Consider the following 54,916-nt stretch of genomic DNA (forward strand, 5'->3'; position numbering starts at 1 on the left):
TTCCCAGCCCAGGCCCCAGGCGCCGAGGGTGGGGGATTCCCAGTTGTCCTCGACGAAGCGGATGTCGTGCACCAGGGGATCCAGCCCCAGGCGCTTGAGCGATCCCAGGTAGAGCTCCTGGAGCTCGGCAGGGGAGGGCTTCATCACCACCTGGAACTGGTAGTAGTGCTGCAGGCGGTTGGGGTTCTCGCCGTAACGGCCGTCGGTGGGCCGGCGGGAGGGCTGCACGTAGGCGGCATTCCAGGTCTCGGGGCCGATGGAGCGCAGGAAGGTGGCCGGATGGAAGGTGCCGGCCCCGACTTCCATGTCCAGGGGCTGCAGGATCACGCAGCCCTGTTCGGCCCAGTACTGCTGCAGGGCTAGGATCAGGCCCTGGAAGGTTGCCACGTCTGGCGTCGACTGTGTCATTGCGGAAGCACCGTTGGCCATGAATTCACGAGGCGTCAAGTATACAATCACAGGCAGATCGGTTATAGGCGCAGTCCGCTGCGCCACAGCGAGGAAATTCCATGATCGTAGTGACAGGCGGAGCCGGCTTCATCGGCTCGAATCTGGTCAAGGCACTCAATGCCCGCGGCCGCGACGACGTGCTGGTGGTCGACGACCTCTCCGACGGCACCAAGTTCGTCAACCTGGCCGACTGCACCCTCGGCGACTACCTGGACAAGGACGACTTCCGCGCCCGGGTCGAGGCCGTCCTGCGCGGCGAACCCGCCAGGCTGCCGGCCATCGAGGCGATCTTCCACGAGGGGGCCTGTTCCGATACCACGGAGTGGGACGGCCGCTTCATGCTGGACAACAACTTCGAGTACTCCAGGGTGCTGCTCGATTTCTGCCAGCAGCAGGGCATTCCTTTCCTGTATGCCTCCTCGGCGGCCACCTACGGCGGCAGCCAGGTATTCCGGGAGGAGCCCGAGCACGAGAAGCCGCTCAACGTCTATGGCTACTCCAAGCTGCTGTTCGACCAGCATGTGCGCTCTCGCTGGAGCGAGCTGAGCGGCCAGGTCGTGGGGTTCCGCTACTTCAACGTCTACGGGCCCCGGGAGCAGCACAAGGGCAAGATGGCCAGCGTTGCCTACCACCACCACACCCAGATCAGTGCCGGCGAGAACGTGAAGCTGTTCGGCGCCTGGGATGGCTATGACGCCGGCATGCAGAGCCGTGACTTCGTCTACGTGGGCGACGTGGTGGACGTGAACCTCTGGTTCCTCGACCATCCGGATGCCTCCGGCATCTTCAACCTGGGCTCGGGGCGTGCCGAGCCGTTCAAGGCGATCGGCGAGGCGGTGATCGACTTCCACGGCAAGGGCGAGATCGAGTACATCGACTTTCCCGAGGAGCTCAAGGGACGCTACCAGAGCTACACCCGCGCCGACATCTCGCGGCTGCGGGCCGCCGGCTACGATGCCGAGTTCCGTACCGTCGCCGAGGGGGTACGTGAGTACCTGGAGTGGTTGAATGGCTGAGGCCGTCGCCAGGCACCCGTTGAGGGGCGAGCGGATCCTGGTGGTGGGGCCGTCCTGGGTGGGTGACATGGTCATGGCCCAGAGCCTGCTGATGACCCTCAAGGCCCGCGACCCCGGGTGCCGCATCGGGGTGGTGGCTCCCGCATGGTCGCGGCCGATTCTCGAGCGCATGGCGGAGGTCGACGAGATCGCCTGCCTCGAGACGGGACATGGCGAGTTCGGCTGGCGTGCCCGACGGGCACTGGCCGGGCAACTGCGCGGCCGCTTCGACCGCGCCATCGTGCTGCCGCGCTCCTGGAAGTCCGCCCTGGTGCCCTTGCTGGCCGGTATCCCCCGGCGCACCGGTTTCACCGGCGAGCAGCGCTATGGCCTGATCAATGATCGGCGCCGACTCGACAGGGCGGTACTGGACCAGACCGTCAAGCGATTCGTCGCCCTGGGGCTGCCGGCCGGGGAGGCGGGGCGGGGGGATTTCACCATTCCTCGCCCGCGTCTCGCTGTCGATACCGACAACCTGGCCTCGCTGTACCGGACCCTCGGGCTCTCGACGCGACCCGCCATTGGCATGATGCCGGGGGCGGAGTACGGCCCGGCAAAGCAGTGGCCGCTCGCCTACTTCCGTGAACTAGCCGGGCGACTCGTGGCGGAAGGCTTCGAGGTACGGGTGCTGGGGGGGCCGAAGGATGCGGCCGCCGGCGAGACGATCAGCGCGGGGCAGGCGCAGGTGCATAACCTGTGCGGCCGGACCCGACTGGCGGATGCGGTGGATCTGCTGGCGGATTGCCGCCAGGTGGTCACCAACGACTCCGGCCTGATGCACGTGGCGGCCGCGGTGGGTACCCGGATCCAGGCGATCTACGGCTCCTCCTCGCCGCGCTACACGCCGCCCCTGACCGACGATGCCGAGATTCACTATCTCGGCCTCTCCTGCTCGCCCTGCTTCGAGCGGCGCTGCCCGCTGGGGCATACCCACTGCCTGGTGCACATGCCGCCGGAACGCCTGCTGGAGGCGGTATTGGGTAGCTCCGAGGCGGTCATCGCCCGCGGTTGAGGCGACATCACTGTACCTCGGCGGGCTCCTCGCCGATGGCGTCCTCGGGGGCTTCCACGACCTGCTCCTGGCGCTGGGGGGGTTGCTCCGCGGGCCGCTCCGGTACCAGCCCTTCCCACAGGCGCTGCTGCAGCGCCGTCTCCTCGCGCAGCCGGGCGTTCACGCTCTCGAGGCTGTGCTGCTCCAGCATGGTCGGGGCCGGTGACATCAACGAGACGCCCAGCCCGGCGCGGTGGTCGTCGATCTCGAAGCCCATCGCCTCGAGGATGGTCGGGAAGACATCGATCATGGAGGATTCGCGCCTGACCCTGCCGAGGGGGATGTCGGGGCCCAGCAGCATGAAGGTATTATCCCGCTCGCCGCTGATCAGCGCTTCCCAGGCCGAGACCCGCATGGTCAGGTGGTCGCTGGCGATCACCACCAGGGTGTTCTCCAGGAACCCTTCGGCCTCGAGCCGCTCGATCAGGTCGCGTGCCAACCAGGCCGAACACTCCACCGAGTAGAGGATGTCGACCCCGTCGAACTCCCCCTGGCGCTCGATGCAGCGCCGGGCCGGATAGCCATGGGGGGCATGGCCGGCGAGGGTCAGGCTGACGACCCCCCAGGGGTCACCGGTCGCGTCGAGGCGGTGGATCTCCTCCACGATGAAGTCGAAGAGGGAGTCATCGTAGAGCCCCCAGTTGTTGAGGTACTCGGGATCCTCCAGTCGAGGGCGCAGCTCCTCGCGGCCCAGGATGGTGTCGAAGCCGTGGTCCTCGTAGAACACACCCTTGCCGGCGAAGGCCGTGCTGGCGCCTCCCAGGTAGGCGAGCCGGTAGCCCTGCTCGGCGAGCAGGTCGCCGAGGCAGTCGATGCCGGGTACCACCTGGCCGAGGGGCTCGAACTGGGCATCGTGGAGCAGCCCGGCGGGCATCAGCGGGGTACCGCACTGGCTGGCGATCATGCCGGCCATGGTCCAGCCGGTGTTGTCGAGCTGGCGTACGGCCTCGAAGACACGCCCCTGCTCGCCGAGGGCCTCGAGGTCGGCATAGGCATCGCCGAAGCGTTCTCGGTCGGCATAGGTGCGCTCGATGCTCTCCAGGTAGAGCAGCAGCAGGTTGGGTGGGTCCTGGGGGGGCTGCTGGAAGTCCGGCTCGACGTAGCGACGCTCCAGCCAGGCGCCGTCGTCGGTGACGATGGCGGCACCGCGCTGGGTGATGCCGTAGAGCAGGGGGTTGCTGGCCAGCAGGCCCAGGGCCAGCAGGCGCTCGCCGAGCCGCCAGCGGTGATCGTTCCATACCAGCCAGGTGAAGGAGGCGAGCAGGGCGAGCATCGACAGGTTGTAGAGCACCGCGGCCAGCTTGCGGCCGACCCCGCCATGATCGGCCATGCCGGCCTGCAGGTGGAAGTACACTGCCCCCAGGTCCACGTTGCCGAAACTGTCGGCGAGGTAGACGTAGAGCCCCCAGAGGGCGATGGGCAGCAGCGACCAGGGCCAGACACGGGCCCGTGGGCGTGGACGCCGTGGCGCCCCCCAGCGCAGCAGCCAGCCCAGCCCGAGCCAGGCTCCGGCGATCGGCACCATTCCCCACCACGGCAGCAGTGACAGTGTCACGATGGCGTGGCCGATGCAGAGCCCGATGACCAGCAGGGCCCACCAGCGTGGCCGGTGGATTGGTGAGAGCATGAGGTGACGGAACATGTGGGGTCGCCGCAGTGAGATTGTTCCCAAGCTTATCAAGACGCGGGCTCTTTACCCACATGGTCACCTGGCGATGTCGGAAGCGTCCGCTTACACTGGGCGGCGTCAAACCACCCGCCAAGGACATCCGATGCCGATTGCTGCCGTGCTGATCGTCAAGAACGAGCAGGCTCACCTGCGCGCCTGCCTGGAAACGCTGGCATGGGTCGACGAGATCGTGGTGGTGGATGCCGGAAGTCGGGATGCGACCTGCGAGATTGCACGCGAGTTTACCGACAAGGTCGTGGTGGAGGATGACTGGCAGGGGTTCGGGATTCAACGCCAGCGGGCTGAGTCTCGGGTGGAGAGCGATTGGATCCTGATGATCGATGCCGATGAACGTGTCACTCCGGCGCTGCGAACCAGCATCCAGGAGGCGCTGGAGAAGGAGGCGGCGGCTATCTTCACCCTGCCGCGCCTCTCCTGGTGCTTCGGTGACTATATCCGTCACTCTGGCTGGTATCCCGACAGGGTTGCACGTCTGTATCCGCGGGGCCGGGCCGGCTACAATGCGGCGCTTGTCCACGAGAAACTCGAGAATCCGGAAGGGCTCTCCGTGAAGCCGCTGCAGGGCGATCTGCTGCACTTCACATACCGTGACCTGCGGCATTATCTGGAAAAGTCGGCCCACTATGCCCAGGCCTGGGCGGAACAGCGTGCCGCTCGCGGCAAGCGCGGCAGCCTGGCCTCTGGCATCACCCATGGTATCGGCTGCTTCCTGCGCATGTACCTGCTCAAGGCCGGTTTCCTCGACGGTCGGCAGGGGCTGCTGCTGGCGCTCCTCTCTGCCCACTCCACCTTCGCCAAGTACGCCGACCTCTGGGTCAGGACCCGGACGTTACCCCCGCCGCAAGACGCCGAAGCAGGGCGCTAATGGCCTCGGAAGATTTATCGAGATCGATGCTCGTCATGTCACGCTCCTCGGCGCCAGCGGGCGGACAGAAGGCCAGCCGGCGATCCGCGGCATTGCAGGTCTGCCAGCGCAGCGGCGTCGCCGAGCGACGCGCCGGGTAGAAGCCCGCCGTGGGCAGGTTCAGGCAACCGGCGATATGCAGCGGGCCGGTGGAGCCGGCGACGAACAGGTCGGCCGCGGCGAGGCTCAGGGCGAAGTCATCGATCCCCTTCCGTGGAGGCAACAGCGCGGCATCGAGCCCTGCGGCGAGGAGCCTGTCGCGCAACCCCGCGGCGGTGGCCTCCTCGCCGGGGCCGGCGGTCAGCAGCCAGGCCGGTCGTGGGGCGGACGCCGCCGCGAGACGCGATTCGATCCCGAGGATCAGTTCGCCGTAGCGGTCGGGTGACAGGTTCACCGCCGAGCCGCCGCTGCCGGGATGCACGAAGACCCAGGAGCGTGAGTCATCCAGGCCGAGTTCACCGGCGATGCGGGCCCGCTGGGCGTTGCGGCTTGCCTGGGGCAGCGGCCAGAAGGGGGGCGACGGTCTTGGCGGCCGGGGGTAGCCCAGCTCGCCGAGCAAGGCCTCGGCCAGTTCCAGGTTGTAGACGTATTCCGGCCTTGCCGAACGCGACCTGCGCTGGGCGATGCGTCGGTTGTAGAATAGCTGGGCCCACTTGGTGGCCGGGGCGAGCCGCAGGGGAATCCCGGCTCGCCAGCCCAGCCAGCCGATGCGCGGCGTGGAGAAGAGTGTCAGCAGGGCGTCGAATCGACCCTCCTGCAGCCTGGCCAGCAGCTCGTGTCGACCCTCGCCTCCCGAGCCATCGCCGGGATCGAGGAGCACCTCGTCGATCCAGGGGCAGAGCCTCGCCATCGGGGCGGTATAGGCCGGCACCAGCACGCTGACGTGGGGGCTCGGCTCGGCCGCCTTGAGGCAGGCCAGCGCCGGCCAGGCCAGCATGAAGTCGCCGAGCTTGTCGTTGCGAACCACCAGCAGGCGGGAGCGGTGCTCGTCCATTGCAGTGGCGGAAGTTGTCGTCATCCGGGCTCCCGAGCCCCGATACCGGAAAGGAGCCAACCTTGTCCCACAAGGTCATGCATATCTGCCTCTCGAACGGCTGGGGCGGACTGGAAATGTATCCCTCGCGGATTATACCCGAGCTGAGGTGTCAGGGGTGGGAGTCCCATGGACTGGCCCTGGCCGGCTCCCGTGTCGCGGAGAGCTTCGGGGAGGCCGACGTCTCCCCGCTCACGGTCCCCTCGAAGGGGCGGGCGCTGCTGGCCGCGGGGCGCCTGCTTGCCTACCTGAAGACCCACGACATCGGCGTGATCCACTGCCACAAGTCCAGCGACCTGCGGCTGGGCGCCCTGCTGGCGACGCTGCGGCCGTCGCTGAGGCTCTTCTTCACCGATCACATGGGTGTCACCCGGCCCAAGAAGGATCCCTATCACCGCTGGGCCTACGGTCGCGTCACCCGGCTCTTCTCCATCAGCGAAGCGACCCGGCGGCGCAACCTGGCGGCCTTCCCGCTGCCCGCCGACCGCATCCGCCGGCTCCACCTGGGCATCGACCCCGAGCCCTACGCGCCGCGGCTCGATGACGAGGCGCGCCAGGCCCTGCGCCGCGAGCTGGGCCTTCCCGAGGGGGCGGTGGCCATCGGCCTGCCGGGACGACTGACAGCAGGCAAGGGACAGCGGGTCTGGATAGAGGCCCTGGCACGTCTGGCCCGATCCCGGCCGGCACTGCCCTGGCACGGCGTGCTGATCGGTGGCCTGACGGCCGGCGAGGGCAGCAACGAGAATTACGTGGCGGAGCTGCGGGAGCGTGTCGCCGCGCTGGGCCTCGAGTCCCGGATCACCTTCGCCGGCTTTCGCCGCGACCTGCCCCGGCTGTTCGAGGTACTCGACATCGTCTGCGTGCCTTCGCGCAACGAGGCCTTCGGCCTCACCGTGATCGAGGCCATGGCCGCCGGCAGGGCGGTCATCGGCGCCGACAGCGGGGCGATTCCCGAACTGCTGGAGAGCGACAGCGGCCGGCTGGCGGACCCGGAGGACGCCGGTGCCTGGGCCGAGGCCATGGCCGAGCTGGCCGCCGACGAGGGCCTGCGCCGGCGACTGGGCGAGTCGGCTCGGCGGCGGGTACGGGAGGACTTCACTCTTGAGGCCCATGTGCGGACCCTGGCTAGCGAATACGAGACCGAGCAACGAGCTGGAGAACGGTGAGAGCCTGGATCGACAAGTGTGCCTACCTCAACCGACATGGTAGGTGCTGGCTTGAGCACCTGGCCGTCAACCACGTGAAACACATCTTGATGATCCGCCGAAGGCACTCCGGCGACTATACGGCGGCTAGGTGACCTTCCCCCGAATCAGGTCAGGGGTTGGAGGAATCGTGCAAGCTCGGCCTTGAGTCGCCTCCAGTCAAAGTGGTTCACGTCCAGCGGATCGGCGGGCTCGGAGAGGAAGTTTATGGAGCGTGGATGGCGGCTGTGCCAGTCGTCGCGATCGGCGGGGTCGTAGGGGAAGAGCACGAAGGAAGGTACCCCCAGCCCGTCTGCCAAATGCACGGTCGCGGTGATGCCCGAGACGAGTGCCTGTGAACGCGCGATCAGGGCTATGTTGTCGTGAATCGTGTGGGTCTCGGGAAGATGCACCACCCGACCGCCGGCGAAGCCCTCACACAGTGCCTCGACCTCTGCCTGCTTGCCGGGTGCCGAGAGCACGCATACATCATGATTTGGCAGCAGCTCCAGTATGGAGGTGATCAATCGTCGGGAGCTCTCGGGCGTCAGGCTGCGTGCACGTCCCTTGCTGTAGGCATTGAAGGTGACGAAAGGCCGCTTTCCCCGAGCAGCCCACCAGCACTCGACGTCCTCCTCTGCTGCTTCGTTACGGGGCACGATATAGCGCGTATCTACCTCGTTGGCGCCACAGCGCTTCAGCAAGTCGACGTACTTTTCAGCCATGTGTGCGCCATGCGTGAGGCGTCCCAGCTTCAGGTCGACCAACCCTACGCTGTCGTCGAGACTGGCGATGTGCTGCGTCTTGAGTTGGCTGAGCAAGTAGATGTCACGATGCTTCACCAGGTGGCTGAAGAAGACCACCAGGTCCACTTCACCGATTCGTTCTGCCAAGGCTCGCATCTTGGCCTTGCTAGGCTTGCGTTCGCTATGATGAACAACATCCACCCCGAAGGTATCCTGGAACAGGGGCGCCATTCCTGGCGTGGCGATCACCTCCACCGAGATGTTGGGATCGATCTCCTGGAAGGCTCGAGGGACGAACGAGAACACCACGGAATCGCCCCACTTGGCGTCCCAGCGCACAAAAATCACGCGCCGCAACCCGGTCACTCGCTCGACCGGCTCCCGTTGGCTGTCGTATAGGCGGCGGCTTGCCGCGATACGTAGTCTATCCCGGGTCGCCCTGAGGTGGTTCAAGCATTTACGCATTAAGCTTCCTTCTCATTCCGATGACACCTGAGGCTGGTATGCGATGCATCAATCCGCTAGGCTGGCCACTTCAGGAAGGCGAAGAATATCACAGCCTGCCGCAGCGATTCACCGATATGCCGGCCAGCAGGAAACTCCCCGCGGCACAGCATCACCACCGGAGCACAGGACTGGTATGAACATTGTCTTCTCGACTACGCGGCAGTGGAATCCTGGCGATGAGTTCATTCTCATGGGCTGCATTAATCTATTGGCCCAGCACCTGGGGGACTTCAATCCGATCATCTACAATCGGAATCCGCAGATCCGCCGGGCTCGCAAGTTCGATATCATAAAGGCCATCGACAACGCTGCCGGCAAGGACTTTGTTGAGAAGTTTCTCGACAACTCCGTCAAGGACAGGACGCCCATGGATTACGCTGATATGGTGGTCTTTGCCGGCTCCCCTGAATGGCGCGGTCGACGTATGGAGAAACTCTATGCCTCCGTCCTGGAATTCGGCCTTCCTTCCCTCTTCCTCGGGATCGGCACCAGTGGCAAGTTCGCCTTCACCGGTGAGTACTTCACCAAGAGTGAACAGGACGTCTTCAACCAGGCCCTGCTGATCACCACCCGTGACGAAGACACCCAGGCCGGACTCCAGCCCCTGGAGGCCCACCACCTCCCATGCCCGGCTCTCTTCTCGAGCCAGAACACCCGGGTCGTCAAGGGTGTCAAGCGGATCGGCTTGATGTATGGCACCGACAGCGCCGTGGCTTGCAACAATGTCTCCAGCAATACTTACCGGTACATGATGGAAGCATACTGCAACATATTGCGTGACTACGGTGACGAGTACGAAATTGAATTCGTCTCCCACTACATCGATGAACTCTCGTCCTTCAAGCAAGATTTTCCCGACAGGACCATCCGCTACTCCTACGACGCCAAGGATTACCTTGCTATCTACGACCGCTACGATCTGGTCATCGGCTACCGTGTCCACGGGATAGGCATCTCGGCCTCGATGGGAATCCCGGGCATCATGCTGGCGCATGACCCGCGCGCCTCGACTGTCAAGGGCTTCTGTGCCGAAATGGTGAATATCGGCACCGAGTACGACGAGCTCAAGGCATTGATCGATGACACTATCGCCACGATCGAAGAGAAGAGTCTGGCGCTGCAGGCCCACAAGGAGGCTACCCGCGAGAAGTACCTGGCCCTTTTCGACCGCCAGGTCAGGTTGCCGTGACCACCCACGGCGACACGCCTCAACGGCCTGCTGCCCCGCAGATACCGAGTGGGATCAGCCCCGCTGGCTCGTGCTCGAAGCGGTGTAACCCCGCCGGATGGCTTCCATGGCCCGGGCGGCATCGAACTTGATGAGCGAACGCTCCAGGCGTGCCAGGTTGCCGGCCTGCCAGCGTCCCCCGGGGCGCAGTCGGCAGCGGTCGAGGTCGATCAGCCAGGCCCTGTCGTCCCGGTCGATCAGCAGGTTGCGGGCATTCAGGTCGACGTGGTCGAGGCCGGCATCATGGAAGCGGCGCACGGTGTGGCCGACATGCATCAGCAGGGCCTCGTCGGCCTCGCCGGATGTCAGCAGCTCGGCCAGGGCCCGGGCACCGGCAATCCTCACGGTGATCAGTGCCGCCTCGTAGGTCAGGCCATGGCGGGCGACGCCCGCGGCCACCGGACGGGGGACGGGCAGGCCTCGGGAGAAGAGTTCTGCGGTCAGCCTCAGTTCGCGGAAGGCGCGGGTGCGTTCCAGGCCGGTCCACAGGTAGCGGGTGGCGCTGAGCCGGGCCACCATGCCGCCCCGGCGGTAGGGGCGCAGCACCCACTGGTCGGCTCCGGCATCCAGGAACAGGCTGGCCCCGCGGCCCGGCGCCTCGCCGGCGACGCGGCCGGTGGCTCGCCAGTGGTCGGGGTCGAAGGTGTGCGGGCCGATTTGTGGCGCCTCGTCGGCGTCACATAAACTGTCCGCATCATATAGAATGAAAAGCTTTCCCGCTCGATACGTTGCCAACCGCATGAAGCATCCTCTGCCTGCACAACCCCGGCACATCGGCGTGCTGCGACTCTCCGCCCTGGGCGATGTCTGCAACCTGGTGCCGACGGTACGCGCCCTGCAGCGCCAGTGGCCCGAGGCACGCATCACCTGGATCATCGGCAGGGGCGAGCACAGTCTACTGGCCGGCCTCTCCGGGGTCGAGTTCGTGGTCTACGACAAGTCCACCGGCCTTGCCGGCATGCGCCGGCTCTGGCGCGAGCTGGCGGACACCCGCTTCGACGTGCTGCTGCACATGCAGCAGGCCCTGCGTGCCAGCGTTCTCTCCCTGGGGCTCAAGGCCGATGTGCGTGTCGGTTTCGACAAGGCACGCGCCAAGGATGCCCAGCACTGGTTCACCCATCGCCAGCTGGCCCCGCACCCCCGGGCCCATGTGCTGGAGTCCTTCCTGGACTTCGCCCGGCTGCTCGGCGTCGAGGATCTCTCGCTCGCCTGGGACCTGCCGGTGCCCTCGGTCGCGTTCGACGAGGCCGCCGCCCTGAGCGGCGACGCGCCCTACCTGCTGATGAGCCCCTGTGCCAATCCACGGCTGCGCAACTTCCGCAACTGGTCGGCCGAGGGCTATGCGACGGTGATCGAGCACGCCTGGAGCCAGCACGGGCTGAGGGCGGTGCTCACCGGGGGGGGCAGCACCCAGGAGCGCGAGATGGGCGAGCGCATCCAGGCCCTCAGCCGACCCGAGGCGGTGGTCGACGCCATCGGCGGCACTTCGCTCAAGGGGCTGCTGGCACTGATTGCCCGGGCCCGCGCCGTCGTGGCGCCGGATTCCGGACCGGTGCACATGGCCAACGCCCTGGGCACGCCGGTGGTGGGGCTCTATGCCACCACCAACCCCGACCGCGCCGCCCCCTACCTCTGGCGTGATTTCGTCGTCGACCGTTATCCGGAGGCAGTACGCGCCTATCTGCACAAGCCCCCCGAGGAGATCCCCTGGGGTCAACGGGTTCGTCACCCCGATGCGATGTCACTGATTCGCGCCGAGGACGTGATCGAACGGCTCGATGCCCTGCTCGACGATACCGCTACACCCGAGGAAACGGAGTCCCCCGCCGATGAAGCTTGATCTGACTGCCCTGGAACGCTCGCACCTGCTGGTGGTGGGCGACGTGATGCTCGACCGCTACTGGCACGGCGGCACCTCGCGTATCTCGCCGGAGGCGCCGGTGCCGGTGGTGCGGGTCCAGGAGTCCGAGGACCGGCCCGGCGGGGCGGCCAACGTGGCGCTCAACATCGCCTCCCTGGGCGCCCATGCCGCCCTGGCCGGCGTGGTGGGCGACGACGACAATGCCGATCGCCTCGTCGCGCGAATGGAGAGTGCCGGAGTGAGCACTCACTTCGATCGCAGCGCCGGCATTCCCACCATCACCAAGCTGCGGGTGATGAGCCGCAACCAGCAGCTGATCCGCCTGGACTTCGAGGACGGGCTGGGAGAGGTCGACACCGCGGGGCTGCTGGCGCGGGTCGAGGCGGCCCTGCCGGCGTGCGACCTGGTGATCCTCTCCGACTACGGCAAGGGCACCCTGAACCGGGTCGAGGACCTGATCCGCCTGGTAAGGGCCAGCGGCAAGCGGGTGCTGGTGGACCCCAAGGGCAGCGACTTCCGCCGCTACCGCGGGGCCAGCGTGATCACCCCCAACCTGACCGAGTTCGAGGCGGTGGTGGGACACTGCCGCGACGACGCCGAACTCGCGGCGCGCGGCGAGGCGCTGCGTGTCGAGCTGGAGCTCGAGGCGCTGCTGATCACCCGCAGCGAGAAGGGCATGACGCTGATCCGCGAGGGACACGAGCCGCTGCACCTGCCGACCCGGGCCCGGGAGGTCTATGACGTCACCGGCGCCGGTGACACCGTGATCGGCGTGCTGGGCCTGGCCCTGGCGGCCGGCCACGGCTTCGCCGAGGCGATGACCCTGGCCAATCTGGCCGCCGGCCTGGTGGTGGCCAAGCCGGGGACCGCGACCCTCTCCATCGCCGAGCTCTACACCGCCCTGCACGGCGACAAGCTGGCCGAGTTCGGCGTGATCGAGGAGGCCCCGCTGATCGAGGCGGTGCGCGCCGCCCAGGCCCGGGGCGAGCGGGTGGTGATGACCAACGGCTGCTTCGACATCCTCCACGCCGGCCACGTCGCCTACCTGGAGCAGGCTCGCAAGCTGGGCGACCGCCTGATCGTGGCGGTCAACGACGACGCCTCCATCGCCCGCCTCAAGGGGCCCAAGCGGCCCATCAACCCCCTGGCGCGGCGCATGCAGGTGCTGGCCGGCCTGGGAGCGGTGGACTGGGTGGTGCCCTTCGCCGAGGACACGCCCCAGCGGCTGATCGAGGCGGTGCTGCCCGACGTGCTGGTCAAGGGTGGCGACTATCGACCCGAGCAGATCGCCGGCGGCACCGCCGTGCGTGAGGCCGGCGGCGAGGTCAGGGTGCTGGGCTTCGAGGATGGCGTCTCCACCACGGCGATGATCTCCACCATCCTCGACCGCGAGGCCTGATGGGCTGGCCGCGCTGGCTCTATTCGGCAGCCCTCTACGGGCTGTCGCCGCTGGTCTGGCAACGCGTCTGGCGGGAGCAGGTGTCTGATCGGCCGCGGGGCCAGCGGCTGGGGCGGGTTCCCGGCACGCCTCCCGGCGTGCGCATGCTGTGGCTGCACTGCGCCTCGGTGGGCGAGGTCCAGGCGGCTCGGCCCCTGATCGAGGCCCTGCTCGAGCGCTACCCCGAGCATCGGCTCACCGTCACCACCATGACCGCCACCGGTGCCGAGCGGGTCCAGGCGCTGATCGACGGCCGGGGCGGGGTTCCCCGGCTCCGGCACCACTTCGTGCCCCTGGACTTCCCCCTCGCCGCGGCGCGCTTCATCGACCGGCTGCGCCCCGAGCTGGCCATCGTCTTCGAGACCGAGCTGTGGCCCAACCTCCTCCACGCCTGCCGGTGCCGCGGCGTGCCGCTGGCGGTGGTCAACGGCCGCCTCTCCCCGCGGGCCTTTCGCGGCTACCGCCGCCTGCGCCCGCTGATGCGCGAGGCGCTGGCCTGTGTCGACTGGCTGGCGGCAAAGTCGAGCGCCGACGCCGAGCGCTTCCATGCACTGGGGATGGCAGCCGAGCGTACCGCCGTGGTGGGCTCGCTGAAGTTCGATATCGGCCTGGATGACGATGTCCGCGAGGTGAGTGAGCGCTTGCGCACGTGGCTCGGCGAGAGGTCGGTGTGGGTGGCCGGCTCCACCCATGAGGGGGAGGAGGACGCGCTGCTGGCCGCCCATGCCCGGCTGTGTGAGACCCGTCCCGAGACGCTGCTGGTGCTGGTGCCGCGCCATCCCCGGCGCTTCGACGCCGTGGCCGAGCTGTGCCGCGCGCGCGGCATGTCGCTGGCCCGGCGCTCGCGGGACGAGTGGCCCGACGAGCGCACCGCCGTCTACCTGGGTGACACCATGGGTGAGCTGCTGGCCTTCTATGGCGCCGCCGACCTGGCCTTCGTGGGCGGCAGCCTGGTACCGATCGGCGGCCACAACCTGCTGGAGCCCGCGGCCCTGGGGGTGCCGGTGCTGACCGGCCCGGCGCTGGCCAACTTCGAGGAGGTGGCCGGGGTGCTGCGCGAGGCCGATGCCCTGGTGGAGGTGGCCGACGGTCAGGCCCTCGCCGAGGCCCTGGATCGACTCTTCGGCGACGCGGGCGAGCGTCGTCGGCTGGCCGAGGCGGGTCGCACCGTGGTGGTGGCCAACCGGGGAGCGCTTGAACGCACCCTGGACGGCCTGGCGCGCCTGCTGCCGCCGAAGTGAGCGTTCACAATGCCGGCAGGGGCGAGATCAGGCGGGTGTCAGTCGCTCCACACCGCCCTCGGCGCCCAGCAGCAGCACGTCGGCCCCGCGGGCGGCGAACAGGCCGTTGGTGACCACGCCGACGATGGCATTGATGCGCGCCTCCATGGCCACCGGATCATCGATCATGAACTCGAAGCAGTCGAGGATCTGGTTGCCGTTGTCGGTGACCACTCCCTCGCGATAGACCGGGTCGGCGCCCAGCTTGACCAGCTCCCGGGCCACGTAGGAGCGGGCCATGGGAATCACCTCCACCGGCAGCGGGAACGCGCCCAGCCGCTCGACCTTCTTGGAGGCGTCGGCGATGCAGATGAAGCGCTCGGCGCAGGCGGCGACGATCTTCTCCCGGGTCAGGGCCGCGCCGCCGCCCTTGATCATGTGGAGGTGAGCGTTCACTTCGTCGGCGCCGTCGATGTAGAAGGGCACGGTGCCCACGCTGTTGAGCTCGAAGACCTCGATTCCGTGGCCGCGCAGGCGCTCGGCGCTGGCCTCGGAGCTGGCCACGGCGCCCTTGAAGTCGTCGCGCAGCCTGGCGAGCCGGTCGATGAACCGGTTGGCGGTGGAACCGGTGCCGATCCCGAGCACGGTGTCACGCTCGAGCCGGGGGGTGATCTCGTCGATGGCGGCCGCGGCGACGGCGTCCTTCAGTTCGTCCTGGGTCATGGGGAGCTCGCTGTCTGGTGGATGGCGGAGGGCCATTATAGGCCAGCGAGCTGCCCCTGCCGATGTCAGGGCTATCGCAGATGGCGGTAACGCTCGAGGCTGTTCCGGCGACAGGTCCCGGAGCGCCGGACCGACGAGGGGGCGCTGTGAACCCCTCCCTGGGCGCTACCGATTCCATCCATGGAATCGGACCCCCTCTTCGACCTGTCCCCGGCGCCTCTCGCTTTGGGTAACTGCGATTGCCCTGGTGCCGATGCCGGTACGCTGGACGCCGGGCCGGGCGGAATGCTACCTATAGGGGTTCTCTGCAGCGCAGCACACGGGAAACACGCACAATGTGTGTGACGTTTCCCGAGCGGCTGATTTTGCGCCACTCTCCTTCTGGGATATCAGGATGCTAGAAGACACCGTCAAGAAGATTCTCCAGGCCCGGGTCTACGAAGCCGCTCGGGAAACGCCGATCTCGCCGGCGCCCTTCCTCTCCCGCCGCTTCCACAACACCATCCTGATCAAGCGCGAGGACCTGCAGCCGGTCTACTCCTTCAAGATTCGCGGGGCCTACAACAAGATGGCCCAGCTCAGCGAGGAGCAGAAGGCCAGGGGCGTGATCGCCGCGTCCGCCGGCAACCATGCCCAGGGCCTGGCCATGGCGGCGAAGCTGATGGGGGTCAAGGCGGTGATCGTGATGCCGCGCATCACGCCGGACATCAAGGTCCAGGCGGTGCGCGCCCGCGGGGCCAAGGTGGTGCTCAAGGGCGATGCCTTCGCCGCGGCCGCCGAGCATGCCCAGGAGCTGATCGAGGAGCACGGCTACACCTATATCCCGCCCTTCGACGACATCGACGTCATCGCCGGCCAGGGCACCGTGGCGGTGGAGATCCTCCGCCAGCACGCCGGCCGCCTGGATGCCATCTTCGTGCCGGTGGGCGGCGGCGGCCTGATCGCCGGCGTGGCGGCCTACGTCAAGTACCTGCGCCCGGACATCAAGGTGATCGGCGTCGAGTCCGAGGACAGCGCCTGCCTCAAGGCGGCCATGCAGGCCGGCAAGCGGGTCACCCTGGGCCAGGTGGGGGTCTTCGCCGAGGGCGTGGCGGTGGCGCAGATCGGCAAGGTGCCCTTCTCCATCGTCCGCGACCTGATCGACGACGTCATCACCGTCAACACCGACGAGATGTGCGCCGCGGTGAAGGACATCTTCGAGGACACCCGGGCGGTCTCCGAGACCTCCGGGGCGCTGTCGCTGGCGGGCCTGAAGAAGTACATCCAGCAGACGGGCGCCGAGGGGCAGACGCTGCTGTGCATCAACTCCGGCGCCAACACCAACTTCGACCGCCTGCAGCACATCGCCGAGCGCACCGAACTGGGCGAGCAGCGCGAGGCGATCCTCGCCGTGACCATTCCCGAGAAGCCCGGCAGCTTCAAGAAGTTCTGCAAGACCATCGGCAAGCGCATGGTCACCGAGTTCAACTACCGCTATGCGGACCCCGAGAATGCCCACATCTTCGTCGGGGTCCAGGTGAAGCCGGGTGGCGAGGACCGCCGGTCGGTGATCGAGCGTCTGCGCGAGGCCGGCTATCCGGTGGAGGATCTCACCGACAACGAGCTGGCCAAGCTGCACATCCGCCACCTGGGCGGTGGTCGACCCAAGGAGCACTTCGACGAGGAGGTCTACCGCTTCGAGTTCCCCGAGCGCCCCGGGGCGCTGATGAACTTCCTGACCCACCTGCCCCACGACTGGAACATCTCGCTGTTCCACTACCGCAACCACGGGGCCGCCTACGGACGGGTGCTGGTGGGCATGCAGATCCCCAACGGCGATCGCTCCCATGTGGAGGAGCACTTCGACGAGATCGGCTATCGCTACTGGAAGGAGACGGACAACGCGGCCTATCGCCTGTTCATGGCCTGAGGGCGCTGCCGACTCGATGTGAGTGCTGACTCACCGCGCAGGCGGGAAATACAGAGTGTTTAAAAATGTAACCCCTGCGTGATGAAGGTTGTCATCATGCAGGTCGTGGCCCTATAGTCATCTGCGTTGCCGAGCCCTTGCGGGCCGCAGCAGGCACCATCATGAAAGGCCCATACAACAACCCTTCCGGCCCCTCGCGGTCGTATCTCCAACGGAGTAGGCAATGAAGCGCAAGCCCGATCTGGTCATGGCACTGCTGCTGGTCTTCGGCATCGGCGTCGTGGCAACCGGCTATGCCCAGGCGTTGGTGGGAAGCTAGCGCGATTCCGGCTGACAGCGCCATGACCAGAACTGCCCTTCGAACGGGCCGATGCCATGCATCGGCCCGTTCGCGTATCAGGGGCGGATGATGCGGCCATCACTGACGATGGCGTCCAGCGGCACGTCCCAGGGGGCGACCGGCAGGTGCTCGACCCGCTGGCAGTCATGGGCCAGGCCGATCAACCGTGGCCGTGGCCCCGGGCGACGGGTGAAGGCCAGGGTGCGATCGTAGAAGCCGCCGCCCATGCCCATGCGTTGGCCCTGGTCGTCGAAGCCCACCAGGGGCAGCAGGATCAGGTCCAGCGCCCAGGCCGGGCGCCGCCGGGCGCGATGGGCGCCATGTCGGGTCTCCGGCTCGGGGATACCGAAGCGGTTGGTCACCATGGGCGTGTCGTCATGGTAGTGGACGAACCAGAGGAAGTGACGGGACAGCGGCCTGAGCACCGGCAGGTGGACCCGGGCGTTGCGACGCCTGAACCAGGGTATCAGCCCGCGGGGATCGATCTCGCCGTCGTTGGGCAGGTACAGGGCCACGCGTCGGGCGCGCTGGACTTCCGGCAGGCGGCGCAGGCGGCGCCCCAGGCGCATGGCCGCCTCGCGTTGCTGCTGTGGCGTCAGGGCACGGCGGCGTCGCCGCAGCTCGAGGCGCAGCGCTTGACGGTGTCCGTTCGCGGGAGAGGGTGCGGCGATATCCTGCATGGTGGTCATGTCGGATGAGGTTCCCCAGAGTGCCGCTGTCGTTCTGGCCCTTGAACCCATTGGTTCAAGGTGGGTGGCCGCAGCCGAACCGTCAGGCTTTCCGACGCACGGACATGCACACGGGTCCGGCTAGCATATGGCCCCCTGGGTACTGCGCATAGGCTCGAGGGACGATAACGACTGGCAAACACCCCAGGGAACACCTCCATCCTAACAGAGCGAGCGATGGGGCCAAAGCGATGATTGCTCACCGCCGGGGGGTATCGGCCAGGGCCTGCTCCAGGCGGGCGCTGAGCTGGCTGAGGTTCTGCTCGCCATCGCGCTGGGCGTCCAGGGCCTCGAGCAGTTCGTTGGTGATGTTGAGGGCCGCCATGATGGCGATCTTCTCGGCACCCAGCACCTTGCCGCGGGCGTGGATGCCGTGCATGGCGCGATCCAGGTAGCGAGCGGAGCGCTCGAGCTTGTCCTGCTCTTCCGGGGGACAGGCGATGACGTAACTGCGCCCCAGCAGAGTGATTTCGGTGGTCGGCCGCGAGGCATCGGTCATGACGGGCTCCGGTTCGGTCCAGTCGGGCGGGGCGATGGCCGCGCCTCCCGGTGGTCCGATGCGTTAACATCCAGGGATGGAATCGATTCGAGCTTCACTATAAGAGAGCCCTTCTCGGGTGGTCAACGCGCCCGGGACATCAGCGCTCTCTGCATGTACTGCCCCATCACGGACTCTCCGCTATGTCACTGATCAACGAACGCCAGGATTTCTCGACCATCGCCGATCTCTTTCTGCTGCATGGCAGCATGCAGTCGCCGGCCTTCCTCGACGGCCGGCTGTGCGCCGGCCTTGCCCTGCACGACCTCACTGTCGAGGCGTGGCTGGAGCAGGTCTGTCTCTCCCTGGGCGTCGAGCAGCCCCGCGACGAGCAAGCCGCCGAGCGTTTCCTGGCCTGGCGTCGCCAGACGCTGGATGCCCTCTCGGCGGCGGAGCTCGGCTTCGAGCCGCTGCTGCCCGACGATCTGTTCTCGCTGGCCGAGCGTGCCCAGGGGCTCAAGGAGTGGACCCAGGGCTTCCTCGAAGTGCTCCAGGACGCCGGCGAGGCGCCGCGGCAGGCCTGGTCGGCATCCCTGCGCGAGGCCCTGGAGGATCTCGAGGGCCTCGTGGACATCGAGACCGACATCGAGGACAGCGCCGAGAACGAGAACGACCTCTTCGCCCTGACCGAGCATGCCCGGATGGCCGCCATGCTGCTCTACACCGAGCAGCACCCGGGCAAGCCCCAGGTGGAGCGGGTCGATGACGAGACCCGCCACTGACGCCCCTGTTACCCACCGCCACCGAGGAGTCGCGATGCTGCCCGAGATCCTGCCCCGCCCCGCCGCCATCGGCAACGACGAGTACCGCGCCCGCCGCCGGGTGCTGATGGACTCGCTGCCCGCCGACAGCGCCGTGCTGCTGCCGGGGGCCTCCCTGGTCAACCGTTCGCGAGACAGCGAGTTTCCCTTCCGCCAGGACAGTGACTTCCATTACCTGACCGGCTTCCCCGAACCGGATGCCCTGCTGCTGCTGCTGCCGGGCCGCGAGGAGGGCGAGTGCGTGCTGTTCTGCCAGGACCGCGAGCCGAGCCTGGAGGCCTGGACCGGCATTCGCCTCGGTGCCGAGGGTGCCGTCCGGGAGCACGGGGTCGATCAGGCCTTCGAGAACGCCGAGCGTGACGCTCGCCTCGAGACGCTGCTCGACGGGCGCCACACCCTCTACCTGCCGCTGGCCGATGGCGAGGCCCTGGCCCTGGCCGACGAGCTGCGCGGTCGCCTGGCCGCCCGGGCGCGCCGTGGCGCCCGCCCGCCGCAGGCCTTCGCTGACGCCTCGCCATTGCTCCACGAGCAGCGCCTGGTCAAGAGCGAGGCGGAACTCGCCCTGATGCGCCATGCGGCGGACATTTCCGCTCGGGCGCATGTGCGTGCGATGCGGGCGACCCGGCCCGGGCTCGCCGAGTACCACCTGCAGGCCGAGCTCGAGCACGAATTCCGCTGGCAAGGCAGCAGTGGCCCGGCCTACGCCAGCATCGTCGGTGGCGGCATCAATGCCTGTGTGCTGCACTACATCGAGAATACCGCCACGCTGCAAGGCGGTGACCTGGTGCTGATCGACGCCGGCGCCGAGTTCGATCTCTACGCCGGCGACATCACCCGCACCTTCCCGGTCGACGGGTGCTTCAGCGAGGCCCAGCGCTCGCTCTACGAACTGGTGCTGGGGGTGCAGGAGCGGGCCGTGGAGGCGGTGCGACCGGGCGCGACCCTGGTCGAGCTCCACGACCTGGTGGTGCAGGGCCTGACCGAGGGGCTGGTCGCCTTGGGACTGCTCGAGGGTGAAGTGCAGGCGCGCATCGACGACGAGAGCTATCGCCGCTTCTACCTCCACTCCACCTCCCACTGGCTGGGGCTCGATGTGCACGACGTGGGGGCGTATCGCCGCGACGGCAAGCCGCGTCCACTCCAGCCGGGCATGGTGCTGACCGTCGAGCCGGGGCTCTACGTGCCCGCCGACGACGATATCCCCGAGGCCTTCCGTGGCACCGGCATCCGTATCGAGGATGACGTCGTGGTCACCGCCACGGGCCACGAGGTCCTCACCGCCGGGGTGCCCAAGCGGGTGGCCGAGATCGAGGCCCTGATGGGCAGCAGATGACTCGCCGGGAGCCCCCTCGCCATGCCTTTATGTAATGTACATTATGAAACTGTCGGGAGGCCTCGATGACGAGTGCCAATGAGCCGCATGTGGATATCGCCATCGTCGGTGGCGGGCTGGTGGGGGCCAGCCTGGGCTGTGCCCTGGTGCCGTTGATCGAGCGTCTGGGGCTCTCGGTGGCGGTGATCGAGGCCGCGCCCCTGCTCGACCGGGTGGACGCTCCCTGGCAGCCGAGTTTCGATGCGCGGGCCAGTGCCATTGCCCAGGGGTCGGCGACTCACTTCGCCGCCATGGGCCTGTGGGCCGCCATGGCCGAGCAGGCGACGCCGATTCGCCAGATCCATGTCAGCGAACAGGGCCGGCTCGGGGCGACACGACTGCGCAGCGATGAGCTGGGCGTCGAGGCACTGGGCCACGTGATCCCCAACGCCTGGATGGGCCGGGTGCTGCACCGCCGCCTGGCACAGCTGCCCCTGGACTGGCACTGTCCCGCCCGGGTCGAGGAGGTCCGGCCCGCCGAGGGCGGCTATCGGCTGCGCCTCTCCGACGGCAGCCGGCTCCAGGCGGGGCTGACGGTGCTGGCCGACGGGGGGCGCTCGGGCCTCCTGGAGCGGCTCGGCATCGGGAGCGACGAGCACCCCTACGACCAGGTGGCCCTGATCGCCAGCGTGGAGGTGAGCGAGCCCCACGGGGGGATGGCCTGGGAGCGCTTCACCCGTGAAGGCCCCATTGCCCTGCTGCCGCTGCGTGGCCAGGCCATGGAGCTGATCTGGACCCATGACGCGGGTCGCGAGTCGCGCCGGCTGGGGCTCGGCGACGGTGACTTCCTCGCCGAGCTGCAGCGTGCCTTCGGCGAGCGCGCCGGGCGCTTTCGTCGGGTCGGCCGCCGTCACGCCTATCCGCTGTCGCTGGTCACCGCCCGGGAGGCCGTGCGCCCCGGCCTCGCCGTGCTGGGCAATGCGGCCCACTCCCTGCATCCGGTGGCCGGCCAGGGCTTCAACCTGGCCTTGCGCGGGGTGATGGACCTGGTCGCCGCCCTGGAGGCCGGCCTCGAGCGGGGAGAGGCGCCGGGCAGCATGACCCTGCTGGCCGACTTCGAGTCCCGGCGCAGTGACGACCGTCACAACGTGATCCGCTTCAGTGACGGCCTGATCCGGCTGTTCGGGATCGACAGTCCGCTGCTCTCCCACGCCCGGGCCGCGGGGCTGGTCGGCCTGAACCTGGTGGGACCGCTGCGGCGCGGGCTGGCCCGCCGGGCGATGGGGCTGGAGAGATAGGCGTGGAGAGAACGGCACGAACGATGACAGCCAACCATGACGCGACGAGGCAGAACCCCATGCAGCAGAGCCGTGAGGAGTGCAGCGCCCGGTCCCGGGAGTCCTTCGAGGTGGTGATCGTCGGCGCAGGCATGGTCGGGGCGACCCTGGCCTGCCTGCTCGGCGACGCCGGCTTCCGGGTGGCCCTGCTCGATGCCCGCGAGGCGCCACTGGATAGCGAGCGGGTCGGCCGTGGCCGGCCCGCCATGCGGGTCAGCGCCTTGACGCCGGTCTCGCGGCGGCTGCTCGACGGGCTGGGTGCCTGGTCCTGGATGGAGGCGCGGCGGGTCAGTCCCTACCGCTTCATGCAGGTCTGGGACAGCGAGGGCAGCGGCGAGGTGAACTTCGCCGCCGACCAGGCCGGGGTGCCGGTGCTGGGCCACATCGTCGAGAACGACGTCATCCTCGGCGCCCTGGAGACGCGCCTGGCAAGGCTGCCCACGGTACGCCAGTGCCTCGGTGCACGGGTCACCGGATTCGTGGAACGGGATGGCCTGTGCGAGGTGGCGCTGGAGGATGGTGGCCGCCTGAGCGCCCCGCTGGTGGTGGCCGCCGATGGCGCCCGCTCGCCGCTGCGGGAGATGGCGGGCATCGAGGTCAGCGCACGGGACACCGGCCACATGGCGGTGGTCACCACGGTGCGCACCTCACGCCCCCACGGTGAGGTGGCCCGCCAGGTGTTCCTGCCCACCGGCCCGCTCGCCTTCCTGCCGCTGGTCGTCGATGGGGCCCGCCACCACTGCTCGATCGTCTGGTCGACCTCGCCGGAAGAGGCCGAGCGCCTGGTCGCGCAGCCTTCCGGGGGGCTCGCCCGGGAGATGGCCGGGGCCATCGAGCATCGGCTCGGCGAGCTGGAGGTGATGGACACGGCGCTGGCGGTGCCGCTGACCCAGCGCCACGCCGAGCGCTATGTGCAGCCGGGCCTGGCGCTGGTGGGCGACGCCGCCCACAGCATCCACCCCCTGGCGGGCCAGGGGGTCAACCTGGGGTTGATGGACGTGGCGGTGCTGGCCGAGGAGCTGATCGAGGCGCGCCGTCGCGGCGCCGGGCTGGGCGATGTGCGAGTGCTGGCGCGCTATGCCCGACGCCGGCGCGGCGACAACACCACCATGCTGGCGCTGATGGATGCCTTCCGGCTGCTGTTCGGGGCGCGCCATCCGGCCCTGACCCTGGCACGCAACCTGGGGCTCGCCGGCGTCGATCGGCTGGGGCCGCTCAAGCGCCTGCTGATGCAGCAGGCCACCGGCCATCGGGGCCGGCTGCCCGCTTCATGCAGGTGACGCCGCCGCGCTGGTTCACCGGTCGCGCTGACTCAGGACGTTGAGCGCCTTCAGCAGGTTGAGTGCCTCGCCCAGCTGGTAGTCCTCGCGCAGGCGCTCGGCCAGTTCGCTGCGGGTGCGCGGTTCATCGCGGGAGCGCAGGTGGCCCTCGAGGTCGGCCTCGCGCACCTGGCGGCCGCTCTCGGTCACCTCGACCCGGCCGCGTACCACTTCCACGTCGGGCTCGATGCCCTGGGCCTGGATCGAGCGCCCGCCCGGCGTGAAGTAGAGGGCGGTGGTGAGCTTGAGCCCCTCGCCGTTGCCCAGCGGCATGATCTGCTGCACCGAGCCCTTGCCGAAACTCTCGGTACCCATCACCACGCCGCGGCGCTGGTCCTGCAGGGCACCGGCGACGATCTCCGCCGCCGAAGCGCTGCCGGCATTGATCAGTACCACCAGGGGCACGTCCGCCGCGGCCGTCTCGGCGCTGGCCGAGAAACGCATCTCGGTGTCCGGCAGGCGCCCCTCGGTGTAGACGATCAAGCCGCTGTCGAGGAAGACATCGGCCACCGCCACCGCCGCCTGCAGCACGCCACCGGGGTTGTTGCGCAGGTCGAGGACCAGGCCGTTCAGGGGGGCGTCGCGCTCGAGGCTGCCGATGGCACTGCGCACCTGGTCGCCGGTCCGGGTCTGGAACTGGCTGACTCGCAGGTAGCCGTAGCCGGGCTCGAGCAGTTCGCTGCGTACGCTCTCGGTGCGGATGACCTCGCGGGTCATGGTGAAGGTGCGCGGTGAGTCCTCGCCCTGGCGCATGATGGTCAGGCTGATCTCGGTACCCGGTTCCCCGCGCATCAGGTTGACCGCTTCCTGCAGCGACAGGCGGTCGGTGGGGGTGTCGTCGATGCGCAGGATGACGTCACGGGACTGCAGTCCGGCGCGGGATGCCGGGGTCTCGTCGATGGGCGTGATCACCGTCAGCTGGCCATCCTGCATGCCGACCTCGATGCCCACGCCGCCGAACTCGCCCTCGGTGGATTCGCGCAGGCTCTGGAACTCCTCGCGGTCGAGATAGGCCGAGTGCGGGTCGAGCTCGCTGAGCATCCCGCGCATGGCATTGCGCAGCAGGGTGCTGTCGTCGACCTCCTCGACATAGGCCCGCTTGATGCGCTCGAACACCTCGGCGAAGGTCTGGATGTCCTCCACCGGCAGGTCGTTGGCCGCAGGGGTGGCGACGGCCGGCAGGGGCAGGGCCAGCAGGGCGACGGGCAGAAGCATCGCCATCAGGCGCCGTGGCAGGAAGGCAAGGCCGGCGAGACGTGGATGCATGCGATCTCCGCTGTTCCATGACGGGCAGCTCAGCATAGCCCGTGGGTGACGCTGTGGGGAAGGGGCGAGGCTCATCGCGAGGCGATCCAGGACTGCGGGTCGATCGGCTCGCCGCCGCGGCGTACCTCGAAATAGAGGGCCGGGGTGTCGTGGCCGCCGCTCGCCCCCACGGCGCCCAGGGTGTCGCCCCGGGAGACGGCCTGGCCCACCTCGACGCCGAAGTGCTGCAGGTGGGCGTGCAGGGTCATCACCTGGTCGCCGTGGTCGACGATCAGCAGGTTGCCGAAGCCGCGCATCCAGTCGGCGAACACCACCCTGCCGGCGTGCACGGCCTTGACCGGGGTGCCCTCGGCGGCCTGGATCAGCATGCCGTTGCGGTGCACGCCGTCGCCGCGCCGGAAGCGCGAGGCCACCGAGCCCTGGACCGGCCAGGGCAGCTCCCCCTGGGTCTGTTCGATGGCGGTGGAGGGGGGCGGGCGCTCGAGACGGGCGAGCTCCTCCTGCACCTCGCGCAGCACCCGCTCGGCGTGGGCGCGGTCCTGGTTGAGGTCTGCCAGGCGCGCCTGCTCGGTGGTGTAGCGGCTGTCGAGCTCGGCGACCAGTTCACTGCGCTCCGCCATGCGTCGGGCCAGCTCGGCGCTGCGGCCGGCCAGCTCCTCGGCCAGGGCATCGAGTCGCGTGCCGCGGGCCTCGAGCTCGCGGCGGTTGTCGGCCAGCGCACTGTCGAGCCGTGCGAGGGCGTCGAGGCGCTCGTTGCGGGCCTTCGCCAGGTGGTTGAGATAGTGCTGGAGCCGGTCGAGGCGAGCCGGGTCGTCCTGATTGAGCAGCAGCTTGAGCTGGGGGGTGAGGCCGAGGCGGTAGAGGGCATCGAGCTGGGCATCGAGCGCCTCGAGCTGGTCGGCGCGCTCGGCCTGGAGGGCGTCCCGTCGCGTCTCGAGGGCGGCGATCCGGTCGCCGAGCTCGCGGCGCTCGGCCTGGAGGGTATCGAGGCGGCGGTGGGTCTCGGCCAGCGCCGTCTCCACCTCGCGCAGCTGGCGATCGGCAGCGTCGCGGGCCTGGCGCGTGGAGGATAGGCGCCGGGAGAGCCCCTGGATCTCCTCGCCGATGGCGTCGAGCCGCTCCCGGGCGGCTCGCTCGCTGGGCTGGGCGGCCAGCGGCGAGGCGAGGCAGAGTGCCAGCAGCAGCACGCCGAACATGGATCCCGCTCTCGCCATCCGCTGGCCCCCTCGCCCGTGCCTCGTCGACCTGCTCAGCAGAAGTCGATCAGCACCCGGCCGGTCATCTCCTCGGGGATCGGCTGCTCCATCAGGGTCAGCAGGGTCGGGGCGATGTCGCACAGGCGGCCGTCGTCGCGGAGCTTCGCCGGGCGGGGACCGACATAGACCAGCGGCACGTCGAAGGTGGTGTGGGCGGTCTGGGGGGCGCCGGTCTCGGGGTTGACCATCTGCTCGGCGTTGCCGTGGTCGGCGGTGACCAGGCAGGCGCCACCGGCGCGCTGGATCGCCTCCACCACCCGGCCGACGCAGGCATCGACGGCCTCGATGGCGGCCACCGCGGCGTCGAAGTCGCCGGTATGGCCGACCATGTCGCCGTTGGCATAGTTGCAGACGATGAGGTCGAACCTGCCGGAATCGATCGCCTCGACCAGGCGGTCGGTGACCTCCACGGCGCTCATCTCGGGCTTCTCGTCGTAGGTCTTCACCTCCTGGGGCGAGGGCACCAGCACCCGGGTCTCGCCCGCGTACTCGGCCTCGCGGCCGCCGGAGAAGAAGAAGGTCACATGGGCGTACTTCTCGGTCTCGGCGATGCGCAACTGGGTCAGGCCGCGCTTCTCCATCACCTCGCCCAGGGTGTTGGTGAGCTCGGCCGGGGGGAAGGCGGCCGGCGCCGGGATGTCGGCGGCATACTGGGTCAGCATCACCAGGCCATCGGCGGCGAGGTGCGGGCGGACGCGGCGCTCGAAGCCGCCGAAGGCCTTCTCGACGAAGGCCCGGGTCAGCTCGCGGGCGCGGTCGGCGCGGAAGTTCATGAAGATGGCGGCGTCCCCGTCCACCATCGCCACCGGCTTTCCGTTCGGGCGGATGCTGGTGGCGGTGACGAACTCGTCGGTCTCGCCGCGCTCGTAGGCGGCGCGCAGGCCGGCCTCGGCACTCGGCGCCTCGTATTCGCCCTCGCCCTCGGTGATCAGGCGATAGGCCTTCTCGACGCGATCCCAGCGGTTGTCGCGGTCCATGGCGTAGTAGCGGCCGATGATCGAGGCGACGAAGCCGTTCTCGGCGCCGACCAGCTCGGCGAGGCGGGCGTTGACGCGCTCGATGGAGGCCAGGGCGCTCTTGGGGGGCATGTCGCGGCCGTCGAGGAAGCCGTGCACGACGATGCGCTGCGCTCCGCGGCGGGCGGCGAGCTCGGCCATGGCGAGGAAATGGTCCTCGTGGCTGTGCACGCCACCCGGCGAGAGCAGGCCCAGCAGGTGCACCGCGCGGTCCGCGGCCACCGCAGCATCGATGGGGGCGGTGAGCGCGGTGATGGCGTCCAGCTCGCCGTCCTCGATGGCCTTGGTGATGCGGGTGAAGTCCTGGTAGACGATGCGCCCGGCGCCCAGGTTCATGTGACCGACTTCCGAGTTGCCCATCTGGCCGTCCGGCAGCCCCACATAGCGGCCGTCAGTGTGGATCAGGGTGGCGGGATGCGCCTGCTGCAGGCGGTCCATCACCGGAGTGCGGGCGGCCAGCACGGCATTGTTGGCGGCGTCGGGGTTGTGGCCGTAGCCGTCGAGGATGATCAGTGCCACCGGGCGGGGTGCGGAGGTCGAAGCGTCGGTCATGGGGAGGGCCTCTCGTTGATGGCGACCCTCGACGGGCGCGGGTGGATCATCGGGGTCGCGACTTGTTTCTGCTTGCGGCATCATATCGTACGGCAGCGCCGGGCGTCATGGTCGCCGCCCGCGGGCCGCGGCTCCCCATGGCTTCGTGTATACTGGGCGCCTTCCGACGGCAGGCCCGCGCGCCGTGCCGGTTTTCACCCCTCATGCACCGAGAAAGAGTGTTCCGGACCCATGATCGATCAGCTGATTGAATTCGTGCAGAATCACCCGCTGCTGGTGGGTGCCTTCCTGCTGGTGTTGACCGCCTGGATCGCCTACGAGGTCCGCAACAGCAGCGCCAGCGGCGTGACGTCCTCCCAGGCCACCCAGCTGATCAACCGTGAGGATGCCGTGGTACTCGACATCCGCGAGGCGGGCGATTTCAAGGCCGGTCATATCGCCGGCGCACGCAACATCCCCCAGAGCAAGCTCGAGAGCCGCCTGGGCGAGCTCGATAAGTTCAAGGACAAGCCGATCATCGTGGCCTGCAAGCACGGCCAGAGTTCCGGCGTCGCCCTGGCCAAGCTGACCAAGGCCGGCTACGAGCGGGCGGTCAAGCTCAAGGGCGGCATGACGCAGTGGCAGGCCGACGGCCTGCCCGTGGTCAAGAAGTAACCACGCCAAACGCCTATTCGTTCACCGTTTCAAAGGACCTTACCCATGGCGGAAGAGAACAACCAGAACGCCGGCGCGGCCGCCGGACAGCAGGACAAGCCACAGCTCCAGTTCGCCCTGCAGCGCATCTACGTGAAGGATATCTCCTTCGAGGCCCCCAACTCACCGAGCGTGTTCCAGCAGCCGTTCAAGCCCAAGGTCGGCCTCGACCTGAACACCTCCAGCCAGCAGGTGGGCGAAGGCCTCTACGAGGTGGTGGTCAAGGTCACCGCCCAGGTGACCCACAGCGAGGAGGGCACCACCTCCTTCCTGGCCGAGATCGAGCAGGCCGGCCTGTTCCGCATCGGCGGCATCGAGGGTCAGCAGCTCGACCACACCCTGGGCGCCTTCTGCCCCAATGTGCTCTTCCCCTATGCCCGCGAGTGCATCGACAACCTGGTCAACCGTGGCGGCTTCCCGCCGCTGATGCTGGCGCCGGTCAACTTCGAGGCGATCTACGCCCAGAAGAAGAAGCGCCAGGCCGAGCAGGCCCAGCAGCAGGGCGAGCAGACGACCCAGTAAGGGCAAGGGGCAACTGCCGATGACGTCCGAGGCCAGGTCCTTGGCGAGGGCCCCGCGCATCCACGTCGCCGCCGACTTCATCGTCGGCGGCGACGTCGTTCTGCCCGAAGGGCCGGCCCGCCACGTGGCACGGGTGCTGCGCTTGGGCGAGGGAGCGCCGCTGGTGCTGTTCGACGGCCGCGGCCGGGAGGCCCGCGCCGTGCTGGTGGAGGCCTCCCGCAAGCGGGTGGTGGCCCGCATCGAGGCCGTCGAGGCGGGCCGGGGCGAGTCACCGCTGGCGGTGCACCTGGGCCAGGCGATCTCCAAGGGCGACCGCATGGACTACGCCATCCAGAAGGCCGTCGAGCTGGGCGTGGCCGCGATCACGCCGCTCTATACCGAGCACGGTGACGTGCGGCTCAGGGGCGAGCGGGAGGCGAAGAAGCACGCCCACTGGCAGGCGGTGGCCGCCAGCGCCTGCGAGCAGTGCGGCCGTGCCACCGTGCCGCCGGTCCATCCCCCGGTGTCACTGGCCGACTGGCTGGCCGGTCGCGGCGAGGCGTTGCGGCTGGTGCTGCATCCCGGTACCGGCGGTGCCCTGGCGCGCGCCGAAATCCCCGCCAGCGCCGCCCTGCTGATCGGCCCGGAAGGCGGCCTGTCCGACGCCGAGGTCGAGGCCGCCCTGGCCGGTGGCTTCGCCCCGCTGTCGCTGGGCCCGCGCATCCTGCGCACCGAGACCGCCCCGGTGGTGGCGCTCTCGTTGCTGCAGCATCGCTTCGGGGATCTGTGAGCCTTCACCTGTCCCGGGCGCACCCCCCATACTGTCCGCTCAACCATCGATGGACGTTTTCCCATGCCTGACTCCCGAGACCGCCATCCCGGTCGCTCGCCTGTCACCAGGCCATCGCCCGGAGCCAGCTCCGCCGGTCGGTCCTCGCGCCGCTACCGCGCCCCGAAGACGGCGGTGGGTGAGGTCGTCTACCTCGAGGTGGTCACGGTCAACGACACCGGGGCCTTCCTCGACTGGGGGCAGCCGAAGGACCTGCTGCTGCCCTACGGCGAGCAGCGCTTTCGTCCCACGCCCGGCAAGCGGGTGCTGGTGATGGTCTACGAGGACCAGCAGGGGCGGCCGGTGGCCTCGCAGAAGCTCGATCGCTTCCTCACCGACGAGGCCAGTGGCCTGGCCCCGGGCGACGAGGTCACGCTGGTGATCGCCGACCAGACCGACCTCGGCTTCAAGACGGTGGTGAACCACCGCTTCTGGGGGCTGCTCTACCGCGATGACGTGACCCGCCCGCTGCGCCGCGGCCAGCGCGTCACCGGTTACATCAAGCGCCAGCGTGACGACGGCCGGCTGGATCTCTCCCTGCTGCCTCCGGGCGAGGCGCGCCTCGACGTGGTGGGCGAGCGAGTGCTCAAGGCACTGCGCGAGAGCGGCGGCTACCTGCCGCTGGGCGACAGGAGCGACGCCGTCGAGATCAAGTCCCGGCTGGGGGTGAGCAAGAACGCCTTCAAGCAGGCCATCGGGCGGCTCTACAAGCGGCGACTGATCGTCATCGAACCAGCCGGCATTCGCCTGGCTCCCGGCGCTGGTGCCGTGACGGGCGAGTCGTGAGCACCTTGGTGTTGCCTCGGCCCCTGCGGCATACTGCCGACATTCCCATTCCTTCCCGTGGACACCCGAACCGATGAGTGAACGCATGCTGAGGGTCGGTGTGGTGATGGATCCCATCGCCGACATCGCCTACAAGAAGGACACCACCATGGCCATGCTGTGGGCTGCCCGGGACCGCGGCTGGTCGCTGCACTATCTCGAGCAGGAGGACCTCTTCCTGCGCGACGGGCGTGCCTTCGGGCGCATGCGTGATCTCGAGGCATACCGCGACCCGGCCCACTGGTACGACCTGGGCGAGCCCGAGGTGCGCCCCCTGGCGGAGCTCGACGTGATCCTGATGCGCAAGGATCCGCCGGTGGACAGCCACTTCCTCAATGCCGTGCACCTGCTGGGCTTTGCCGAGCGCGAGGGCGTGCGGGTGGTCAACCCGACCCGGGCGCTGCTCGAGTGCAACGAGAAGCTCTTCGCCCAGCAGTTTCCCCAGTGCTGCACCCCGACCCTGGTCTCCTGCAGCGAGCCGGTGCTGAGGGCCTTCCACGCCGAGCACCAGGATGTGATCTTCAAGCCGCTGGATGGCATGGGCGGCAGCGGCATCTTCCACGTGCAGCCCGAGGGGCGAAACCTCGGCGCCATCATCGAGACCCTCACCGAGCGCGGCCGGCGCCAGATCATGGCCCAGCGCTACATTCCCGAGATCCGCGACGGCGATACCCGCATCCTGCTGGTCGACGGCGAGCCGGTGCCCTACGGCCTCGCCCGGGTGCCCATGGCCGGGGAGACCCGCGGCAACCTGGCCGCCGGCGGCCAGGGCGTGAGTCGTGAACTCACCGAGCGCGACCACTGGCTGATCGAGCAGGTGCAGCCGATGATCCGCGACAAGGGCCTGATGTTCGTCGGCCTCGACGTGATCGGCGACTTCATCACCGAGATCAACGTGACGAGCCCCACCTGCGTGCGCGAGATCGACGACCAGCGCGGCACCGACATCGCCGGGATGCTGCTGGACGCCATCGAGCGCCGCCTGGACTGATCCTCGAGGTACCGGACCATGTCGGTCTTCGTCAGTGACCCGATCCAGTATGCCCCGGTCACCCGGCCCTACCGCCGCTGGCTGGCCTGGTCGCTGGCGCTGCTGCTGCACCTGGCGGTGATCGGCGTGGTGGCCAGCTGGCAGTTCGTGCCGGCCCCGGCCGAGCGCACCAGCCTCGACGTGGTGCTGGTGACGCGGCCCGCGGCGGCTCCCGAGGAGGCCGAGGCGATCGCCGAGGCCGATCAGCAGGCCGAGGGCGAGCAGCTGGAGGACGCCCCGGCCGAATCCCGCGCCGCCCCCATGGACGACCTGCCGGTGCTGCAGGAGACCCGGAGCGACGTGGACCCGGCCACGCCTGCCGAGCCCCGGGAGACCGCTCGGGTCGAGCCCGAGGCGGTGCCTGACGAGACGGCGCCGCCAGCGGCCGAGTCGCCCAGCGAGGCCGAGGCCACCCCCGAGCCCCGGGCCAGCGCGCCCCAGGTGGCGGAATCGCCGGCGGCACCCTCCGCGGCGGCGCCCTCGGCCTCCGGGCGCGACCTGCTGGCCCAGGCGACCACCAGTATCCGGGAGCAGGGCTTCGTTGCCGAGACGAGGGGATCGGAGGGCGACGCCAGCCAGCAGGCCGCCCGGCGCGCCGCCGAGGCTCGCTACATCGATGACTGGACCCGCCGCGTCGAGGACTACGGCAATCGGGTGCATCCGGCACCACGCCACCTGCATGGCCAGCTGCGAATTCGCGTGGTGATCGGGCGCAACGGTCAGCTCCTTCAGGCAGAGGTGGTACAATCCTCGGGACACGCCGAACTCGACCAGGCGGCTCTGGACACCGTGCACGGCGCGGCGCCCTACCGGCCCTTCGACCCGGGCATGGGCGAGCTCGACAGCCTGTCCATCACCCGCGTCTGGCGGTTCGGCCAAGGCAACCATTACGGCGTGCGTTAGGACCGCCGGGGAGTCTCATGCAAAGCTTGAAAAACCACTTCCTGATGGCGATGCCGCACCTGGAAGACCCCAACTTCGCTGGCAGCCTCAGCTACCTCTGCGACCATGATGACAACGGCACCATGGGGGTGATCGTCAACCGGCCGCTGGAGTTGACCCTCGACGCCCTGTTCGAGCAGCTGGAGCTGGGGGGCGAGGCGAGCCCGCACCGCAATGCCCCGGTCTACTATGGCGGTCCGGTGCACAAGGACCGTGGTTTCATCCTGCACCGCGGCACCAGCGATGTCTGGGATTCCAGCATCCAGGTGGCCGAGGAGATCGCCCTGACCACTTCCATGGACATGCTCCAGGCACTGGCCGCCGGCGAGGGGCCCGAGCAGTTCCTCGTCTGCCTCGGCTGTGCCGGCTGGGAGTCCGGCCAGCTCGAGGCCGAGCTGATGGACAACGCCTGGCTCACCGTGGAGGGGCGCGCCGACATCCTCTTCGAGGTGCCGCCGGAGCAGCGGCTCAGTGCCGCCGCCGGGATCCTCGGCATCGACCTCAACCTGATGACCCGCGAGGCGGGACACTCCTGATGGCCGAGGCCGGCCAGCGCCTGATCCTCGCCTTCGACTTCGGTACCCGGCGTATCGGCGTGGCGGTGGGCAACGAGATGATCCGCAGCGCTCGACAGCTCGATCCGCTGCCGGCGCGTGACGGCATTCCCGACTGGGACCTGGTCTCGCGGCTGGTGGAGGAGTGGCGGCCCGAGCTGTTCGTGGTGGGGTTGCCGCTGGAAGTGGACGGCAGCGAGGCGGAGATGTGCGTTCGCGCCCGCAAGTTCGGCAAGCGCCTGTTCGGCCGCTACGGTGTGCCCTGCGAGATGGTCGACGAGCGTGGCTCGACCCGCGAGGCCAAGGCCATCGCCCGGGAGGCGGGACACCGGGGCAACTACCGCGACGAGGGCGTCGATGGCCTCGCCGCGGTGCTGATCCTCGAGAGCTGGTTCGCCCGCCGGGAGGGCCTGCCACCGGCTTGAGGCGCGGGCTATGCCGGGCTGGCCTCGCTGGTGTACTTGTCGGCGAAGTCGCGCACCGAGATGCAGGTGAACTTCTCGATGAAGAACGCCAGGGTCGCCGGGCAGGTGAAGCGCTCCTCGAATCTCTCCACTTCCGCTTCGCGCTGCCGCACCACGCTGGCGCGGTACTCGTTGCCGGCCTTCTGGACCCTGACGGTCGCCTGGCGATCTTCCGCCTGCTTCTCCACCGTCAGCTCGTGCTGCGCTTCCAGCAGCTCCCCCAGCACCCTTCCCCCTTCGAGCTCCTCCGGCGAGGCCCACAGCGCCTGGTCGCGATCACCATAGCGGTAGAGGATGACCACCAGCAGCAGGGAGAAGATGGCGCTGGTGAGCAGCCAGGTGAGCTCGACGCCGGACGGCGATGCCGCGAAGATCAGGAACAGCTGCGCCAGTGCCGCAACGCCCAGCAGGCAGGCGAAGGGGCGCCACATGCGCGGGCTCATGAAACCCTTCTTCAGGAAGTAGCCCCATAGCCCGACCACGCCCAGGGCCCCCATGACGAGTTGCGGCAGCGCCAGCAGGGTGGCGCCGCCGGCCAGCAGGGCGATGATGCCGATCAGGATCAGCAGGCTGTAAAAGCCGCACAGGGAAAGATAAGCACGATGCAGATTCATTGAAGCAGCGCCTCCTCGTCGGTCGCCGTGGTCGGCGACGCGGATTGTTGTTCCACTCCAGCATAGGCGATGGCGGGCGAGCTGCCGCGTGATCAGAACGGGGCGTCGTCAACGCCCACCCGGCCGGGCACGAACCAGCGTACCGGGCGCAGGTCCTGCTCGATCAGTTCCTCGACCCCCAGCAGGGTGGCGAAGATCGCCATGCGCACCGGAATGCCGTTGTCGGTCTGGCGGAAGATCGCCAGGCGCGGGTCGCCGTTGAGGTCCACGTCGAGGTCATTGGCGTCGGGGCGGCTGTCCCGCGGCAAGGGATGCATGACGATGGTGGTGTCCGTGCAGCGGGTATCGAGGAAGGCGCGGTCGACGGTGAAGTCCCGCGAGAGCACGCCGAAGGTCTCGCTCATCTCCGCGGTGAAACGCTCCTTCTGGATACGCGTGGTGTAGACCACGTCCAGGTCGGAGAAGTCGCAGGCCAGGCTGTCGCGCTGCTCCACCCGGTGCCCCCGAGAGACGACCCGATCGATCAGGTGGCTCGGCATCTCCAGCCCCGGGGGGGCGACCAGGGTGATGCGCATCGGCGCATAGAGCGAAAGCAGCTTGATCAGCGAGTGCACGGTCCGGCCGTACTTCAGGTCGCCGGTGAGCAGTACATGGGCGCCGGCCAGGGACTTGCCGAGCCGGGTGAACTCCTTGTCGATGGTGTAGAGGTCGAGCAGCGCCTGGCTGGGATGCTCACCCGGGCCGTCGCCACCGTTGATCACCGGCACGTTCGTCGCCGCGGCGAACTCCGCTACCGAACCCTGGTCCGGGTGGCGCATCACGATGGCATCGCAGTAGCCGCTCATCACCCGGCTGGTGTCGTAGAGGGACTCGCCCTTGGCCATGGAGGAGAAGGTGAAGCCGGTGGTGTCGCAGACGCTGCCGCCCAGCCGGCAGAAGGCCGCATTGAAGCTGACCCGGGTACGGGTGCTGGCCTCGAAGAAGAGGTTGCCGAGCACGGCACCCTCCAGTACCCGCGTGACCTGGCGGCGGCTGGCGATGGGCTCCATGCGGGCGGCGACCCGCATCAGGTGATCGACATGGTCTCTGGACAGGGAATCGACGGAGAGCAGGTGGGGACTCATCGAAGCGGCCTCGGCTGGGGACATGGACGGGCTGCTAGTGTAACCCTGCGGGGCCTCTGCTTCACGACTCGCCGCCCGCCGGTCAGCTGCCGACCAGCTCGGTGAGGTGGCGGGCATGGGCCATCACCTCGCGGATGGCCGTGTCGGTATCCAGGTCATCCATGGCGACCACGCCGATGCAGGCCTCCACGCCGGGCCGGAACTGCGGCGAGGCGATGGCACTGGCCACGCCGACCGCCCCGCGCTGCAACTGGCCACGGGTCAGGCTGTAGCCGTCGGCGCGCGCCCGGCGCACGGCCTCGTCGTCGTCGGGTCCCGGGGGACGAGCGGCCAGGATGGCGATGCCGGCCGCCCCGAGCGTCAGTGGATGGCGGCTGCCCACCCGATAGCCGACCCGCAGCAGCCCCTCCTCGGGCTCGGCTACCATGATCACCACGCACTCCTTGCCCTGGGCCACCGAGATGAAGGCCGTGGCCCGTGTCGCCCTGGCCAGTTCCTGCAGCAGGGGCTGGGCCACGGCGCGCAGCTGCGGTTCGAAGCGCGAGGCGAGCAGGGCGGCGCCGGCGCCCAGGCGCACGGTGCCCTCGAGGGTCCGCGTGATCAGGCCGTGCCCCTCCAGGGTGGTGACGATGCGGTAGGCGATGGCGCGGTGGACTTCCAGCCGTTCGGCGAGCTCGGCGACGGTGACGCCCTCGGCGTGCCCCGAGACGATCTCCAGGGCGCGCAGTCCGCGATCCAGGGTTTGCAGTGTGGTGGACATCCTGGGGGGTACCTCGGCTCGGATGTGGCGATCGGGAAAGGGACCATGGTAGCGCAGTCGCGGCAGGAGTTTGACGTCCCGGCCGAAGCCGCTTACCTTTCGTCATGTTCGCTAGCAGAAACTAAGTGTGCGATAAAAGATACAAGAGCGCGACCCCCATGGAGCTCAGCATGACGTCAGCGACCCATCAATCCCGACCCGGTGCGGGCGGGTGCCCCGTCCACCAGGCCACGGTGTCACCCACCGGGTGCCCGGTATCGCCCGAGGCCGCCACCTTCGACCCCTTCGATGCGCCCTACCAGCTGGACCCTGCCGAGGCGCTGCGCTGGTCGCGCGAGCAGGAGCCGGTGTTCTACAGCCCCAAGCTCGGCTACTGGGTCGTGAGCCGCTTCGATGACGTCAAGGCGGTGTTCCGCGACAACCACCTCTTCTCGCCGTCGATCGCCCTGGAAAAGCTCACCCCGGCGCCCCCCGAGGCGACGCGGATCCTCGAGAGCTACGGCTATGCAATGCGCCGCACCATGGTCAACGAGGACGAGCCGGACCACATGGAACGCCGCCGCCTGCTGATGGAGGCCTTCCTCCCCGAGAACCTCGAGAAGCACGAGGGGTGGGTCCGCGAACTGGTGCGCGACTACATGGACCGCTTCATCGACAAGGGGCGCGTCGACCTGGTGGCCGAGATGTTCCGGGAGATTCCCATGACCGTCGCGCTGCGCTTCCTCGGTGTGCCCGAGGAGGATGCGCGGGAGCTTCGCCGGTTCTCGGTCGCCCACACGCTCAATACCTGGGGCCGCCCCTCCCCGGAACAGCAGTTGCAGATCGCCGAGGATGTCGGCCGGTTCTGGCAGTCGGCCCAGGAGATCCTCGACCGCATGCGTGCCGACCCCACCGGCGAGGGCTGGATGTACGACTCGATCCGCATGCACGAGGTGCATCCGGACATCGTGCCGGAGAGCTACCTGCGCTCGATGATGATGGCGATCCTGGTCGCCGCGCACGAGACCACCGCCTTCGCCACCGCCAACGCCTTCCATATCCTGCTGTCGAACCGCGAGTCCTGGAACGACGTCTGCGAGAACCCCGCCCTGATTCCCAGCGCGATCGAGGAGTGCCTGCGCGCCGCCGGTTCGGTCGTGGCCTGGCGCCGCATCGCCACCGACGACACCGAGGTGGGTGGGCAGAAGATACCCAAGGGCGGCAAGCTGCTGATCGTGCAGGCGTCGGCCAACCGGGATCGCCGCTACTGGGAGAACCCCGACGAGTTCGACATCTACCGTCACAACGCGGCCGAGCACCTCACCTTCGGCTACGGTGCGCACCAGTGCATGGGCAAGAACATCGCCCGGATGGAAATGCGCGTCATCCTCGATGAGTTCGTCCGCCGCCTGCCGCATATGCGCCTGGTCGAGGACCAGGCACTCGAGTACCTGCCCAATACCTCCTTCCGTGGCCCCAGGTCGCTGTGGGTGGAATGGGATCCTGCGCACAATCCCGAGCGGCGCACCCGTGCGGTGCTGGACAACCCCACGCACTTCCGCATCGGCGCACCGATCAAGGATGACATCCTGCGCCGGGTCGTGGTCACCGAGGTGGGGCGCGAGGCCGAGGGGGTGATCCGCATCGACCTGGCCGATCCACATGGACGCGAGCTGCCCGACTGGTCCCCCGGCTCGCATATCGAGCTGGTGTCGGGGGAGTGGCGGCGCTACTACTCGTTGTGCGGGGCGCGCGGTGATCGCCGCCGCCTGTCCATTGCCATCCTGCGCGAGAGCGAGGGGCGCGGTGGCTCGGTGCATTTCCACGACACGGTCAAGCCGGGTGACGTGCTGCATATCGCCGGCCCCAAGAATCACTTCCACCTGGACGAGACCGCGCCGCGCTACACCCTGATTGCCGGGGGGATCGGCATCACCCCGATCCTGGCCATGGCCGACCGGCTCAAGGCGCTCGGCAAGCCCTATACGCTCCACTATTGCGGTGCCGCGCGGCGGACCATGGCCTTTCTCGACCGGGTCGAACGTGACCACCACGCGGTGCTGACCGTCCATGCCGGCGACGAGGGCTGCCGCCTCGACCTGCCGGGGGCGCTGGCCGGCCTGTCCGAGGGTGAACAGGTCTATTGCTGTGGCCCGGAACGCATGCTCGAGGCGCTCGAGGCGCTGGCGGCTGACTGGCCCGAGGGCACGCTGCACGTCGAGCATTTCACGGCCCGCTCCAGCATCCTCGACCCCGAGAACGAACACGTCTTCGAAGCGGTGCTCGCGGACTCCGACCTGACGGTACGGGTCGGCAACGACCAGACCCTGCTCGAGGCGCTGACGGCGGCCGGTGTGGATGTGCCCAGCGACTGCTGCGAAGGCCTGTGCGGCACCTGCGAGGTGGCGGTGGTCGAGGGCGGCATCGATCATCGGGACCTGGTGCTCAGCCGCGCCGAGCGCGATGCCAACGACCGCATGATGGCCTGCTGTTCGCGCGCCAGGGGCAAGCGCCTGGTGCTGGCGATCTGACCCCGGCAACACCCTCACGACAACCCGAGACCCAAGCCAACCCTGACAGCAACAACAACCAAGGAAACCGACAATGAAGAAGCTGGCGCAACTGACGACGCTCTCCACCCTGATGACCCTGGGCGCCTTCCAGGGAGCCACGGCCGACACCGTGCTGCAGATCAGCACCTGGGCGGGCCCCAACCATGGCGTCAACACCATCGTCTGGCCCACCTGGGGCCAATGGGTCGAGGAGGCCACCGACGGCCGTGTCTCCGTCAACGTGGTGCACGACATGGGGCCGCCCAATGCCCAGATGGAGCTGGTGGCCGATGGCGTGGCCGACGTGACCTGGCTGTTCCACGGGCTGATGCCGGGCCGCTTCGAGCTGACCAAGCTCCCCGAGCTGCCGACCTTCGAGGATTTCTCCTCCGAGGCCGCCTCGGTGGCCTACTGGCGCACCCACCATGAATACTTCGCCGATGCCGGAGAGCATCGCGGCGTCGAGGTGATCGGGCTGGGGGTGCATGGCCCCGGCACCCTCTACCTGAGCGAGCCCATCGAGAGCCTCGACGACCTCCCCGGCAACCGCGTACGCATCGGTGGCGGCATCATGGCCGACATCTCCAATGCCCTCGACCTGACCGGTGTGGCCCTGCCGCCGGCCAGCACCTACGAGGCCGCGACCCAGGGCGTGATCGACGGTGCCATGCTCACCCTGGAGGGGCTCAAGAGCTTCCGCCTGGCCGAGGTGCTGCCCTACACGGTGCAGATGCCCGGCGGCTTCTATCGCGGCAGCTTTTCCCTGGTCATCAACCCGGACACCTGGGCCTCGCTCTCCGACGAGGATCGCGAGGCCATCATGGGCGTCTCGGGCGAGCGGTTGTCGCGGCTGTTCGGCTTCATGATGGACACCGTGGACGTGCGTGGCGTCGAGTTTGCCGAGGAGATGGGCAACACCTTCATCGAGCTGCCCCCCGAGGAGGTCGAGCGTTTCATGGCGATGGCTGCCGACCTGCCCGACGAGTGGATGGCGCTGGCGGCCGAGAAGGGCGTTGATGGCGAGGCAGCGCTGGCCCACTTCCGCGAACAGCTCGAGGTGGCCGGGGACGAGCCCGGGCTCACCGCCGAGGAGGTGGTCGACCAGGAGCCGTGATCCCCGCGTCATCGCAGCACGAGCACGGCCTGCCGCCGTGCTCGTTTCTGTTTCAAGTGAAACTATTTTGACCCGGGTCAAGGCGAGAGGCGTCGCGAACTCCGATACTGTGGAAAAGCCACCTGACAGGAGATTCACCATGGCCACTGCACAGACCACTCGCGCTGCCTCCTGGTGGGAACGCTTCGGAGAGCGTTGCTACCAGTCCTCCACTCGCCAGCTGGTGCGGGACGTCCAGCACGAGGCGGGCCCTACCTATCATGCCCTGCTGAATGACCTGGAGAGCCCCCTCGAGCCTGGCTTCGAGCGCGAGATGGCACGACAGCTGGCGGCGGGTCAGCCGACCGACTTCGTGCCGGCCAGGACCCTGATGCCGGTGATGATGCAGCGCTTCGGCCTGCAGGATGCAGAGGTGGCGGCGGAGCCGGGATACAACGTGATGCGCAAGACCTGCAACGGCTGCCCGGTCGTTGGCCAATGCTGGAAGGCCATGCGCGCCGGTGCCGAGGTCGAGGAGTGTCGCGGCTTCTGCCCCAACGCCGAGGCCTTCGATCGTCGCGCGGCACGTCTGAGCCACTGACCCGGTGCATGCGCATCCCCGAACCCCGGCCTCGTGCCGGGGTTCGGCGTTGTCAGGAATCCCGCCGACACAGCGCCACCAGTCGCGCCTTGGAGGGCACGCCGAGCTTGGCGTAGGCGCGCTTGCGGTAGGTCTCGGCGGTGGAAAGCGCGATATCGAGTTCGGCGGCGGCGGTCTTGAGGGTATGGCCGCGCAGCAGGAAGAGGCAGAGCTGGCGTTCACGCTCCGAGAGCGGGGCGAGCACGGCGGCTTCCTCGGCGCTGGGCTGCTGGGAGGCGGGGCGGGCGGTCGCGTAGTGGCGACGGATCAGGCTGGCGAGCAGCGGTGCCATGGCGTCCAGGCCGGCCAGGTCGGCGGCCGAGAAGGGGCCGGTATCGCGGCCGCGATAGAGATTGAGGGTATAGGCGACCTCGGCCTCGCGGAGGGTCAGGGCCACCTTGTCCACCAGGTCGGGGAAGGCGAACAGGTGACCACGGTAGGCCGCGGTCATCGCCTCGGCCTGCATCGGGGCGAGCCCCACCCGGGGGGCATCGTCGCCAGCCCGGCGCAGCCCCCGGTAGTTGGGGTCGTGCCGGAACAGGCCGTCGGTATAGAGCCGGGCCAGGCGGCCGGCCATGCGCGGCTGGCGCTCGTTGGCGGCCAGCAGGCAGTCGACCCCGTCCTCGTCGTCGTAGGCGAAGATCATGCACTGCTCGATGCGCGCAGTGTCACGCAGCAGTGCCAGCAGGTGGGTCTCGAAGGCCGGATCGCCCAGGGCGTCGACACAGGCGGCAACGGCGCCAAGCAGCGACGGCCAGTCGGCCGGCAAGGGGCAGTCGGCGGCGCTCGGGTCGCTCATGACGTCTCTCCCGGGTGACTTGTCTGCCATTTGTCCCGGCTTTTACGGGACAGGCATGGGGCTCGCGGCGGGATATGCTGAGTGATAGCCGATCCGACAACCCTGACAGGAGCCCGCCCATGCGACCCGCCGGACGCGCCGAGACCGATTCGCTCTACTTCGATTATCCGCATTTTCCCTTCGTGCGTCCTCCCGAACTGGATGGCCGGGCGGTGCGCCACCCGGTGGCCATCGTCGGCGCCGGGCCGGTGGGCGTCACCGCCTCCCTGGAGCTGGCCCGCCACGGCATCGCCGCGGTGGTGCTGGACGACAAGGCCACCGTCAACGACGGCTCCCGCGCCATCTGCATCTCCCGCCACAGCCTGGAGATCCTCCAGCAGCTCGGCGTTGACGCGCCCTTCGTGGAGAAGGGCCTGGGCTGGACCCGGGGCCGCACCTACTTCCGCGACCGCGAGATCTACCGCTTCCGGATGCCCCACTCCGACCAGGAGCGCCACTCCCCGATGGTCAACCTGCAGCAGCAGTACATCGAGCAGTTCCTGATCGACAAGGCCGCCGAGAGCGACCTCATCGAGCTGCGCTGGCAGAGCGCGGTGACCGGCGTGCACCAGGACGAGGGCGGCGTGACCCTGGAGGTGAGCACTCCCGAGGGCGACTATCGGCTCGAGGCCGACTACCTGCTGGCCGCCGACGGGGCACGCAGCGTGGTGCGCAAGGCCTTCGATCTCCCGCTGCACGGCGAGGCCTATGAAGGCCGCTACGTGATCGCCGATGTGCGCCTCAGGTCCGACTTTCCCACCGAGCGGCGCGCCTTCTTCCACTCCCATGCCATGCCCGATACCACCATCCTGGTGCACAGGCAGCCCGACGACATCTGGCGCATCGACTACCAGCTCGGCCCCGACGAGGATCCGGAGCTGGCGGTGGAGGAGGCCAGCATCCGCGCGAAGGTCGAGCTGATCGTGCGCGAGGTGATGCACGAGAGCGACGACTGGGAGCTGGAGTGGTGGAGCCTCTACAAGGCCTACACCCTGGCGCTGGAGGACTATCGCCATGGCCGGGTGCTGTTCATCGGCGACAGCGCCCACCTGGTGCCGATCTTCGGCGTGCGCGGGCTCAACAACGGCCTGGCCGATGCCGCCAACGCCGGCTGGAAGCTCGCCTGGGTGCTGAAGGGGCAGGCGCCGGACCGGCTGCTCGACAGCTACAGCCCGGAGCGGCGCGGTGCGACCCTGGACGTCTTCGCCAACGCCGGCAAGAGCACCCGCTTCATGACCCCGCCGAGCCGCGGCTACCGGCTGATGCGCGATGCCGCCCTGGCGCTGGCCTTCCACAACGACTATGCCAGTGGCTTCGCCGACCCCCGCCAGGTCACCCCCTACACCTATGCCGAGAGCCCCCTGACCCTGGCCGATGACCCCGCCTTCGCCGCCGGCCCCGTGCCGGGTGCGCCCCTGATCAACCGCCGCCTGGGCGAGGAGGACTTCCTGCTCGATCACCTCGGCCCGGGCTTCACGCTTCTGCACTTCAGCGCGGCCGGGGAGGTCGAGCCGGGCCTGCAGGCGCGCATCGCCGACCTGCGGGGCCGCGGCATCGACATCACCCTGCTGCGGGCGGCTCGGGCGTCGGGCGACGAGGGGGCGCTGGTCGACCCGGACGGCAGCCTGTTTGCCGGCTATGGCGCCGAGCCGGGCACGGCCTACCTGGTCCGGCCCGACCGCCACGTGGCCACCCGCTGGATGTCACTCGAGCCCGCCGCCCTCGACGCGGCCCTGACGACTGCCCTGGGAGGAGAATGACCATGACCCGAGCAACACTGCCCTTTGCCGATCTCGAGCGCGTCTACGAGGCCCTGGCCACCACCCTGGACGCCCTCCCCGAGGCGCAGGAGCGCCTGTTCCTTGCCCAGCTGGCGCTGGCGCTGGCCCACCGCGTGCCCGATGCGAGCCAGGTGATGACCGCCATCGACGAGGCCAGGGAGGGTGTCGAAGGCTAGACGCGATGTCCCTGCGGGATGGGAATCGCCGTCTCGTTCTTGATCTCGCGCAGGGCGAAGTTGGAGCTGACCTGGGAGATGCCCGGCAGCGTGAAGAGCTTCTCGTTGAGGAAGCGGTCGTAGGCGGCCATGTCCTCGCTCACCACGCGCAGCACGAAGTCGGCGTTGCCGGTGGTGGCGTAGCACTGCAGCACCTCGGGGTATTGCAGGATGCGGTTCTCGAACTCGGCGGTGTTGTCGATGTGATGACGCACCAGCGTGACCATCACCAGGGCGCAGAGCGGCTGGCCGACCCGGGCCGGGTCCACCAGGGCGGCGAAGCGCTTGATGACACCCTCCTCCTCCAGCGCCTTGACCCGGCGCCAGCAGGCCGCCGGGGAGAGGCCGATCCGTTCGGCCAGCTCCTGGTTGGTGATGCGGCCCTGTTGCTGCAGCACCTTCAGGATGCGTCGATCATGGCCGTCGAGGCTGGGCGGTTGCATGGGCGTATTTCACTTCTGGGTAGAGAACGAAAGCTTGTTTCATGAAGCTTCGCAGAATGAAACAGGATGTCAAATAGCCACGTACAAGGGGTTGATTTAGCAAGCACCTTTAGCGGCGCCTTGGCTAGACTTCGGGCCAATACAAGCATAACCACTCCCCCGACCCGAAGGTGGTGACCATGACGACTTCCCCTCCCGTCGTGCTCGACGACTACAGCCTTACCGACCGCTACGCCCGTGACCACGGGCGTATCTTCCTGACCGGCACCCAGGCGCTGGTGCGCATCGCCCTTCGCCAGGCTGCCATGGACCGCCGCGACGGGCGCAACACGGCGGGCCTGATCAGCGGCTACCGTGGTTCCCCGTTGGGCGGGGTCGACCAGGCGCTGTGGGACGCGAAGGAGGCCCTCGACGCCGGCAACATCGATTTCGTGCCGGCCATCAACGAGGACCTGGCGGCCACCATGATGCTGGGTTGCCAGCAGGTGGAGACCGACCCGGACCGCCGGGTCGATGGCGTCTTCGGCCTCTGGTACGGCAAGGGGCCGGGGGTGGATCGTGCCGGCGATGCCCTCAAGCACGGCAACGCCTACGGCAGTTCGCCCAATGGTGGCGTGCTGGTGGTGGCCGGCGACGACCATGGCTGCGTCTCCTCCTCCATGCCCCACCAGTCCGACGTGGCCTTCATGGCCTGGTTCATGCCGGTGATCAGCCCGTCATCCCTGGCCGAGTACGAGGCCTTCGGCCTGTGGGGCTATGCCGTCTCACGCTTCTCGGGCTGCTGGGTGGGCTTCAAGGCGGTCTCCGAAACCGTGGAGAGCGCCGCCTCCGTCGAGGTGGCACCGCTGCCCGAGTTTGCCCCGGCGGACTTCACGCCGCCGCTGGACGGCCTGCACTACCGCTGGCCGGACCTGCCGGGACCCCAGCTCGAGACCCGCCTGGAGCACAAGCTGGCCGCGGTGCAGGCCTTCGCCACGGCCAACCCCATCGATCGTCGCCTGTTTCCCAACGAGGCGGCGCGTTTCGGCATCGTCACCACCGGCAAGGGGCACCTGGACCTGCTCGAGGCGCTGCGGCTGCTGGGCCTCGGCGAGCAGGAGCTGCAAGAGCTTGGCGTGGAGCTCTACAAGGTGGGCATGGTCTGGCCGCTGCATCGCCGCGGTATCCTCGAGTTCGTGCACGGCAAGCAGGAAGTGCTGGTGGTCGAGGAGAAGCGCGGCATCATCGAGAGCCAGATCAAGGAGTACATGTCCGAGCCGGACCATCCGGGCGAGGTTCTGGTCACGGGCAAGCAGGACGAGGCCGGGCGTCCGCTGATCCCCTTCGTCGGCGAGCTCGGCCCGCGGCTGCTGGCCGGCTACGTGGCCGAGCGTCTCGAGCGTTTCTTCGGCATCGACCTGCGCGGGCGGCTCAGCCAGCTCGACCGCTGCCGGGCCGAGGTGGAGGAGCTGGGCGGCGTGCGTCGGCTGCCCTACTTCTGCTCCGGCTGCCCCCACAACAGCTCCACCAGGGTGCCCGAGGGCAGCAAGGCGCTGGCGGGGATCGGCTGCCACTTCATGGCCTCCTGGATGGGCCGCCGCACCGAGTCGCTGATCCAGATGGGCGGCGAGGGGGTCAACTGGGTGGGCAAGAGCCGCTTCACCGGCAATGGCCACATCTTCCAGAACCTGGGGGAGGGCACCTGGTTCCATTCCGGCTCCATGGCGGTGCGCCAGGCGGTGGCCGCGGGGGTCAACATCACCTACAAGGTCCTGTTCAACGATGCCGTGGCCATGACCGGCGGCCAGCCGGTGGACGGCCAGATCACCGTGCCGATGATCGCCCGTCAATCGGTGGACGAGGGCGTGCGCCGCGTGGTGGTGGTCAGCGACGAGCCGGAGAAGTATCGCGGCCACGAGAACCGGTTCCCCGGGGGCGTGACCTTCCATCATCGCGACGAGATGGACGCCCTGCAGCGCGAGCTGCGCGAAGTGCCGGGCTGCACGGTACTGATCTACGACCAGGTGTGCGCCGCCGAGAAGCGCCGCCGACGCAAGCGCGGCCTGATGGAAGACCCGGCCCGCCGCGTGTTCATCAATCACCACGTCTGCGAGGGCTGCGGCGACTGCTCGGTGCAGTCCAACTGCCTGTCGGTGGTGCCCCGGGAGACCGAGCTGGGACGCAAGCGCAAGATTGACCAGTCCTCCTGCAACAAGGACTTCTCCTGCGTCGGGGGCTTCTGCCCGAGCTTCGTCACCGTGGAGGGCGGCGAATTGCGCAAGGGCCAGGGCGTCGGCGTCGATGCCGGCTTCTGGCAGCGGGTCGATGCCCTGCCGGCCCCGCCACGGCCGAGCCTGGATGCGCCCTATGACCTGCTGGTCGGCGGTGTGGGCGGTACCGGCGTGGTCACCGTGGGCCAGCTGATCACCATGGCCGCCCACCTGGAGGGCAAGGGCGCCAGCGTGCTCGACTTCATGGGCTTCGCCCAGAAGGGCGGCACCGTGCTCAGCTATGTACGCCTGGCCCCGGCGCCCCGTGATCTCAACCAGGTGCGCATCGAGGCAGGCCAGGCGGATGCCGTTATCGCCTGCGACATGGTGGTGGCGAGTTCGCGCAAGGCCCTGGATGTGCTGCAGCCCGGCACCCGGATCGTCGCCAACCTGGCCGAGCAGCCTACCGCCGACTATGTGCTCTATCGTGATGCCGACATGCAGCCGGACAAGCGGTTGGCGCTGCTGCGCGAGGCCGTGGATGAGGGGTGTTTCGCCACCCTGGACGCCAACCGTCTGGCCGAACAGCTGCTGGGCAACACCGTCTTCTCCAACATGATGATGCTGGGCTTCGCCTGGCAGCGGGGCCTGCTGCCGCTCTCCGAGGCGGGGCTGCAGCGCGCCATCGAGCTCAACGGCGTGGCCGTGGAGAAGAACCGCCAGGCCTTCGCCTGGGGGCGGCTGGCGGCGGTGGAGCCGGACTACCTCCAGCAGCGCCTGGACGACACCCCGCTGCCGGACAGCGCCAGCCTCGACGACGTCGTGGCCCGCAACTTGCGCCACCTGGAGCGCTACCAGAACCGCGCCTGGGCCGAGCGCTATGGCCAGCGCATGGCGCGGGTGCGCGAGGCCGAACGCCGCCTCGGCGACGGCGAGGTCCTGGGCGAGGTGGTGGCCCACCAGCTCTACCGGCTGATGGCCTGCAAGGACGAGTACGAAGTGGCCCGGCTCTATACCGAGAGCGATTTCCTCGCCGAGGTGGAGGCGACCTTCGGTGGCGACTACCGCCTGACCCTCCACCTGGCGCCACCGCTGCTGCCGGGGCGCAAGGATGCCCGTGGCCGTCCGGTGAAGCGTCGCTTCGGGCCCTGGATGCTCAAGGCCATGAAGGGGCTGGCGAGGCTGCGCGGGCTGCGCAATACCGCCCTCGACCCCTTCCGCTTCAGCGCCGACCGCAAGCTCGACCGCCGGCTGCTGGCGGAGTACGAGGCGCTGCTCGACGAACTTATGGAGCGCCTCGACGAGGGCACCCACGCCACCGCCCTGGCGCTCGCCAGGCTGCCCGAGGAGATCCGGGGCTTCGGCCCGGTGCGCGAAGCCGCCGCCGAGCAGGCCGCCGAGCGGCGCCAGCGGCTGCTGGCGGAGCTGCGCGAGGGGCGACCGGTGACCATCGCCGCCGCTGCCTGAGCGCCGAGGGCGAGATGCGCCGGGAAGAAGGGGCCACGCCGTCAGGCGTGGCCCCTTCTTCATGCCGGCGCCGTCACTCCCGCCGCGCGGGCACCGTCTGCGGGACCTCGACGCGGCGCATGCGCACCAGCCCCAGGTAGGCCACCAGCGACAGCAGGCCCCCCAGGCCGATGGCGATGGCCATGGTGCGGGAGGTCCCGTCATGGAACTGCCCGACCAGGGCACCGCCCAGCGCTGCGATGGTCATCTGCAGGAAGCCGAACAGCGACGAGGCCGAGCCCGCACACTGCGGGTTGGGGGCCAGGGCGCCGGACATGCTCTGGGGCATCACGATGCCGAATCCGATCAGGAACAGGATATGGGGGCCGACCACGGCCCACGGCGCGTAGACCGCGGCGAGCGCCAGGATCGCCATGGTACCGCCGGCCAGGGCGCACATCAGGGTGGCCAGCAGCAGCAGGCGGTCACGCCCCAGCCGGTGGCTGTAGCGGCCGCTGATCAGGGTGCCGGTGAAGAAGCCGGCGACGATCAGCGTGAAGCCGATGCCGTACTGGAAGGGCGTGAGGCCCATGAACTCGATGAGCACGAATGACGAGCCCGACAGGAAGGCGAACAGCCCGGCGAAGCCGCAGGCATTGACCAGGGTGTAGCCGATGAAGGCGCGCTGGCCCAGCAGCATGCGGTAGTTGCGCAGGATCGTGGCGGGATGGATGGACTGGCGGTTCTCGGCAGGCAGGGGCTCGGGCATCAGGAAGGCGAGCACCAGCAGCATCATCGCCGCATAGAACGACAGTGCCACGAATATCGCCTCCCAGCCGAAGAACAGCAGCAGGCCGGCGCCCAGCACCGGGGCCAGGGCGGGGGCCAGGGCCATGGTGCTGGCCATGTAGGAGAGGATGCGACCGGCTTCCAGGGGGCCGTGGATGTCGCGTACCGCGGCGCGCCCCAGTACCGGGCCGGCAGCGCCGCCGAAGGCCTGCAGGAAGCGTCCGACAAGCAGCCACTCGATGCTGGGGGCGAAGGCGCACAACAGGCTGGCCAGCAGGAACAGGGCGATGCCGGCGATCATGACCGGTCGGCGGCCGTAGCGATCGGAGACCGGGCCGCAGAAGAGCTGGGCCAGGGCAAAGCCGGCCATGTAGAGGCTCAGCGTCAGTTGCACCTGATCGGGGCCGGTATCCAGCGCCCCGGCCATGGCCGGCATCGCCGGCAGGTACATGTCGGTGGCCAGTGGCCCGAGCGCGGTCAGTGCGGCCAGTACCACCACGGTGGCGGGGGAAGTCAGCTTCAGCACCCGGATCTCCTCGACTGGTGTATGCCGGTCAACGACGAGCGGGTGCAGCCTCCTCCGCGTCGGGACGAGGGCCACACCCGCTTGTCATTAGCCTGCTTATTATAACCGCGATGGCGCCCGTGTGCTCAGCCGGCGTCGGGCTGCTCGCCCGGTGCCGCCCTCCGGAAGGCCTCCAGGGCGTTGCAGTGGTCGACGATGCGCCGGATGGTCGGATAGGCCGCCAGGTGGCACTCGAAGCGCTCGGCATTGTACACCTGGGGCACCAGGCAGAGGTCCGCCAGGGTCGGGGTGTCGCCGTGGCAGAAGGCACCGGTACCGGCCTCGCGGGTCAACATGGCCTCCAGCGCATCGAAGCCCTCGGTGATCCAGTGGCGATACCAGGCCAGCTTGGCCTCTTCGCCGACCTCGAGATCGTTCACCAGGTACTTCAGCACCCGCAGGTTGTTGAGCGGATGGACCTCGCAGGCCACCAGCTGGGCCAGGGCGCGTACCCGGGCACGGCCGGCGGCATCGGCGGGCAGCAGGGGCGGCTCGGGATGCGTCTCGTCCAGGTACTCGCAGATCGCCAGGGACTGGGTGAGCATCAGGCCATCGTCGGTCTCGAGCGACGGCACCAGCCCCTGGGGGTGGCGGGCGAGGTTCGCATCAGAGCGCTGCTCGCCCTTGATCAGGTTGACCGGGGCCTGGTCGTAGGCCAGGCCCTTGAGGTTCAGGGCGATGCGCACCCGGTAGGCGGCCGAGGAGCGGAAATAGCCGTAGAGGGTGGTCATGCGGCTCTCCTTGCTTGGTTTTATACTTCAGGGTTGGTACTTCACGACCTGCTGGTCGATGGCGCCGAAGATGCTCCTGCCCTCGCGGTCGAGCATCTCGATGCGTACCCGGTCGCCGAAGCGCATGAAGGAGGTCCTGGCCTGGCCGTGCAGGATCTGCTCGACCATGCGCACCTCGGCCAGGCAGCTGTAGCCCACGCCGCCATCGGCAATCGGCTTCCCGGGGCCGCCGTCGGGGTCGGGGTTGGAGACGGTGCCCGAGCCGACCACGGCGCCGGCGCCCAGGTAGCGGGTGCGTGCGGCATGGGCGACCAGCTGCGGGAAGCTGAAGATCATGTCGGGGCCGGCTTCCGGCTCGCCGAACTTCTCGCCGTTGAGGTGCACGGTCAGCGGCAGGTGCACCTTGCCGTCCTGCCAGGCGTCGCCCAGCTCGTCGGGAGTCACCGCGATCGGCGAGAAGCTGGAGGCCGGCTTGGCCTGGAAGAAGCCGAAGCCCTTGGCCAGCTCGCCGGGGATCAGGCCGCGCAGGCTGACGTCGTTGACCAGCATGATCAGCTTGATGTGGCCGGCGGCCTGCTCCGGGGTCACCGCCATGGGCACGTCGTCGGTGATCACCGCGATCTCGCCCTCGAAGTCGATGCCGTGCTCCTCGCTGACCGCCTCGATGTCCTCGGTAGGGGCGAGAAACTTGTCGCCACCGCCCTGGTACATCAGCGGGTCGGTCCAGAAGGTCTCGGGCATCTCGGCGTTGCGCGCCTGGCGCACCAGCTTGACGTGGTTGAGATAGGCGGAGCCGTCGGCCCAGTGGTAGCTGCGCGGCAGCGGCGAGTGAAGCTGGCCCTGGTCCAGGTCGAAGGCGCCCTCGGCCCGGCCGTCGTTGAGCTGCGCGTAACGCTGCTCCAGCTGCGGGGCCAGGGCATCCCAGTTCTCGATCGCCTGCTGCAGGGTGGCGGCGATGTCGGTGGCGCGCACGGCGCGGGAGAGGTCGCGGGAGACCACGAGCAGTTCGCCGTCGCGGCCGTTCTTGAGGGTGGCGAGTTTCATCTTGTCTCGATCCTTGTCGTCAGGGGCGGGGCCCGCTGGTCGGGGCCCCGCTGAGGGAGCGTGCCGTGTCGATCCGGGCCCGCCGATGGGGGCCCCTGCCGTCAGGGCTTGTTCGGGTCGAAGTGCGAGCGCAGGGTCGACCAGACATCCACGTAGTCGCGCTGACGGAAGTCGGCGTCCAGCGCCGCCTCGGTGGGATGGTAGACGTAGCGGCTCTCGAACATGAAGGCCATGGTATCGCCTTGGTACTGCGGGGTCAGCTCGGCATTCGAGGCCTTCTCGAAGGTGTCGGCATCCGGGCCGTGGGGCGACATGCAGTTGTGCAGGCTGGCGCCGCCGGGCAGGAAGCCCTCGGCCTTGGCGTCATACTCGCCGTGGATCAGGCCCATGAACTCGCTCATCAGGTTGCGATGGAAGTAGGGCGGGCGGAAGGTGTTCTCGGCCACCATCCAGCGCGGCGGGAAGATCACGAAGTCGAGGTTGGCCATGCCCGGCGTGTCGGAGGCCGAGGTCAGCACAGTGAAGATCGACGGGTCGGGATGGTCGAAGCTCACGGTGTTGATGGTGTTGAAGTGGGCCAGGTCGTACTTGTAGGGCGCGACGTTGCCGTGCCAGGCCACCACGTCCAGCGGCGAGTGATCGAGCCGGGTCTCCCAGAAGCGGCCGGAGAACTTGGCCACCAGGGTGAAGTCGCCCTGGAGGTCCTCGTAGGCCGCCACCGGGCTCTGGAAGTCGCGCGGGTTGGCCAGGCCGTTGGCGCCGATCGGACCCAGGCCCGGCAGCTCCAGGGGGCTGCCGTAGTTCTCGCAGACATAGCCGCGTGCGGCATCGGCGCCGGCGCCCAGGCGCACCTGGAACTTGATGCCGCGGGGGATCACGGCGATCTCGCCGTTGCCGACCTCCAGCTCGCCGAACTCGGTGCGCAGCCGCAGGGTGCCCAGCTGGGGCACGATCAGCAGCTCGCCGTCGGCGCTGTAGAAGAAGCGCTCGGTCATGTCCCGGTTGAAGGCGTAGACGTGCACGCCCACCCCGGCCTGGGCCCCGGCATCGCCGTTGACCGCGATGGTCAGCAGGCCGTCGACGAAATCGCTGGGCTCGGTGGGCACCGGCACCGGGTCCCAGCGCATCTGGTTGGGGTCGGCGGCCGGCCTGGCCAGCGGCGCGGTGGCCACCGGCTTGTCCGGCAGCGGGCGGTAGGCACTCTGCAGGACCGAGGGGCGGATGCGGTAGAACCAGCTGCGCAGGTTCTGGTGGCGCGGTGCGGTGAAGGCCGAGCCGGTGTACTGCTCGGCATAGAGGCCGTAGGCGCAGCGCTGCGGCGAGTTCTGACCCTCCGGCAGGGCGCCGGGCAGCGCCTCGGTGGCGAAGTGGTTGCGGAAGCCGCTCTGGTACTGAAGCGTATCGGTGGTCATGGAAATGTCCTCTTTCAGCGCTGTTCTTGTTGGGCAGGCTCGGCGGCCTGGCCGGCGATGGCCAGGGCTTCCTCGAGCACCTGCTGGTCGCCGACATGGTTGGCCAGCAGCAGGATCAGCCGGGCGTTGATGCGTTCGCTCTCCTGCTCGCTGCGTTCGCGGTGCGCCTCGGTCAGTGCCGCGTAGAAGGCGTCCGGATCGGTGAAGTTCGGGTTCAGTTCAAGCCGTGGCATGGTGACTCTCCACATCGGCAAGGTGGGTGCCCAGGGCGCGGTCCAGTGCCTCGCCGACCGCATCGGCCGAGATCTCGGGCCAGCGTGCGGTGACGTGCTGGTCGGGGCGGATCAGGTAACCGCTGCCGGCGTGCAGGCCGTAGCGCTCGGCCAGCAGGCCGTCGGCATCCTCGATCACGATGGTGCGCGGCAGTCCGGCCAGGGCGTGGGGCGCCGGGCCGACGATCACCAGGTCGAGGTCGGCGCGGCGGGCCAGCAGCTGGTCGAGCTCTGCGGCGAGGGCATCGGCACGGGCCGTGCTGACACCGCCGTCGAGCAGCAGCACGAAGCGGTCGCCGAACCGGTTGAGCAACCAGGCCGGTTGGCCGTCCAGGCGGATCGGCGCATCCTTGGCCGGGCTGCCGGGGCGCAGCTCGGCGGGGAAGCCCTCGGCGTCGGGGCCGTTGAGCGGCGAGCCGTCGTAGCGGCAGGGCATCGACAGCCGGCCGCTGTTGACCAGGCTCCGGGCGAAGGGGTGGTGCTCGGCCAGCGCCAGGGTCTCGTCGCGGAACAGCCGGCTGACGCGGCTCTTCGGGGTGATGAAGTCGGTGGCCCGGGTGGAGTTGAGGATGTTCTCCGCCGCGCCGTGCTGGCGCTCGGTGTTGTAGGTGGCCAGCAGGGCCTCGGGGGCCTGACCCTTGAGCACCCGGGCCAGCTTCCACGCCAGGTTGTCGGTGCCCTGGAGGGCGCCGTTGGCGCCACGGGCGCCGAAGGGCGAGACCTGGTGGGCGGCATCACCCATGAAGAACACGCGCTGGTGGATGAAGTCATCCATCATGCGGCAGCGGAAGGTGTAGACGCTGGCCCACTCCAGCTCGAACTCCACGTCCTCGCCGAGCATCGCCTGCACGCGGGGGCGGATGTTCTCCTCCTTCTTCTCCTCCTCGGGGTCGGCGTCCCAGCCCAGCTGGAAGTCGATGCGCCAGACGTTGTCCGGCTGCTTGTGCAGCAGTACCGACTGGTTGGGGTGGAAGGGCGGGTCGAACCAGAACCAGCGCTCGGTGGGGAAGTCGGCCTTCATCACCACGTCGGCGATCAGGAAGCGATCCTGGAACACCTGGCCCTTGCTCTCCAGGCCCAGCATGTCGCGAACCCTGCTGTTGGCGCCATCGGCCACCAGCAGGTAGTCACAGGAGAGGCGGTAGTCGCCGTCCTCGGTGGCGACGGTGACCAGGGCCCGGTCGGGGCGGCTGTCGACGGCGGTGACCTTGTGTTTCCAGCGCAGGTCGATGCGGTCATTCAGCTGGTCGGCCCGGTCGACCAGGTACTCCTCGAAGTAGTACTGCTGCAGGTTGATGAAGGCCGGCACGCGATGGCCATCCTCGGGCAGCAGGTTGAAGTCGTAGACCTCGCGGTCCTGGAAGAAGACGCGGCCGAGCTGCCAGGTCACGCCCTTGTCGAGCATCGGTTGGGCGGCACCGAGACGGTCGACGATCTCCAGGGTGCGCTTGGCGAAGCAGATCGCCCGCGATCCCACGCTGACGGTGTTGTTGTCGTCCAGCAGCACGCTGTCGATGCCCTGCTGAGCCAGGTCGATGGCGGCGGCCAGGCCGGTGGGTCCGCCACCGATGATCACCACCGGGCAGTGTCGAATGTCCTGGCGGTCCAGCTCGGCGGGACGTCGGTACGGGTAGACGGGATTGTTGTAGGTGGTTGGCATGGCTCCTCCGACCGCGGTTGTTTCCGGCGACAGGCCTGTGCGAGGGCGATGTGACCCCCTCCCTGGGCGCTGCCGATTCCCTGCTTCGCTCTCGCGTCCCGCTTCGCTTGCAGGTCCAGTGCTGGCCATCCATGGCCAGCCCGTCAGGAGCAATGCTCCTCACCCCTGGAACCGGACCCTCTTCGGGCCTGTCCCCGGCGCCGCGCGTCTCTGACGTTGGGAAAGCAGTGCGTTACTGGTTCTCGACCACTTCCTGCAGCGAGTGCCACATGGCGGTGTCGCGCTCGGCGGTCCAGATGCGCGGATCCGGGTGCTCGCCGCCCGCCTCGTCGTAGCAGCGGGTGATGTCGAACGGCACGCAGTGGTCGAAGATCACCCAGTGGCCATACTTCGGCTTGAGCAGGGCGTAGGTCTCGGCGTAGCACTCGGAGAGCGACTTGCCGGCGGCCTTGCCCGCCTTGACGCTCTCGTACATGTCGGCGAGGAAGTCGCGGGTGCCCTGGATGGCTTCCTGGCACTGCTCGGGGTTCTGCAGGGCGTCGCCGCGGCCCGGCACCAGCTTCTGCGGCGCCATGGCCTGCAGGCGGTCCAGGGTGGCGGGCCAGTATTCGTGGTAGGCGTCGCCGGTGTAGGGGGTAGCGCCGTACTCGACCAGGTCGCCGGAGAACATCACCTTCTCCTCGGGCAGCCAGACGATGGTGTCGCCCTTGGTGTGGCCGCGGCCCAGGTGGATGATGCGCACCTCGCGCTTGCCCATGAACACGGTCAGTTCCTTCTGGAAGACGATGTTCGGCCAGGTCAGGCCGGGCACGGAGTCGACGCCCTGGAACAGGCGCGGGAAGCGGCCGACCTCGGACTCGTAGTCCTGCTGGCCGCGCTCCACGATCAGGTCATAGGTGTGCTGGCTGGCGTAGATGTTCTCGGCGTCGTAGGCGGAGGCCCCCAGCACGCGCACGGCGTGGTAGTGGGTCAGCACCACGTGCTTGATCGGCAGGTCGGTCACCTCGCGGATCCGGCGGATGACGTCCTGGGCCATGATCGGGGTGGCCTGGGTGTCGATGACCATCACGCTGTCGTCGCCGATCACGATGCCGGTGTTGGGGTCGCCCTCGGCGGTATAGGCGTACAGGCCCTCGGCCAGCTTGGTGAAGCTGACCTGCTTCTCTTCGGTGTCGGCGTGGGACGCGAACTTCTTGCTCATGGTTCCTCCGGTGTCGTCGGGGTCGTCACGCGCTGGCGACGCGCTGCTGTTGTCGGGCGAGCATAGTTGCTTTTGAAACTATATGTCCAGCCCGTCGGGCGATTCCTCGCCGAGCACATCGCTCCGAGACGGCAAGATTCTGCCTCAGATCAACGTTTTTCCCGGGATTTCATACCTAAGTCTAAGGGTCTCGCGCCGCAAATTAGTTGCACAGGATACTGCATGCCGGCAAGGTGGCGACCATAACGATCACCCGTGACGACCAGGAGCGAACCAGACCCATGTCGACTTCAGCCCCCCTCTGGC

50 protein-coding genes and 1 other RNA gene (1 of these 51 cut by a window edge) are annotated in these 54,916 nt (G+C 68.6%); 27 read left to right on the top strand and 24 right to left on the bottom strand.

Annotated features, from left to right (window positions below; all coding sequences use genetic code 11):
• Nucleotides 1-408 carry the beginning of a glycine--tRNA ligase subunit alpha gene (glyQ, locus tag ACOMD9_RS14310; protein ID WP_421416106.1) on the bottom strand. The gene continues 555 nt to the left of window position 1, outside the view, so the window shows 408 of its 963 coding nt (coding positions 1-408); it begins with the start codon at nt 406-408; the stop codon falls past the left edge of the window.
• 101 nt (nt 409-509) lie between these two features.
• Between glyQ and rfaD the strand changes: the two genes are divergently transcribed.
• Nucleotides 510-1,466 (top strand): ADP-glyceromanno-heptose 6-epimerase, encoded by a 957-nt coding sequence (rfaD, locus tag ACOMD9_RS14315; RefSeq protein WP_421416108.1) that lies wholly within the window; start codon nt 510-512, stop codon nt 1,464-1,466.
• A complete protein-coding gene (gene waaF / locus ACOMD9_RS14320) occupies nt 1,459-2,517 on the top strand; it encodes a lipopolysaccharide heptosyltransferase II (protein WP_421416110.1) in 1,059 nt (352 codons plus the stop codon). The genes rfaD and waaF overlap by 8 nt, the downstream gene beginning before the upstream one ends.
• A gap of 7 nt (nt 2,518-2,524) precedes the next feature.
• Here the strand turns inward: waaF and ACOMD9_RS14325 are convergent, their stop codons facing one another.
• Nucleotides 2,525-4,183, bottom strand: coding sequence for a sulfatase-like hydrolase/transferase (locus ACOMD9_RS14325; RefSeq protein ID WP_421416112.1), 1,659 nt, complete (start codon nt 4,181-4,183; stop codon nt 2,525-2,527).
• A gap of 145 nt (nt 4,184-4,328) precedes the next feature.
• Between ACOMD9_RS14325 and ACOMD9_RS14330 the strand changes: the two genes are divergently transcribed.
• Complete coding sequence (locus ACOMD9_RS14330) at nt 4,329-5,111, top strand: glycosyltransferase family 2 protein (protein WP_421416115.1); 783 nt, start codon at nt 4,329-4,331, stop codon at nt 5,109-5,111.
• Here ACOMD9_RS14330 and ACOMD9_RS14335 read toward each other — a convergent pair.
• Nucleotides 5,062-6,168 carry a glycosyltransferase family 9 protein gene (locus ACOMD9_RS14335; protein WP_421416118.1) on the bottom strand — a complete coding sequence of 369 codons (1,107 nt, stop codon included), beginning with the start codon at nt 6,166-6,168 and terminating at the stop codon, nt 5,062-5,064. The genes ACOMD9_RS14330 and ACOMD9_RS14335 overlap by 50 nt on opposite strands.
• 38 nt (nt 6,169-6,206) lie before the next feature.
• Between ACOMD9_RS14335 and ACOMD9_RS14340 the strand changes: the two genes are divergently transcribed.
• Nucleotides 6,207-7,349 carry a glycosyltransferase family 4 protein gene (locus ACOMD9_RS14340; RefSeq protein ID WP_421416119.1) on the top strand — a complete coding sequence of 381 codons (1,143 nt, stop codon included), beginning with the start codon at nt 6,207-6,209 and terminating at the stop codon, nt 7,347-7,349.
• A gap of 146 nt (nt 7,350-7,495) precedes the next feature.
• Here the strand turns inward: ACOMD9_RS14340 and ACOMD9_RS14345 are convergent, their stop codons facing one another.
• Entirely contained in the window at nt 7,496-8,578 is a 1,083-nt protein-coding gene (locus ACOMD9_RS14345; protein ID WP_421416121.1) for a glycosyltransferase family 9 protein, read from the bottom strand.
• A 175-nt stretch (nt 8,579-8,753) separates the two neighbouring features.
• Between ACOMD9_RS14345 and ACOMD9_RS14350 the strand changes: the two genes are divergently transcribed.
• Nucleotides 8,754-9,809: a polysaccharide pyruvyl transferase family protein gene (locus ACOMD9_RS14350; protein ID WP_421416122.1), complete on the top strand. Its 1,056-nt coding sequence runs from the start codon at nt 8,754-8,756 to the stop codon at nt 9,807-9,809.
• Between the two features lie 54 nt (nt 9,810-9,863).
• Here the strand turns inward: ACOMD9_RS14350 and ACOMD9_RS14355 are convergent, their stop codons facing one another.
• Entirely contained in the window at nt 9,864-10,589 is a 726-nt protein-coding gene (locus tag ACOMD9_RS14355; protein ID WP_421416124.1) for a 3-deoxy-D-manno-octulosonic acid kinase, read from the bottom strand.
• Between ACOMD9_RS14355 and ACOMD9_RS14360 the strand changes: the two genes are divergently transcribed.
• The 3 genes from ACOMD9_RS14360 to waaA are packed head-to-tail and all read left to right on the top strand — an operon-like array spanning nt 10,588 to nt 14,388.
• Nucleotides 10,588-11,688, top strand: a complete 1,101-nt coding sequence (locus ACOMD9_RS14360) for a glycosyltransferase family 9 protein (RefSeq protein ID WP_421416125.1) — start codon at nt 10,588-10,590, stop codon at nt 11,686-11,688. The two genes, ACOMD9_RS14355 and ACOMD9_RS14360, sit on opposite strands and share 2 nt — an antisense overlap.
• Nucleotides 11,678-13,108 carry a bifunctional D-glycero-beta-D-manno-heptose-7-phosphate kinase/D-glycero-beta-D-manno-heptose 1-phosphate adenylyltransferase HldE gene (gene hldE / locus ACOMD9_RS14365; RefSeq protein WP_421416127.1) on the top strand — a complete coding sequence of 477 codons (1,431 nt, stop codon included), beginning with the start codon at nt 11,678-11,680 and terminating at the stop codon, nt 13,106-13,108. Before ACOMD9_RS14360 ends, hldE begins: the two co-directional genes overlap by 11 nt.
• Nucleotides 13,108-14,388, top strand: coding sequence for a lipid IV(A) 3-deoxy-D-manno-octulosonic acid transferase (gene waaA / locus ACOMD9_RS14370; protein ID WP_421416130.1), 1,281 nt, complete (start codon nt 13,108-13,110; stop codon nt 14,386-14,388). Before hldE ends, waaA begins: the two co-directional genes overlap by 1 nt.
• A 27-nt stretch (nt 14,389-14,415) precedes the next feature.
• Here waaA and rpiA read toward each other — a convergent pair whose 3' ends face one another.
• Nucleotides 14,416-15,090 (bottom strand): ribose-5-phosphate isomerase RpiA, encoded by a 675-nt coding sequence (gene rpiA, locus ACOMD9_RS14375; RefSeq protein WP_421416132.1) that lies wholly within the window; start codon nt 15,088-15,090, stop codon nt 14,416-14,418.
• 394 nt (nt 15,091-15,484) lie between these two features.
• Between rpiA and ilvA the strand changes: the two genes are divergently transcribed.
• Nucleotides 15,485-16,999, top strand: a complete 1,515-nt coding sequence (ilvA, locus tag ACOMD9_RS14380; RefSeq protein WP_421416134.1) for a threonine ammonia-lyase, biosynthetic — start codon at nt 15,485-15,487, stop codon at nt 16,997-16,999.
• A 396-nt stretch (nt 17,000-17,395) separates the two neighbouring features.
• Here the strand turns inward: ilvA and ACOMD9_RS14385 are convergent, their stop codons facing one another.
• From ACOMD9_RS14385 to ACOMD9_RS14395, 3 genes are all read right to left on the bottom strand, one after another.
• Entirely contained in the window at nt 17,396-18,028 is a 633-nt protein-coding gene (locus ACOMD9_RS14385; RefSeq protein ID WP_421416135.1) for a 5-formyltetrahydrofolate cyclo-ligase, read from the bottom strand.
• An 8-nt stretch (nt 18,029-18,036) separates the two neighbouring features.
• Nucleotides 18,037-18,221, bottom strand: a non-coding RNA gene (gene ssrS / locus ACOMD9_RS14390) — 6S RNA.
• A gap of 45 nt (nt 18,222-18,266) precedes the next feature.
• A complete protein-coding gene (locus ACOMD9_RS14395) occupies nt 18,267-18,566 on the bottom strand; it encodes a cell division protein ZapA (RefSeq protein ID WP_421416137.1) in 300 nt (99 codons plus the stop codon).
• Between the two features lie 182 nt (nt 18,567-18,748).
• Here ACOMD9_RS14395 and ACOMD9_RS14400 point away from each other — a divergent pair, with 182 nt between their 5' ends.
• The 4 genes from ACOMD9_RS14400 (at nt 18,749) to ACOMD9_RS14415 (ending at nt 23,295) form a co-directional block, all read left to right on the top strand.
• Complete coding sequence (locus ACOMD9_RS14400) at nt 18,749-19,327, top strand: UPF0149 family protein (protein ID WP_421416140.1); 579 nt, start codon at nt 18,749-18,751, stop codon at nt 19,325-19,327.
• 34 nt (nt 19,328-19,361) lie between these two features.
• The gene (pepP, locus tag ACOMD9_RS14405; RefSeq protein ID WP_421416141.1) at nt 19,362-20,699 is read left to right on the top strand and encodes a Xaa-Pro aminopeptidase; all 1,338 of its coding nucleotides are present in this window, start codon (nt 19,362-19,364) and stop codon (nt 20,697-20,699) included.
• Nucleotides 20,700-20,764: 65 nt separating this feature from the next.
• Nucleotides 20,765-21,976, top strand: a complete 1,212-nt coding sequence (ubiH, locus tag ACOMD9_RS14410; protein ID WP_421416142.1) for a 2-octaprenyl-6-methoxyphenyl hydroxylase — start codon at nt 20,765-20,767, stop codon at nt 21,974-21,976.
• Nucleotides 21,977-22,035: 59 nt separating this feature from the next.
• Nucleotides 22,036-23,295 (top strand): UbiH/UbiF/VisC/COQ6 family ubiquinone biosynthesis hydroxylase, encoded by a 1,260-nt coding sequence (locus ACOMD9_RS14415; RefSeq protein WP_421416144.1) that lies wholly within the window; start codon nt 22,036-22,038, stop codon nt 23,293-23,295.
• Nucleotides 23,296-23,310: 15 nt separating this feature from the next.
• Here ACOMD9_RS14415 and ACOMD9_RS14420 read toward each other — a convergent pair whose 3' ends face one another.
• From ACOMD9_RS14420 to gpmI, 3 genes are all read right to left on the bottom strand, one after another.
• Nucleotides 23,311-24,600 carry a S41 family peptidase gene (locus ACOMD9_RS14420; RefSeq protein ID WP_421416145.1) on the bottom strand — a complete coding sequence of 430 codons (1,290 nt, stop codon included), beginning with the start codon at nt 24,598-24,600 and terminating at the stop codon, nt 23,311-23,313.
• Nucleotides 24,601-24,671: 71 nt separating this feature from the next.
• Nucleotides 24,672-25,814, bottom strand: a complete 1,143-nt coding sequence (locus tag ACOMD9_RS14425; RefSeq protein WP_421416148.1) for a murein hydrolase activator EnvC family protein — start codon at nt 25,812-25,814, stop codon at nt 24,672-24,674.
• A gap of 35 nt (nt 25,815-25,849) precedes the next feature.
• The gene (gene gpmI / locus ACOMD9_RS14430; RefSeq protein WP_421416151.1) at nt 25,850-27,424 is read right to left on the bottom strand and encodes a 2,3-bisphosphoglycerate-independent phosphoglycerate mutase; all 1,575 of its coding nucleotides are present in this window, start codon (nt 27,422-27,424) and stop codon (nt 25,850-25,852) included.
• Between the two features lie 231 nt (nt 27,425-27,655).
• Here gpmI and ACOMD9_RS14435 point away from each other — a divergent pair, with 231 nt between their 5' ends.
• From ACOMD9_RS14435 to ruvX, 8 genes are all read left to right on the top strand, one after another.
• Nucleotides 27,656-28,078, top strand: coding sequence for a rhodanese-like domain-containing protein (locus ACOMD9_RS14435; RefSeq protein WP_421416154.1), 423 nt, complete (start codon nt 27,656-27,658; stop codon nt 28,076-28,078).
• A 45-nt stretch (nt 28,079-28,123) separates the two neighbouring features.
• Nucleotides 28,124-28,639, top strand: a complete 516-nt coding sequence (gene secB / locus ACOMD9_RS14440; protein ID WP_421416156.1) for a protein-export chaperone SecB — start codon at nt 28,124-28,126, stop codon at nt 28,637-28,639.
• Between the two features lie 19 nt (nt 28,640-28,658).
• Nucleotides 28,659-29,408 carry a 16S rRNA (uracil(1498)-N(3))-methyltransferase gene (locus ACOMD9_RS14445; protein WP_421416158.1) on the top strand — a complete coding sequence of 250 codons (750 nt, stop codon included), beginning with the start codon at nt 28,659-28,661 and terminating at the stop codon, nt 29,406-29,408.
• A gap of 63 nt (nt 29,409-29,471) precedes the next feature.
• Nucleotides 29,472-30,233 (top strand): CvfB family protein, encoded by a 762-nt coding sequence (locus tag ACOMD9_RS14450; protein ID WP_421416161.1) that lies wholly within the window; start codon nt 29,472-29,474, stop codon nt 30,231-30,233.
• Nucleotides 30,234-30,306: 73 nt separating this feature from the next.
• Entirely contained in the window at nt 30,307-31,263 is a 957-nt protein-coding gene (gene gshB, locus ACOMD9_RS14455) for a glutathione synthase (RefSeq protein ID WP_421416163.1), read from the top strand.
• 18 nt (nt 31,264-31,281) lie between these two features.
• Nucleotides 31,282-32,205 carry an energy transducer TonB gene (locus ACOMD9_RS14460; RefSeq protein ID WP_421416166.1) on the top strand — a complete coding sequence of 308 codons (924 nt, stop codon included), beginning with the start codon at nt 31,282-31,284 and terminating at the stop codon, nt 32,203-32,205.
• Between the two features lie 17 nt (nt 32,206-32,222).
• The gene (locus tag ACOMD9_RS14465; RefSeq protein ID WP_421416167.1) at nt 32,223-32,780 is read left to right on the top strand and encodes a YqgE/AlgH family protein; all 558 of its coding nucleotides are present in this window, start codon (nt 32,223-32,225) and stop codon (nt 32,778-32,780) included.
• Nucleotides 32,780-33,223: a Holliday junction resolvase RuvX gene (ruvX, locus tag ACOMD9_RS14470; RefSeq protein ID WP_421416169.1), complete on the top strand. Its 444-nt coding sequence runs from the start codon at nt 32,780-32,782 to the stop codon at nt 33,221-33,223. Before ACOMD9_RS14465 ends, ruvX begins: the two co-directional genes overlap by 1 nt.
• An 8-nt stretch (nt 33,224-33,231) precedes the next feature.
• On the opposite strand, the gene ACOMD9_RS14475 is transcribed toward ruvX, so the two are convergent.
• The 3 genes from ACOMD9_RS14475 to ACOMD9_RS14485 form a co-directional block, all read right to left on the bottom strand.
• Nucleotides 33,232-33,876: a hypothetical protein gene (locus ACOMD9_RS14475; protein ID WP_421416171.1), complete on the bottom strand. Its 645-nt coding sequence runs from the start codon at nt 33,874-33,876 to the stop codon at nt 33,232-33,234.
• 92 nt (nt 33,877-33,968) lie between these two features.
• On the bottom strand, nt 33,969-35,024 hold the full coding sequence (gene pyrB / locus ACOMD9_RS14480; RefSeq protein WP_421416174.1) for an aspartate carbamoyltransferase: 1,056 nt from the start codon (nt 35,022-35,024) through the stop codon (nt 33,969-33,971).
• 58 nt (nt 35,025-35,082) lie between these two features.
• A complete protein-coding gene (locus tag ACOMD9_RS14485; RefSeq protein WP_421416176.1) occupies nt 35,083-35,760 on the bottom strand; it encodes an IclR family transcriptional regulator in 678 nt (225 codons plus the stop codon).
• 170 nt (nt 35,761-35,930) lie between these two features.
• On the opposite strand from ACOMD9_RS14485, the gene ACOMD9_RS14490 reads away from it, so the two are divergent.
• The 3 genes from ACOMD9_RS14490 to ACOMD9_RS14500 all read left to right on the top strand — a co-directional run bounded on the left by ACOMD9_RS14490 (nt 35,931) and on the right by ACOMD9_RS14500 (nt 39,985).
• Complete coding sequence (locus ACOMD9_RS14490; RefSeq protein WP_421416178.1) at nt 35,931-38,270, top strand: cytochrome P450/oxidoreductase; 2,340 nt, start codon at nt 35,931-35,933, stop codon at nt 38,268-38,270.
• Nucleotides 38,271-38,343: 73 nt separating this feature from the next.
• Nucleotides 38,344-39,405: a TRAP transporter substrate-binding protein gene (locus ACOMD9_RS14495; RefSeq protein WP_421416179.1), complete on the top strand. Its 1,062-nt coding sequence runs from the start codon at nt 38,344-38,346 to the stop codon at nt 39,403-39,405.
• Nucleotides 39,406-39,544: 139 nt separating this feature from the next.
• Entirely contained in the window at nt 39,545-39,985 is a 441-nt protein-coding gene (locus ACOMD9_RS14500) for a hypothetical protein (RefSeq protein ID WP_421416181.1), read from the top strand.
• 52 nt (nt 39,986-40,037) lie between these two features.
• Here the strand turns inward: ACOMD9_RS14500 and ACOMD9_RS14505 are convergent, their stop codons facing one another.
• Entirely contained in the window at nt 40,038-40,823 is a 786-nt protein-coding gene (locus tag ACOMD9_RS14505; protein WP_421416183.1) for a helix-turn-helix transcriptional regulator, read from the bottom strand.
• Nucleotides 40,824-40,942: 119 nt separating this feature from the next.
• Between ACOMD9_RS14505 and ACOMD9_RS14510 the strand changes: the two genes are divergently transcribed.
• Both ACOMD9_RS14510 and ACOMD9_RS14515 read left to right on the top strand, forming a co-directional pair.
• Nucleotides 40,943-42,622, top strand: coding sequence for an FAD-dependent monooxygenase (locus ACOMD9_RS14510; RefSeq protein ID WP_421416185.1), 1,680 nt, complete (start codon nt 40,943-40,945; stop codon nt 42,620-42,622).
• A 2-nt stretch (nt 42,623-42,624) separates the two neighbouring features.
• Nucleotides 42,625-42,819, top strand: a complete 195-nt coding sequence (locus tag ACOMD9_RS14515; protein WP_421416188.1) for a hypothetical protein — start codon at nt 42,625-42,627, stop codon at nt 42,817-42,819.
• Here ACOMD9_RS14515 and ACOMD9_RS14520 read toward each other — a convergent pair.
• Nucleotides 42,816-43,301, bottom strand: coding sequence for an Lrp/AsnC family transcriptional regulator (locus ACOMD9_RS14520; protein ID WP_421416190.1), 486 nt, complete (start codon nt 43,299-43,301; stop codon nt 42,816-42,818). The genes ACOMD9_RS14515 and ACOMD9_RS14520 overlap by 4 nt on opposite strands.
• Before the next feature lie 179 nt (nt 43,302-43,480).
• On the opposite strand from ACOMD9_RS14520, the gene ACOMD9_RS14525 reads away from it, so the two are divergent.
• Nucleotides 43,481-46,957: an indolepyruvate ferredoxin oxidoreductase family protein gene (locus ACOMD9_RS14525; protein ID WP_421416191.1), complete on the top strand. Its 3,477-nt coding sequence runs from the start codon at nt 43,481-43,483 to the stop codon at nt 46,955-46,957.
• A gap of 73 nt (nt 46,958-47,030) precedes the next feature.
• On the opposite strand, the gene ACOMD9_RS14530 is transcribed toward ACOMD9_RS14525, so the two are convergent.
• The 7 genes from ACOMD9_RS14530 to ACOMD9_RS14560 form a co-directional block, all read right to left on the bottom strand.
• A complete protein-coding gene (locus ACOMD9_RS14530) occupies nt 47,031-48,251 on the bottom strand; it encodes a multidrug effflux MFS transporter (RefSeq protein WP_421416193.1) in 1,221 nt (406 codons plus the stop codon).
• Between the two features lie 125 nt (nt 48,252-48,376).
• On the bottom strand, nt 48,377-49,021 hold the full coding sequence (maiA, locus tag ACOMD9_RS14535) for a maleylacetoacetate isomerase (RefSeq protein ID WP_421416195.1): 645 nt from the start codon (nt 49,019-49,021) through the stop codon (nt 48,377-48,379).
• Between the two features lie 27 nt (nt 49,022-49,048).
• Nucleotides 49,049-50,065 carry a fumarylacetoacetate hydrolase family protein gene (locus tag ACOMD9_RS14540; RefSeq protein WP_421416197.1) on the bottom strand — a complete coding sequence of 339 codons (1,017 nt, stop codon included), beginning with the start codon at nt 50,063-50,065 and terminating at the stop codon, nt 49,049-49,051.
• 101 nt (nt 50,066-50,166) lie between these two features.
• On the bottom strand, nt 50,167-51,477 hold the full coding sequence (gene hmgA / locus ACOMD9_RS14545; RefSeq protein ID WP_421416200.1) for a homogentisate 1,2-dioxygenase: 1,311 nt from the start codon (nt 51,475-51,477) through the stop codon (nt 50,167-50,169).
• A gap of 14 nt (nt 51,478-51,491) precedes the next feature.
• Nucleotides 51,492-51,710 (bottom strand): DUF2783 domain-containing protein, encoded by a 219-nt coding sequence (locus ACOMD9_RS14550; RefSeq protein WP_421416203.1) that lies wholly within the window; start codon nt 51,708-51,710, stop codon nt 51,492-51,494.
• A complete protein-coding gene (locus ACOMD9_RS14555; RefSeq protein WP_421416204.1) occupies nt 51,697-53,409 on the bottom strand; it encodes an FAD-dependent oxidoreductase in 1,713 nt (570 codons plus the stop codon). Before ACOMD9_RS14555 ends, ACOMD9_RS14550 begins: the two co-directional genes overlap by 14 nt.
• A gap of 232 nt (nt 53,410-53,641) precedes the next feature.
• Nucleotides 53,642-54,610: an MBL fold metallo-hydrolase gene (locus ACOMD9_RS14560; RefSeq protein ID WP_421416205.1), complete on the bottom strand. Its 969-nt coding sequence runs from the start codon at nt 54,608-54,610 to the stop codon at nt 53,642-53,644.
• Nucleotides 54,611-54,916 lie beyond the last annotated feature (306 nt).

Origin of the sequence: Halomonas terrestris (genome assembly GCF_049166755.1) — a bacterium.
In the GTDB taxonomy this organism is placed as follows: Bacteria; Pseudomonadota; Gammaproteobacteria; order Pseudomonadales; family Halomonadaceae; genus Halomonas.

Excerpts from the sequence above, each read along its gene's own strand:
- maiA (WP_421416195.1), bottom strand. The coding sequence starts at position 49,021 with ATGACCACCCTCTACGGCTATTTCCGCTCCTCGGCCGCCTACCGGGTG.
- ACOMD9_RS14325 (WP_421416112.1), bottom strand. The coding sequence starts at position 4,183 with ATGCTCTCACCAATCCACCGGCCACGCTGGTGGGCCCTGCTGGTCATC.
- rpiA (WP_421416132.1), bottom strand. The coding sequence starts at position 15,090 with ATGACCCAGGACGAACTGAAGGACGCCGTCGCCGCGGCCGCCATCGAC.
- ACOMD9_RS14345 (WP_421416121.1), bottom strand. The coding sequence starts at position 8,578 with ATGCGTAAATGCTTGAACCACCTCAGGGCGACCCGGGATAGACTACGT.
- hldE (WP_421416127.1), top strand. The coding sequence starts at position 11,678 with ATGAAGCTTGATCTGACTGCCCTGGAACGCTCGCACCTGCTGGTGGTG.
- ACOMD9_RS14505 (WP_421416183.1), bottom strand. The coding sequence starts at position 40,823 with ATGAGCGACCCGAGCGCCGCCGACTGCCCCTTGCCGGCCGACTGGCCG.
- ACOMD9_RS14435 (WP_421416154.1), top strand. The coding sequence starts at position 27,656 with ATGATCGATCAGCTGATTGAATTCGTGCAGAATCACCCGCTGCTGGTG.
- ACOMD9_RS14460 (WP_421416166.1), top strand. The coding sequence starts at position 31,282 with ATGTCGGTCTTCGTCAGTGACCCGATCCAGTATGCCCCGGTCACCCGG.
- ACOMD9_RS14420 (WP_421416145.1), bottom strand. The coding sequence starts at position 24,600 with ATGCATCCACGTCTCGCCGGCCTTGCCTTCCTGCCACGGCGCCTGATG.
- ACOMD9_RS14485 (WP_421416176.1), bottom strand. The coding sequence starts at position 35,760 with ATGTCCACCACACTGCAAACCCTGGATCGCGGACTGCGCGCCCTGGAG.
- waaF (WP_421416110.1), top strand. The coding sequence starts at position 1,459 with ATGGCTGAGGCCGTCGCCAGGCACCCGTTGAGGGGCGAGCGGATCCTG.
- ACOMD9_RS14475 (WP_421416171.1), bottom strand. The coding sequence starts at position 33,876 with ATGAATCTGCATCGTGCTTATCTTTCCCTGTGCGGCTTTTACAGCCTG.
- ACOMD9_RS14360 (WP_421416125.1), top strand. The coding sequence starts at position 10,588 with ATGAAGCATCCTCTGCCTGCACAACCCCGGCACATCGGCGTGCTGCGA.
- gshB (WP_421416163.1), top strand. The coding sequence starts at position 30,307 with ATGAGTGAACGCATGCTGAGGGTCGGTGTGGTGATGGATCCCATCGCC.
- ACOMD9_RS14400 (WP_421416140.1), top strand. The coding sequence starts at position 18,749 with ATGTCACTGATCAACGAACGCCAGGATTTCTCGACCATCGCCGATCTC.
- ilvA (WP_421416134.1), top strand. The coding sequence starts at position 15,485 with ATGCTAGAAGACACCGTCAAGAAGATTCTCCAGGCCCGGGTCTACGAA.
- ACOMD9_RS14425 (WP_421416148.1), bottom strand. The coding sequence starts at position 25,814 with ATGGCGAGAGCGGGATCCATGTTCGGCGTGCTGCTGCTGGCACTCTGC.
- ACOMD9_RS14560 (WP_421416205.1), bottom strand. The coding sequence starts at position 54,610 with ATGAGCAAGAAGTTCGCGTCCCACGCCGACACCGAAGAGAAGCAGGTC.
- ACOMD9_RS14540 (WP_421416197.1), bottom strand. The coding sequence starts at position 50,065 with ATGAAACTCGCCACCCTCAAGAACGGCCGCGACGGCGAACTGCTCGTG.
- ACOMD9_RS14445 (WP_421416158.1), top strand. The coding sequence starts at position 28,659 with ATGACGTCCGAGGCCAGGTCCTTGGCGAGGGCCCCGCGCATCCACGTC.
- ACOMD9_RS14510 (WP_421416185.1), top strand. The coding sequence starts at position 40,943 with ATGCGACCCGCCGGACGCGCCGAGACCGATTCGCTCTACTTCGATTAT.
- ACOMD9_RS14515 (WP_421416188.1), top strand. The coding sequence starts at position 42,625 with ATGACCCGAGCAACACTGCCCTTTGCCGATCTCGAGCGCGTCTACGAG.
- ACOMD9_RS14465 (WP_421416167.1), top strand. The coding sequence starts at position 32,223 with ATGCAAAGCTTGAAAAACCACTTCCTGATGGCGATGCCGCACCTGGAA.
- ACOMD9_RS14495 (WP_421416179.1), top strand. The coding sequence starts at position 38,344 with ATGAAGAAGCTGGCGCAACTGACGACGCTCTCCACCCTGATGACCCTG.
- hmgA (WP_421416200.1), bottom strand. The coding sequence starts at position 51,477 with ATGACCACCGATACGCTTCAGTACCAGAGCGGCTTCCGCAACCACTTC.
- ACOMD9_RS14555 (WP_421416204.1), bottom strand. The coding sequence starts at position 53,409 with ATGCCAACCACCTACAACAATCCCGTCTACCCGTACCGACGTCCCGCC.
- ACOMD9_RS14335 (WP_421416118.1), bottom strand. The coding sequence starts at position 6,168 with ATGACGACAACTTCCGCCACTGCAATGGACGAGCACCGCTCCCGCCTG.
- ACOMD9_RS14525 (WP_421416191.1), top strand. The coding sequence starts at position 43,481 with ATGACGACTTCCCCTCCCGTCGTGCTCGACGACTACAGCCTTACCGAC.
- pyrB (WP_421416174.1), bottom strand. The coding sequence starts at position 35,024 with ATGTCCCCAGCCGAGGCCGCTTCGATGAGTCCCCACCTGCTCTCCGTC.
- ubiH (WP_421416142.1), top strand. The coding sequence starts at position 20,765 with ATGACGAGTGCCAATGAGCCGCATGTGGATATCGCCATCGTCGGTGGC.
- ACOMD9_RS14550 (WP_421416203.1), bottom strand. The coding sequence starts at position 51,710 with ATGCCACGGCTTGAACTGAACCCGAACTTCACCGATCCGGACGCCTTC.
- ruvX (WP_421416169.1), top strand. The coding sequence starts at position 32,780 with ATGGCCGAGGCCGGCCAGCGCCTGATCCTCGCCTTCGACTTCGGTACC.
- pepP (WP_421416141.1), top strand. The coding sequence starts at position 19,362 with ATGCTGCCCGAGATCCTGCCCCGCCCCGCCGCCATCGGCAACGACGAG.
- ACOMD9_RS14520 (WP_421416190.1), bottom strand. The coding sequence starts at position 43,301 with ATGCAACCGCCCAGCCTCGACGGCCATGATCGACGCATCCTGAAGGTG.
- ACOMD9_RS14490 (WP_421416178.1), top strand. The coding sequence starts at position 35,931 with ATGACGTCAGCGACCCATCAATCCCGACCCGGTGCGGGCGGGTGCCCC.
- gpmI (WP_421416151.1), bottom strand. The coding sequence starts at position 27,424 with ATGACCGACGCTTCGACCTCCGCACCCCGCCCGGTGGCACTGATCATC.
- ACOMD9_RS14355 (WP_421416124.1), bottom strand. The coding sequence starts at position 10,589 with ATGCGGTTGGCAACGTATCGAGCGGGAAAGCTTTTCATTCTATATGAT.
- ACOMD9_RS14415 (WP_421416144.1), top strand. The coding sequence starts at position 22,036 with ATGCAGCAGAGCCGTGAGGAGTGCAGCGCCCGGTCCCGGGAGTCCTTC.
- waaA (WP_421416130.1), top strand. The coding sequence starts at position 13,108 with ATGGGCTGGCCGCGCTGGCTCTATTCGGCAGCCCTCTACGGGCTGTCG.
- ACOMD9_RS14350 (WP_421416122.1), top strand. The coding sequence starts at position 8,754 with ATGAACATTGTCTTCTCGACTACGCGGCAGTGGAATCCTGGCGATGAG.
- ACOMD9_RS14385 (WP_421416135.1), bottom strand. The coding sequence starts at position 18,028 with ATGACCACCATGCAGGATATCGCCGCACCCTCTCCCGCGAACGGACAC.
- ACOMD9_RS14330 (WP_421416115.1), top strand. The coding sequence starts at position 4,329 with ATGCCGATTGCTGCCGTGCTGATCGTCAAGAACGAGCAGGCTCACCTG.
- rfaD (WP_421416108.1), top strand. The coding sequence starts at position 510 with ATGATCGTAGTGACAGGCGGAGCCGGCTTCATCGGCTCGAATCTGGTC.
- ACOMD9_RS14500 (WP_421416181.1), top strand. The coding sequence starts at position 39,545 with ATGGCCACTGCACAGACCACTCGCGCTGCCTCCTGGTGGGAACGCTTC.
- ACOMD9_RS14450 (WP_421416161.1), top strand. The coding sequence starts at position 29,472 with ATGCCTGACTCCCGAGACCGCCATCCCGGTCGCTCGCCTGTCACCAGG.
- ACOMD9_RS14395 (WP_421416137.1), bottom strand. The coding sequence starts at position 18,566 with ATGACCGATGCCTCGCGGCCGACCACCGAAATCACTCTGCTGGGGCGC.
- secB (WP_421416156.1), top strand. The coding sequence starts at position 28,124 with ATGGCGGAAGAGAACAACCAGAACGCCGGCGCGGCCGCCGGACAGCAG.